Here is a 57,671-nt window from a genome sequence, read left to right on the forward strand (position 1 = left end):
GGGTTAACAGCCTTTGCTTGGTTTGCTGCAAGTGTTAACGACTCATGGCATGGTACGGGGTGCTGTAAACTGATTTCTAACACTTTAAGTACCTGTTGAAAACGCTCTGGGCGTCGCCATAAATCAAGCTGGTTAAAGCAGTTAAAAACCTCGTCACAACTAGGCTGTTCGCTAGCTAAAACCGCTTGATGGGTTTGCGCGTTAATAGCCAGATCGCGTACTTCATTCGGTAAGCGAATTGTATTTGCGATACTGTTAATTTCCTGACTAGATAAACTTAGCGTTACTTGGCTGAATAAGAGTGCAGTATCATGCAACTGATGGTTATTAGCATAATCGAACCGAGCTTTGAGTGTTTTATAAATATCCTCATTCCACTGTTTTTCAAGCTCTGCACTGATCACACTCAGGCCACCAATACTTGCAAGAACATTTAAAAAATCGCTAAATGCACCATCGCTTAATGACTTTTCACACTCTAACCACACTCGCTCTGCAGTGAGAGTTGTAAGCTCACCCGCTTTAACCATAGCAATGAGCAACTGTTTAGTTTCGGGGGCAATGGTAAAGCCCAAGTAATGATACCGAGCAGCAAAACGAGCTACACGCAATATCCGTAATGGGTCTTCGCTAAATGCATCGGATACATGACGTAATACACGCTTTTTGATGTCATCTTGACCACCGAATGGGTCAACTAAGCTGCCATCTTCGGCTTGAGCAATGGCATTGACGGTTAAATCACGGCGAATTAAATCTTGCTCTAGAGTTACCTCTGGAGTGAAATCACAGATGAACCCTGTATAGCCTTGCCCTTGTTTGCGCTCGGTGCGAGCAAGTGCATATTCTTCTTTGGTTTTTGGGTGCAAAAACACCGGAAAATCTTTGCCAACTTGTTGGAAACCTTGGTTTATTAGCTGTTCAGGTGTGGCGCCGACAACCACATAATCGCGTTCTTTAATTTCACGACCAAGTAGAGCGTCTCTGACTGCTCCACCGACTAAATAAACCTGCATAGATCACCTTCAATTTTGTGTTTTCAGTATTTTACGTTATTTGTTCAATAAAATGCGAACAAGGTTTTAAGTAGCGTTGTTTTTTGCCATTATAGGCGGTGATTTTAAACGCAAGGAATATCACGGTGTATTTAAGCTATTTCGGCTTGTCAGAAAAACCTTTTTCGATTGCCCCCAATCCTGAGTATTTATTTCTGAGTGAACGCCATAAAGAGGCGTTGGCACACCTTACTTATGGACTCGGTGAAGCGGGTGGCTTTGTGCTATTAACAGGTGAAGTCGGTACAGGTAAAACAACATTAATAAGAAGCCTGCACGAGCAGTTACCTGAAAACACCCAAGTAGCGCAAATCCATAATCCAGCTTTGTCGCAGCTAGAGTTGCTTGCCAGTATTTGCGACGAACTGAAAATAGATTACGACAGTGACAATGCCACATTAAAAACCCTCACTGATGTGATTAAAAAGCACCTTGAGGCAAATAACCAAGCTGGTGGCCATACCATCTTAATTATTGATGAAGCGCAATTACTCGCACCAGATGTGCTTGAGCAGTTGCGCTTACTGACCAACATCGAAACCGATCACAAAAAGCTGCTGCAAATTGTGTTAGTAGGGCAGCCAGAGCTACAGGAGCTTTTAAAACGTACTGAACTTCGACAACTTGCCCAGCGTATTACGGCACGTTACCACCTACTGCCACTGACTGAAGGGCAAGTATTTGCCTATGTAAAGCACCGCTTGTTTAAAGCGGGCACTGAGCAAGCCTTGTTCTCAGGTGATGCGTTAAAAGCGATTTATCAAGTTACTCAAGGCGTACCTAGATTAATCAATTTATTGTGTGAGCGTTGTTTGGTGGGGGCTTTTTCGCAGCAAAAACTTACCATAGACAGTGAGCTTGTGATGCGTTCGGCCGAAGAGGCATTGCCGCCAACCAGCACTGAGGTTATACCTAAAGGTGCTCGAGAGCCGAGCTATGTATGGCTTTATCCTGTTTCATTTTTAGCCGTATTAGGAATGGGTATTGGTTTATCCTACCTAATTTAACGAGTGATCAATTATGTCATTACTTTTAGATGCAATAAAACAATCGGCTCAACATGAGCAAACAGCCGTTGATCACGATCAGGCTGCTTTACAACTTAAACAGCAGCAAGAGTTAACACGCTATAAGCGTTTAGCCTTTTCATTTGGGTTATTACTGGCTGCAATTTTAACGCTAATGGCTGGTTTTTCGATTGGTAAGTGGTTACAGCAAAGTAAGCCATTTGCTGAGCAGCCAGTACTAGCAAATGAGAATGAAAAAGTACCCAGTGCGACAGCTGAAAATGTGTCGGGTTCTAAAGATCAAGAGCAACTTCAAACAGATAACTCTGTAGCTAAAGTACCGTCTGGTTCGCAACCTGTGGTGGCACAACAGCAAATGATGCAACAACCCCCTCAGCAACAAACCATGATGCAGCAAGTTCCTGTGCAAGGTGCTCAGCAGTACCAGTGGGTACAAGTACCTGTAAATACAGTGCCAGTTTATGCAAATCAAGCACAGCCGCAATATGCTCAGCCAGTGTATCAAAATCAAGCCGCTTATCAGCCGCAGCCACAGTTTTCGCAACCGATGCAAATGCAGCAAGCTGCACCACAGCCGACAAATAGTAATGGTATTGATTACAGTAAATACAAGGTACTTGGTAAGCCCCTTGATGAGAACGCCAATAATCAAACTAAGCCAGCTGAGCCAGATGATGAGTTAAACGAAGTGTCGGATTCGTTAAAAAAAGCTTTTGCGCAAGCGGTTCAGGATGTTGACCAGCAACGTTCTTCGCAGGTAACGCATAGTACTAAAAATTCGTCTTATGCTGATCCGATAGAGCTGCTCCCTGAGTCTATTCAAAATGCAATTCCAACACTTAAATACCAAGCGCACATCTACGCATCTGAGCCATCAAAGCGTTGGATAAAACTCAATGGTCGTGAGCTTTATGAAGGTGATAATATCGGTGTGTTATCGTTAATCGAAATCACGCCAGAGCAGAGTTTACTTAGCTATGATGGCTATGAATTCACTTTAAAAGCACTGCAAGACTGGCCTGAGTAGCCAGTCATGACGAGTCAGCTTAAGGTAGAATAGAGCTTTTGAAAAAACGGATTAGATCGATGTTAAATTCACTCGGTCTGACCGCTGCTTCAAGGCTGTCGTGGCAGCGACTGTTTGCTAAATCGATATCTTGTACTTCTGTATATCGGGTATGTTTAGCGTGATAAAAGACTTTCACTTGAGGTTTAAGTGGGCTTGTTGGGTTGCTGCGAGTAACCACACCAAGTTTTTGGCTTTCTAGCCTTACCAATGTGCCAACTGGGTGAATACCAATGCATTGAATAAATTTAGTGACCAAATCACCATCGAAACTATCTGGGCAGCCATCTTTTAAAATTTTGAATGCTTTGATTGGCTCCATTCCTGCCTTGTAGACTCTTTCTGCGGTCAATGCATCATACACATCAACAATCGAGGTCATACGTACATACAGGCTTATTTCATCGCCACTTTTACCAAAAGGATACCCACTACCATCTAAGCGCTCATGGTGAAAGCCTGCAATATCAACGGCAATACCACTGAGACCAGACTGCTCTAATATTTCTTTGCTAAAGCGCGCATGATTTTGAACGAGTTGGTACTCTTCATCAGTCAATTTACCTGGTTTATTGAGTATTTTATCGGGGATATTAATTTTGCCGATATCATGAAGTAATGCACCGGTGGCAAGTTCTTGAATAATCGATTTTTCGATACCTAAATGCTTTGCAAAAATGCTGATCAAAATAGACACGTTGATTGAATGCTCAAGTAAGTAAGCATCTTTTTCTCGCATGCGAGTGATACAGGTTAATGCATCTTGATTTCTAAACACAGAATCGATAAAACCGCTTGCTAGCTCTTGAAAAGGGGCAACATCAATTTTGTTTCCTTCTCGAATGTCTGCAAATGCTTTGCTTTGGAGTGATTTGGCTTCTGTATAAAGACTATTTGCTTTTGTCATCTCTGCCGACATACTGTGCGTAGTGTGCCATGGATCGAATGGCTCAGAAGAGACGGCTGGTGCTGCAGGTTTTGGTTTTTCAGTGATTTTATTGTCACTATCAAGATTTAGCGTTTTATCAGGATCGATTTCAATTTCTAAAATACCAGCTTGCTTAAGCTTATCAATACTGCCTTGTGTTTTTACCCAACCTTGGTTTTTTATACGGATCTTGCCTGTCTGTTTTGTCACGCCGTGAACAAACATGCCAGGTTTAAGTTGATTGATAGGGAGTGTTTTCAAGGCCTTTACTTCTGCTCAGATACAATACTATTAAACTAGCAGAAAATGTGTATTTCAGTAAATATTAATAGTACTTAATGGTGTTTTAAACTGCAGGGCAACCTTAAAAGCGACTATAAAAAAAAGCCCCCAGCTGATAAGCTGGAGGCCCTTAGAAGTGACAATAAGTTAGATAAACTTATTTACTCGTCGTCTTCAACCAATGTCATAAGTGATGTGTTACCACCTGACGCTGTCGTGTCGATACTGATTGTTTTCTCAGTTAGTAGACGTTTGATTAGCGTATCGTAGTACTCAGAGCTAATTACCGGCAGGATTGCACCTTTACGTTGTGCTAACTGCTGGCTGAAATAGCCTAAGCGAGATGAACGCGCGGCAACAACGGCACCAGCAAGATGAGGATGCGCTAAAATAGCTTGTAACTGATTAGGTTTAGCTACTTGGAATACACCCTCTGCAATACCTGTTGAGATAAACTTATCTTTAAACGCCACAGCTTCGTCATAGAACAACTCTGAAGCAACAGTGATAACAGTATTACCAGCCGCAAGTGCAGTGATAATAGAAATTGCCCAGAAGTTAAATGACGTACTCTTATCTGCATAACATACTACGCAACCACGTGGTTCTAAGTGTAGCGTGTTTGACTCACCCGTAGGCCCAGGCAACACGGTGTGTTTACGCATGTGCTTTTCAAGACGGTTAAGCTGCGCACGTGCATCAGCAAGGGTTAATGCTAAGTCATCAGCAAGCTCATCAATGATTTCAACGGTTGCAACTTTAGCAAGTAATTGACGCACAGCCGAAACTCGGTCATTTAACGGTGTTGAACGCCAGATCTTCTCATCACGTAATGAGTTTTCCATTAACTTAGCAACTTGCTCAGCCGCACCTGAATAGTGGTGAGTATCTAGCTCATCAGGTGTTAGGTTTGTCATTTGCACGTTATCTGGTGATGCTTTCTCTTTCACTAGACGTTGTAAGTAGTTAGGGCCACCTGCTTTCGGACCAGTACCTGATAGACCACGACCACCAAAAGGTTGAACGCCAACAATCGCACCAATCATGTTACGGTTGATGTAAACGTTACCTGCACGCGACATTTTCGCTAAGTATTCACAACGCTCTTCGATACGTGAATGCACACCCATCGTTAAGCCAAAGCCAGTGCCATTGATTTGATCAATCACGTTATCAAGCTCTGTACCTTTGAAACGGATGATATGTACACACGGGCCAAATACTTCACGTTTAAGCACAGATAAGTCTTTGATCTCATATAGACGAGGAGCAAAGAAATAAGCGCCATTTTCGTTGTTATCAGGAATTTCACACTCATAATGAAGTGTTGCGTTACCTTTTAGGTATTCAACATGTTCATTTAAATTTTTCAGTGCTTTTTCGTCGATTACAGGACCAATGTCAGTCGAAAGTAACGAAGGATCGCCAACATGTAGCTCTTTTAATGCGCCTTTAAGCATTTCGATGATGCCATCAGCAACATCTTCTTGTAAGAACAACACACGAAGTGCAGAACAACGTTGACCGGCACTTTGGAAACCTGAGCTGATCACATCGTCAACAACTTGCTCTGGTAGAGCTGTTGAGTCAACGATCATACAGTTTTGACCACCGGTTTCAGCAATTAGTGGTACTTGAATATCGTTACGCGCAGCAAGTGTTTGCGAAATAAGCGTACCTGTTTCTGTTGAACCTGTGAACATAACAGCTTGAATTCGCTCATCAGGAACAATTGTTTTACCTACATCGCTACCACGTGCGATAACAGGTTGTACAACGTGCTCAGGTAAACCAACAGATAACATAAGCTCGATAGTACGTAAGGCAATTAAGCTTGTTTGCTCAGCTGGTTTTGCAATAACTGTGTTACCAGTCACGATCGCTGCAGCAACTTGGCCTAAGAAGATAGCTAATGGGAAGTTCCATGGGCTGATACATAAGATCACACCACGTGCTTCAAAACGCTCATCTTGTGCTAATTCTTCAGCTCGAGCTGCGTAATAGCGGCAGAAATCAACGGCTTCACGAACTTCATCAATACCATCTTTGGTAATTTTACCCGCTTCTTTAATACAGATAGCAACTAGCTCATCGTGATGACGTTCTAGAATATCAGCAATACGGCGTAGTAAGTTAGCACGCTCTTTAACCGGCGTTTGTGACCATGATTCAAATGCTTTTTCTGCATTTTCTAATAATGCTGTCATCTCTTCGGAAGAGTGAAGTTTTACATGACCAATCACTTCTTTGTGATTTGCTGGATTCTTCACTGCTAGAGAGCCTTCAGGCACATCATTTAAATCAATACGATGCTCTGCAAACCATGCATCTAGATTTTCTTTAAATGGAGTGATGACATTGATATCAGTTAAGTCCATGCCTTTTGAGTTAGCACGTTCTTCACCATATAAATCAATTGGCATTTTAATTTGCGTGTTGTACTTGTTACGTAAACCTTGCAGTGTTTCTACTGGGTCAGGTAAAAGTGACTCAACAGGCTTAGTGGTATCAACAATCGCATTTACGAATGATGAGTTAGCACCGTTTTCTAATAAACGACGAACTAAGTATGCAAGTAAGTCTTCGTGTTGACCAACAGGCGCATAAACACGACATTGAATTTTTTCTTGGGTTACGATTTGGTCGAATAACGACTCACCCATACCGTGTAGGCGTTGGAATTCAAAGCCTTCGTGGTCGCCTTTAGCAACTTCTAAAATAGTTGCTGCAGTGTAAGCATTGTGTGTTGCAAATTGCGGGTAAAGCACATCACGTGCTTCAAGTAGCTTGATAGCACAGGCTTTGTAAGAAACGTCAGTTGTCGCTTTACGAGTAAATACAGGGTAGTGATCTAAACCATCTTGCTGAGTAGTTTTGATTTCTGTATCCCAGTATGCACCTTTAACAAGGCGAACCATTAATTTACGGCCAACGCGACGAGCAAGATCAGCAACCCACTCAACCACAAAAATAGCGCGTTTTTGGTATGCTTGAACAGCTAAACCAAAACCATTCCAGTTACCTAAATCGTCATCACTAAATACAGCTTCAATAACATCTAGTGAGATATCTAAACGATCAGCTTCTTCAGCATCAACAGTGAAGCCGATGTCGTAGCTTTTCGCTGCAAGGGCAAGTTCTTTTAACTTAGGTACGATTTCAGCGATTACGCGCTCGCGATGAGTGAATTCATAGCGTGGGTGAATTGCAGAAATCTTAACTGAGATACCTGGGCTCTTGATAGGACCACGGCCATTTGCCGCTTTACCAATTGCATGGATAGCCGTCATGTAGCTGTTGAAGTAACGCTCTGCATCTTTCATTGTGCGAGCACCTTCACCTAGCATATCGTATGAGTAAACGTAGCCTTTTTGTTCTTTATCTGCCGCACGTTCAATCGCTTCGTCAATGGTACGACCCATAACGAATTGCTTACCCATGATCTTCATCGCGAAGTTCACAGATTTACGAATAACAGGCTCACCTAAGCGACCAATGGTCTTTTTCAGCACACCAAATTGTTGTTCTTTAGATTTGTCGCTGTAGTTAACCATTTTACCAGTTACTAACAGACCCCAAGATGATGCATTTACAAATAATGAGTCACTGCTACCTAAGTGCGAACTCCAGTCACCTTTAGCAAGCTTGTCACGAATTAGCGACTCTTGCGTTGCTTTATCTGGTACGCGTAGTAGTGCTTCAGCTAGACACATTAAAACAACGCCTTCTTCACTTGATAGTGAAAATTCGTTAAGTAGTGCATCTACACCGCTTTGACCATCCTGATCGCGACGGATATTTAAAACCATTTGACGAGCACGTTCCCACGCTCGGCTACGCGCTTTCACGCCTACTTCAGCCAAAGGCAAAATATGATCAATTACCGCGTTTTCATCAATACGGTAAAAATCACGGATTTTTTGTCTTATTGGACATTCAGTTGTCAAATCGCCATTAAATAGCATATGTAACCCTCTGGTGTGTGGAGTCGAGAAATACAATTAACGCATTTCTTGCCATTGATATATTTCGTGCATTCTAATTAAAATCCAGCAGAATATGCTGGTTATATTTTTCGATTTACGATAATTTACAGGGCATACCGTTAACTTAGCCGCATAAAATTCTGTTATGACTAGTCCGAATAGATTACGCATGTTAGATCGCATCGATTTAGCAATTTTAGACGCTCTGCAAAAAAATGGCAGAATATCTAATGTGAACCTGGCAAAACAGGTAAATTTAAGCCCAAGTCCATGTCTTGACCGTGTAAAGCGTCTTGAACAAGAGGGCTATATTGAAGGCTATTATGCCAAGCTAAGTGAAGCAAAACTAAATCAAAGTTTATTAGCACATGTACAGGTATCACTTGTCACATCGAATACATCGGTGTTTAAAGTATTTCGCGAATATATTTTAAATATCCCACAAGTTGTTGAGTGCGATATGGTCGCAGGTGGCTACGATTACTTATTAAAAGTACGAGTTTCAGATATGGATGAATATCGTCAGGTATTGGGTGATTTAGTTGATATACCGGGGGTAGGCACCCATCACACTTATATGGTGATTGAGAAAATCAAGCAAGACAGTGGTTTGCTCTTTGATATCTAAATTAAGCAGACAATAAAAAAGCACCTAACGGTGCTTTTTTATTGTTGATAGATTATGCCCAGCCATCATATCGCTTACGGCGCGACAACATAATGGTAAGGATAATACCTAACAATAAACCAATAAATGCAATTGCGCCGCCATAGGTAAGTAGCTGACGTTTTTCTTTTGCACTGGCTGTTTGTTTAGCGTTGCGCTCAGATTCAATTGTGTTTTTAAGCGCTTGGATTTGCTCACTTAGTGCTTGATTTTGCTCTGTGAGGGTTTTATTTTGCTCTTGTAACTGAGGCAGTTCAATTTCTGCTTGGCGTAGTTGCTCTTGCATTAAAGTCATATCATTACTTAATGCTTGAAACTGCTGTTGAATACCTGCATTTTCAGTCACAAATTTTGCTTCTACCCAACCTTCACGATCTTTGTCGTCACGGATTTTAAAATAACCATTATCTTCAGCTGACAGTAAAGTAACTTGAGTACCTGCATCAACCGAACCTAAAATACGGTAGTTTTTACTCGGACCAGAGTGCATAAAGGTGTAGAGGTTATCGACTATGTATGCGGTGTTTTCGTTACTGCTTGGCGCTTCTTCTGCGTAACTAATAAAAGAGGTGGCCGCTAGGAGCAACCCAAAAATACACTGTTTTAACATCAATCTACCTTGTTAACGTAACCATTGCCTAGAAATGGCCAAATTTATAATTTCTTTATGTATAGAGATAGTAGGGATTTCAACTATTAATAGCAAGGAAGATATTGTAATCCATAGCCAAGCTCAAGATTAAAATTCAGGAAAAAGTTTGCATTAAGTAGCTGCTTTGTTTATTTTGATCACTTAATTATTTTAAATGTACTCCGCAAAGCGAATGGATACTGAGATAGAACTGAAGTTTTTGGTGTCAGATGCCGTTGTTCCACTGATCCCCGCATTAATTACTCAATTTGCAAAAACCGTTACAAACAAGCCCTCACGTAGCTTACAAAATGCTTATTACGATACACCAAGCCGAGAATTGCGCGCATTAGATATTGGTTTACGTACGCGTTGCTGCGATAACCAATGCGAGCAAACCATTAAGCTTGCAGGCGAAGTGGTTGGTGGTTTACATCAACGCCCTGAATACAACTTACCGCTTGAGGGTACACGCCCTGATTTACTTGCTTTTGATGCTGCAATTTGGCCGCATGGTATGCAAGTTGGGTCAATAGCCGATAACCTATACCCAATTTTTAGTACTAATTTTATTCGCCGTACATGGTTAATCGAAACTGACAGCGGTGCACAGATTGAAGTAGTGCTTGATAAAGGTGAGATTTCTGCGTCGGGCAAAGTTGAACCCATTTCTGAACTAGAAGTTGAGCTAGTAGAAGGTAGTCGCCAAGAGTTATTTGCTTTAGCCGATAAGCTAGTGCGCGAAAGTAATGTGCGTTTAGGCTTATACTCAAAAGCAGCTCGTGGTTATCGCCTTGCTGATGACAATCCGTTAAAAGCAAGCAAATCAATTGGTTTTGTGCCGTTAAAGCGTGATGCAACGCAAGAGCAAGCGCTTATAGAAAGCATCAACTATGCAATTCGCTTTGTGCAAAAACATGAAGCTTGTTACTTCATCAAGCCAAGCCTAAAAACCCTTAAACGTGTGACCGATGGAATTCGTTTGATTCGCCACACCTTCTGGTTGTTTGATGACATAGTAAGTAAAGATGACACTGATTTATTACGTACAGAGCTAAAATGGCTGCTAAGCGAACTAGCGTGGGTAGAAAATGCAATTCAGTTAAAAACCTACACGTCTAAACGCCACGCTTATTATAAAAAAATTAATAGTGCGCCAGAACTCACGCAAGTTATCAACGACTTAAAACAGTTACAACCAAGCATCGAAGATGTACAAGAGCTGTTTCATAGTACTCGCTATAATCGTTTATTGTTACAACTAACTACATGGTTGATAGAAAAACAGTGGCGTAAATCATGGGGACAAGCTGAGTTTAAAGCGGCTGAAGAGCCCGTTGCTGATATTGCAAAGCGATTATTTGCAAAAGATTGGCACGATATGCATGAGCTCATTCCAGAGCAAAAAGTGTTTACAGACAAAGATTACTTAGCACTGCGCACGCGCCTAGAAAACTCTCTGCTTAGTGGAAATTGTTTAGGAGCGCTATTTAACAAAGACGACCGTAGTGAGTTTCGTATTCCATGGTTAGATATCTCTCATGGTATTTATGAACTAAGTACACTTGAGTATCTAAAACAGCTGTGTGCTGGTCATGAAGATTTAGAACTTGCAAAAATACAGTCTTGGTTGGATCAAAAATCTGAATTTTTAGTAAGTGCAATGGAGCAAAGCCGTCACGCTACATTTGACACAGACCCTTACTGGCTATAAATAAAGTGCGTCGTTGCTTAATAGTTGGGTTAGCTTGGCTGAGTTTATCTGCCTGTGCTAACCCAATTGAATGGCAAGTCTACAAGCAACAAGACGACATCAAGGTTAGTTATAAAAAGCATGACACCGGCATTATAGAAATTAATGCTTCTGTGCTGGTTAAAAACGCCAAAGCGAGTGACTTTATGGCGTTATTAAGTGATACAGAAAACGCGCCTAATTGGCTCGAAAACGTGAAAAGCGTAACCTTAATGGAGCGCTTAAGTCCCTCAGAAACTCTTGTTTATACCCACTTTAATTCGCCTTGGCCGGTATCAGATCGAGACTTGGTGAGTTACTCTTGTTATCGCGCTTTAGCTGAGCATAAAACTGAGCTACAAATTAAAAGCCAGCCCTATGCAAAAGCAGAAGTGGCAGGGGTTGTACGAATTAAAAACCTCACTGCATATTGGCGCTTAGAACAGCAACAAAATGATTTATTAGTGAGCCATCAAGCTTATGCAGATCCGAGTGGCTCTATCCCTTATTGGTTAAGTAACAAAGTGTCATTAAAAAGTGTTTATAAAACACTACAATCGCTCAGAGAGCAGTTAACTAATAATCAGTTTTCGCGCACCAAAACCAGCAGCATCCCCGGTAATTGCTAGCAATTAAAACAAGGGTCTTATGGTGACAGTGCAAGAGTTTATTATTATGATCAGGTTAATTCTGAGGCAGTAGGTAAAAAATGAAAGAACCAAAAATCCCCCTGGTCAATAAGCCAAATGGCCTTGGTGTTGGACGCATTTTAAAAGCAACTAAATGCTCGATTAAAGGCTTTAAAGCGGCGTTTAAAGAAGAGTCTGCATTTCGTTCTGAAATTTATTTAGGACTGTGTTTGTTACCCTTGTCGGTCGTATTGGCGCAGTCACTTAATCACTGGTTAGTGTTGTTTATTCCCTATTTATTATTATTAATCGTCGAGTTACTTAACTCATCAATAGAAGCGCTGACTGACCGAGTTGGCATTGAGTATCATGTATTATCTGGGCGAGCCAAAGATATGGCCTCTGCGGCAGTGACATTGTCGCTGGTGGTTTTAGCCTTGGTATGGGGTGTGGCTGTTTACGAGAAAATAGTTTCCTACCTTTAAATCAAACACAAAAAAAGCGCCAAACGGCGCTTTTTTCATTTTTCTAACCTATTACAGGCCAGCAGCTGCGCGAAGTGCGTCTGCTTTGTCTGTGCTTTCCCAAGGGAACTCATTACGACCGAAGTGACCGTAAGCCGCTGTCGGTTGATAGATAGGACGCTCAAGATCAAGCATTTGGATTAAGCCGTAAGGGCGTAGGTCGAAGTGCTCACGCACTAATTCGATTAGACGTGCTTCATCTAATTTACCTGTACCAAATGTTTCGATGCTGATAGATGTTGGCTCTGCAACACCGATAGCGTAAGAAACTTGTAGTTCACACTTGTCAGCAAGACCAGCAGCAACCACGTTTTTAGCAACGTAACGTGCAGCATATGCAGCTGAGCGGTCAACTTTTGATGGATCTTTACCAGAGAAAGCACCACCACCGTGACGAGCCATACCACCGTATGTATCTACGATGATTTTACGGCCTGTAAGACCACAGTCACCCATAGGGCCACCGATTACGAAACGGCCAGTTGGGTTGATGAAGAACTTAGTCGCGCTTGAGATAAGCTCAGCAGGAAGAACCGGCTTAATGATAGTTTCCATTACCGCTTCAACTAAGTCGTTTTGTGAGATTGAATCACAGTGTTGAGTTGAAAGAACAACTGCATCAATACCAACAGGCTTGCCATTTTCGTATGCAAACGTTACTTGAGATTTTGCATCTGGACGTAACCAATTAAGCTCACCGCTCTTACGAACTTCAGCCTGACGCTGAACTAGACGATGTGAATAAGTGATTGGTGCAGGCATTAAAACGTCAGTTTCATTACATGCATAACCGAACATTAAACCTTGGTCACCAGCGCCTTGGTCTTCTGGACGAGCACGGTCAACACCTTGGTTAATATCTGGAGATTGTTTACCGATAGTGTTTAGGATTGCACACGAGTCAGCATCGAAACCCATGTCTGAGTGCGTGTAACCGATTTCACGTACAGTTTTACGTGTAATTTCTTCGATATCTACCCAAGCGCTAGTAGTGATTTCACCACCAACCATAACCATACCAGTCTTTACGTATGTCTCACATGCAACACGGGCATGAGAATCTTGCTCTAAGATAGCATCTAGAACCGCGTCAGAGATTTGGTCCGCGATTTTATCCGGATGACCTTCAGAAACAGATTCAGAAGTAAATAAATGTTTTGCCATTGTATTTCTGCTCACAAATATTGCGCTCCACAAACGTCGGTAATAGCGCTAAAAAAATAAGGGGCGTATTTTATCTAAAACAAATATGTTTGCATAGTAATTTTACGCCTAGACGTCCATTTAAAATTACTAATAACGTATTGTTCTTAACAAACGCCCATAAACGGTGCATTTAATGCGGATTTTTAATTGCACTGTACCCTTACAATAAGTAAGAATGGAGCTTCATAAACAACCAGCGCAAATACATAAAGGTAGGAGAATTCATGCCATCACGCAAAGAACTTGCAAATGCTATTCGCGTCTTATCAATGGACGCAGTACAACAGGCCAAATCTGGCCACCCTGGCGCCCCTATGGGCATGGCAGATATCGCAGAAGTACTATGGCGCGATTATCTAAAGCACAACCCTACGAATCCAGAGTGGGCAGACCGCGATCGATTTATTCTTTCGAATGGTCACGGTTCAATGCTGATCTATTCTCTACTGCACTTAAGTGGCTATGACTTACCACTCGAAGAAATTAAAAACTTCCGCCAAATGCACTCAAAAACACCGGGCCACCCAGAATATGGTTATGCGCCTGGTATTGAGACCACTACGGGTCCATTAGGTCAAGGGATCACAAATGCTGTGGGCATGGCAATTGCCGAGAAAGCACTTGCTGCACAGTTTAACCGTGAAGGCCACGATATTGTTGATCACTACACCTATGCATTTATGGGTGATGGCTGTTTAATGGAAGGTATTTCTCACGAAGCCTGTTCATTAGCCGGTACATTAGGCCTAGGTAAACTAGTTGCGTTTTGGGATGACAATGGCATCTCAATTGATGGTGAAGTAGAAGGGTGGTTCAGTGACGATACACCAGCGCGCTTCAAAGCATACGGTTGGCACGTAGTAAGCGATGTAGACGGTCATAACCCTGATGCAATTCGCGCCGCTATCGAAGAAGCACGTAGCATTACTGATAAACCATCACTAATTTGCTGTAAAACAATCATTGGTTACGGTTCACCTAATAAATCAGGTAGCCACGACTGTCACGGTGCACCACTAGGTGAAGACGAAATCAAAGCATCTCGTGAGTTCCTAGGTTGGACAGGTGATGCATTTGAAATTCCAGCTGAAATCTACAGCGAGTGGGATGGCAAAGAAAAAGGTAAGCAACTAGAAGCTAGCTGGGATGAAAAATTTGCCGCTTATGCAAGTGCATACCCAGAGCTTGCAGCTGAGTTTAAACGCCGTACAAACGGTGAGCTACCAGCTGATTGGGCTGAAAAGTCACAAGCTTACATCGAAGAGCTACAAGCAAACCCTGCAAACCCTGCAACACGTAAAGCATCACAAAATGCACTAAACGCGTTTGGTCCGTTACTACCAGAATTCATGGGCGGTTCTGCTGACCTTGCTGGTTCTAACTTAACACTTTGGGATGGCTCAAAAGGCTTAGAAGCAAACGATGCAAGTGGTAACTACATTTTTTACGGCGTACGTGAATTTGGTATGTCAGCGATTATGAATGGTATTGCACTGCATAAAGGTTTTATTCCTTACGGTGCTACATTCTTAATGTTCATGGAATACGCACGTAACGCAGTACGTATGGCTGCACTAATGAAGCAACCAAGTATCTTCGTATACACGCACGATTCAATTGGTCTAGGTGAAGATGGTCCGACGCACCAACCAGTAGAGCAAATTGCAAGCATGCGTTTAACGCCTAACCTAGTGAACTGGCGTCCATGTGACCAAGTAGAGTCTGCGATTGCATGGCAACAAGCTATCGAGCGTAAAGATGGCCCAACGTCACTTATTTTCACTCGTCAAGGCCTTGAGCAACAAGCGCGTACTGCACAGCAGTTAGCTGATGTGAAAAAAGGTGGTTACGTACTTAGCTGTGACGGTGAGCCAGAGCTTATCCTTATTGCAACAGGTTCTGAAGTACAGCTTGCACAAGATGCAGCTGCAGAGCTTCGTTCACAAGGTAAAAAAGTACGTGTGGTATCTATGCCTTCAACAGACTTATTTGATGAGCAAGACGCTGCATATAAAGAAAGCGTACTACCAGCAAGCGTAACACGCCGCGTAGCAATCGAAGCGGGTATCGCAGACTACTGGTACAAATATGTAGGCCTAAATGGCGCAGTAGTTGGTATGACGACCTTCGGTGAGTCAGCTCCTGCAGGCGAGCTATTCAAGCACTTTGGTTTCACTGTTGAAAACATCGTAAACAAAGCAAACGCCTTGTTCTAAGCTTTAGCCGCTAAAATTTAAAAGCCCGCCCTATGTAAGCATAGCGCGGGCTTTTTGTGTTTTATCCGATTGTTTGTAAGATCTTGTAGGCATGAAACTTGTTTCGCGGGGACCGTTAGCTATAAGTTTAAATTGTGCATGCTGGGTAGCGGTGAGTTGCAAATGTAAAGTTATTTTTTAATAAACATTAGATTAAGGTTTGTCATAGTCAAGAAACAGTGAAGGGTAATTTGATAAAGAGTGATCGGTAGCGATTAACAATAAGTCTAAATCTTTACAAAGTTGCAATCCCAATTTTGACATTACTTTTAAGCATTCAATTTGCATGCATTTTTCTGCATACTCCTCGAAACGAGTTTCAGTTTCAATATATCTTATATTGCCTACTACTAATGCCCAGTTGAGCCAGAGTTTGGATAAACATTGTTTGTACATTATTTGGTTTTCTTGAAATTTAGTTTTATCTGCTGTGTAAATATTTATAGCATCTTCAAGCGCATTTCCTAAAGTTATTGATTGACTGGGGTTATCTGTTTGAATAGTGAAATTCAATGACTGATTAACTAATTCAGTATAGTAGTCGATATTTTTGGATAGTTTTGCTATTTCCGCTCTTTCTATTAAATCTAGTTGAATCTCATTTTGATGGTTTTGAAGGTTTAACTGCTTATGTTGTATTTTTGTTTGTTTTAACATAATAGCAGCCTGCATAAAAATAACACTCAGTGTTAATATACTTAAAATTGGGGTATAGACTCCTCCGAAAAATGACCCTAATTCGGACCACTGCGAAATACTTGGATAAAAACCAATTCCAAAATTTGATGTGAAGAGTATTACAGGTAATGCTAAAATAAAAATGATAAACAGGAAAAGGTATACTTTCTTATTTTTGTAAATATCTGTCACTTTTCAATAGCCCATTTCTTTTTTAAATATTATTTTAACTTAATAGATTAATTTCGTTTTCGCAATCTATCGTTTATAACCATGAGTTAAAAAGCTCTTGGCTTATCTTCTAATTAATTCTTAACCTCTTGACGCGCTAAAGCACGATCTACAATGTTGCCTAGCGCCTAAACCTCTTGAACATTTTTCATTTCATTTATATTGCATGCCTTACGTGCTTAAGGCACTGTATTTATCCAATAAATGATAATTAAATACAGGAGTGAGGATGTCTCAGTTTGATAATGTAAGTGTGCTGAAAAAAGCCAATGTGTATTTTGACGGTAAAGTGTCTAGCCGTACTGTGGTATTTGCTGATGGCAGCACGAAAACGTTAGGCTTTATGCAACCGGGTGAGTTTGAGTTTGCAACAAGCCAAAAAGAGTTGATGGAGCTTAACGGTGGCAGTTGGCAAGTGCTATTACCCGGTGAGAGCGAATGGCAAACGATGCAAGCAGGGGAGTCATTTACAGTTGATGCGAATGTGAGCTTTCAAGTAAAAGTGAGCGAGTTTGCAGATTACTGTTGCTCGTACACTTAATGAACTGTTGTTAACCTTTATAAAAAGCCCGTGTGATGCGGGCTTTTGCATATTTTATCCGCAACGCATGATCTAAATCATCTGTGGTTACAATCAATTACTAATTATCTGCAATTTTCGCTTGTGTTAATTCAATTCGCCCCCAATACTAACTGTGAGGTAACAAGAAAAAAGGATACCCTATGAAGATTAATATTTCTGGTCATCATGTTGACGTTACTGAGGCTGTTAGAGCTCATATCAACGAGAAGTTCTCGAAAATTGCTAGCCATTTTCCATCATTAATATCTCTCGATATTATTCTTTCAAAAGAGCATCACAAATACCAAGCTGAGATAAGCACGACCTATGAAGGCGCACGCTTATCAGTAAAAGGTGAAGACGAGGTGATGTACCCAGCAATTGCAAATGCTGCAAAAAAACTAGATGCATCATTGAAACATCGTAAAGGGCAAATGAAAGCCAAACTACACGAAAAGCCGGTCAGTACAACTCCGGAAATTGCCCACGAAATTATTCAGGAAATGGATTTAACTTAATTTTACTTAATAAAGTGCCGCGCTAGGTTTAGCTAGAATCTAGCGTTTACAATCAAACTAAGAAAGCCAACCGTTGTGAAACGTTTGGCTTTTTTGGTTTTAATATTCAGCCGTCAGATTGAAGTTCCAAAAGTTAGCGAGTTACTTGATTCGTTAGCTAACTTGCTAACGTGCTCTGCTTCCAATCTCACCTAAAACGCTGTAAGTTGCTTGTTACTAAGAATAAAACACACAAAGCATATGCAATCAGCAGTATCAAATTGGCAATCTAAATTAAATGCATTAGGGCCGGGTATTTTAATGGCCACAGCTGCCATTGGTGGCTCACACTTAGTGGCATCAACACAAGCCGGGTCGTTATTCGGTTGGCAATTATTTTGGCTAATCATAGTAGTTAATGTATTGAAGTACCCATTCTTTCGATTTGGCATGGAGTACACCCTTGCGACCAAACAAAGTTTAGTTGAGGGCTACAAGCAAAAAGGGCCGGGGTATTTCTATAGTTTTATTGCGCTTAATATTGTTGCCGCTGTGGTGAACACCGCTGGGGTTTTGTTATTAACGGCCAGCCTGCTGCACTACGCATTGCCTATCACTGTTTCTGTAACGCTATTATGCTGGCTGATTTTAGCTGTGTGTTTGCTTATTTTGTTGTTGGGGCATTTTAAGGCGCTCGATAATGTTTCAAAGCTAATTATGGGGCTGTTAACGGTTACCACCTTAGCTGCGTTAGTTGTCGCTATTAATAATGGTCCTATGGCTCCTGTTGACTACGTGGGCCCGTCGCCTTATGAGCTTGCCATGCTTGGCTTTATGGTGGCGCTTATGGGCTGGATGCCTGCTCCTATCGAAATATCAGCAATTAGCTCACTGTGGCTAAAAGAAAAGCAGCACCAACAAGCGCTGACAAAACAACAAGGCTTGTTTGATTTTAATTTGGGTTACTGGCTTACCGCAGCACTTGCATTAGTATTTTTCTCACTAGGTGTATTAGTGCAATACGGTCAAGCCCAGGCTGTGCAATTAGGTGGCGTTGCCTTTGCAAAGCAGCTAATTGATATGTACGCCCTCACTATGGGCGAGTGGGCAAGGCCACTGGTTTCAGGTATCGCTTTTTTATGTATGTTTGGCACCACGCTAACAGTGCTTGATGGCTACGCCAGAACATTAAATGAGTCGCATAAACTGCTACCGATTAAACAGTCTAAACACAGTTTAAATATGTGGTTATTACTGCAAGCATTTGCTGGCATGGCTGTGATTTTATTCTTTAAATCGGCCCTAGGCCCAATGCTTACTTTTGCAATGACCCTCGCTTTTGTCACGACCCCTGTCTTTGCGTGGCTGAACTTTAGCTTAGTGCGCTCAGAAGCCAGTATTCATCACTCAACCTTACTTCGCATATTGAGCTGGTTAGGCTTAGCTTATTTGGTGGGCTTTGCGCTGGTGTTTTTGGTTTGGAAGATAATGTAAAGGGAGCTGTCAGCTTTCAGCCGTCAGTTTATAGCTGATCGAGAAGGGGCTTAGTTATTTGTGTTTATAAACAATTGTAACTTTACATTCATGTCTCGGTTTTTATGCTGTTTGACGGCTCTAACTCAATTCCCTAATTGCATTACTAATCCCATCTAGCGTGAGTGGATACATACGGTTATCCATTAACTGCTTTATAAAATCAATTGATTGATAATAGCGCCAGTGTTCAACGGGTTGCGGGTTGAGCCAAGCGACTTTATCAAAGTGATTAGTTATGCGGTTTAGCCAAGCGCTGCCGGGTTCTTCATTCCAATGCTCAACGCTGCCACCGGGGTAGGCGATTTCGTAGGGGCCCATGGTGGCATCGCCAACAAAGATCACCTTGTAGTCGCTGGTGAACTTGTTAATCAAGGTCATGGTATCAATTACGTTTGAGTGACGACGCTGATTATCTTGCCAAACATGCTCATACAAACAGTTATGAAAATAGTAAAACTCTAGGTGCTTAAATTCGCTATGAGCGGCGCTAAATAGCTCTTCGCAGGTATGAATGTAATCATCCATTGAACCGCCGATATCAAACAGCATCAATACTTTTACTGCATTGTGGCGCTCAGGTGCCATTTTTACATCGAGCATGCCGCCTTGCTTTGCAGTTGCGCGGATGGTTTCGGTTAAATCGAGAGTATCGCTGGCGCCAGTACGGGCAAATTTACGCAGTTTTTTTAGGGCAAGTTTAATGGTGCGTGAGCCAATTTCACGGTCGCTATCAAGGTTACGGTAGCTGCGCTTATCCCATACTTTAACGGCACGGCGATGTCGGTTACCGTCTTGACCAATGCGCACACCTTCAGGGTTATAACCATAGGCGCCAAATGGTGAAGTGCCACCGGTACCGACCCATTTATTCCCCCCCGCATGGCGCTTTTGCTGCTCTTCAAGGCGCAGCTTGAGGGTTTCCATGAGTTTATCAAGGCCGCCCATGGCTTGTAATTGCGCTTTTTCTTCTTCGCTTAAGTGCTTTTCAAACTCTTTACGCAGCCAATCATCAGGCAAGGCATGTTGCTGTTTTAAGCTTTCGAGCAGATCAAGGTCGGCCACGCCACTAAAGTAATCAGCAAAGGCTTTATCAAAGCGATCAAAGTGGGTTTCATCTTTAACCATGATGGTACGCGCTAAGTAATAAAACGCGTCAACGTCGGCAAAAATAACCCCTTGCTTGAGCGCATTGATCAAATCAAGTAGTTCTCGCAAACTAACAGGTAAGCGGTATTCGCGAAGCTTAAAGAAAAACGCAATTAACATCTTAACGGCGGCTCATAAACGCAAGTTTTTCGATTAAGCTAATGTCTTGCTCGTTCTTTAATAACGCGCCAAACATTGGCATTAAACCGCCTTTTTGGCTTTTATCATGCAGTGTTTTAGCGTCTATATCTTCAGCCATCAGTAGCTTTAACCAATCGAGTAATTCACTGGTAGATGGTTTTTTCTTAATGCCATTAACTTCACGTAGATTAAAGAACACCTCAAGTGCTTGGCGTACTAAGTCTTGTTTAACATGCGGGTGATGCACATCGATAATTTGCGCCATTTCTTCACTACTAGGAAAATCAATGTAATGGAAAAAACAACGACGTAAAAAGGCATCTGGCAGCTCTTTTTCGTTATTTGACGTGATGATCACAATAGGACGTTGCTTAGCAACAACGCGCTCACCGGTTTCATAAACATGAAACTCCATTTTATCGAGCTCTAATAGCAAGTCGTTGGGAAATTCAATATCGGCTTTGTCAATTTCATCAATCAATAATACAGGGCGTTTGTTATGTTGCTCACCATAAGTAAAGGCTTGCCATAATTTCCCTTTTACAATGTAGTTGCTGATATCGTGCACACGCTCATCACCTAATTGACTGTCGCGAAGACGAGATACTGCATCATACTCATACAGGCCTTGTTGCGCTTTAGTGGTTGATTTGATGTGCCATTGAATTAGCGTGGTGTCTAAGCTTTTGGCAAGCTCTTCGGCCAGCATGGTTTTACCTGTGCCGGGTTCACCTTTTATAAGCAGGGGCTTTTCGAGCAAGATAGCTGCGTTAACCGCTTGTTTTAATGAATTACTGGCAATGTAGTTATCGGTTGAATTAAAAAGCACGATGTCACCTTATCTGGTCTGAGCAGTGATTAATAACGTCATGATGCCACAGTTAGTCGGCGTCTGAAAGGTATGCAAAGCGTGGTACGTTTTTACCCTCTACTGTGACCGTTTCTGTAAACATACTAAGCGGGCGTGCCCACATACCAAATTCTCCGTATAGCGCTTGGTAAATAACAAGTGGCTCATTGCTTTCGCTGTGTGTGGCAACATACTCTACTTTGTATTTTGGGCCTTTATAGTGTTGGTAAATGCCGGGTTTGATTGTCATGTGTTTATCTCGCATCTTGGAGTCATTTGGGTATAATTGCAGTTTGCACATTTTACCCTGAAACAAACTGCCTAAACTATGAATTATATTTCGTTAGATGAATACAAAAAAGCCTGGGTTTTTCGTCATAAAGATATGCCGATAAGCGCAGAAGATGCCGCACAAATAAAACCAATGACAGCTGAGCGTGCAGCGGTTTTATGGACCACTATGGTAAGCCGTGAGCATGATCACCCTGACTTTTTTGATAAAACAGATTGGTGCGGTAAAGATGACAGTTTTTCTGAAACTGTTAACTGGGAAAATGCATGGGAAGCGGGTGATGAGCAACTACCTGAAGAAATCCTTAACCATTTAGAGTGGGAAGCCAATACGACCGTGTATTTTTGTATGGCGCGCGACAATATTATCGAAACCAGCTTTGCCGTATTTAAGCGTTGTTGGCAAAACTTTATGTTTTTAGCCGATGGTAGTTTATTGCTAGGTAAAAAGCGTGATGCTGTGGTGCAGTTTTTAGAATCTGGTAATGCAAAACTGGGCAAAAAAGGCGCAGTAAAGTAGCGCTCAATAAACGCTCTATGCTATAAAACAGTCAAGCAATTGTTTTATAAGAGCGCGCATTGTCTATTTCTCATTCACAAAGTGAAACGTCACAACAAGCTGAAATTTGGCAAACAGATGCCGAACGAGCATTGTATGCACAGTTATGTAACGCGTTTTATGCTCGTGAGATCCCACGGTTAGTTGATGAACCTGATGCAGCAAGGCTAAAACGCTTATTAGCAAGTTTGCCTTACTACATAGAGCGTTTAGCGATGCGTATCGTAAGCGGTGATGCACCATTACAACTTGATTCGCAAAATGGTAGTTGGCTCGAGAAACAAAAGGCATCGCCTCCGGTCTACAGTAAAGAAGACTCAAAAAATTTTTACACTAAATATGCTAAGCGCGGGTTAATTGTTCCTGTGTTAATTAATGATGAGCAATGTACAAGGGTGCGCATAGACAGCTTAGATCAAGTAAGCGACAATAAGGTACATTGTAATGAGCTAGGTTGGTTTGATGTGTCGGGAGAGTCACTAGAACACATACCAGCGCAAATATTAAAGCCATCAAAATTGGTTATGACAGCTGCATGCTGTGGTCATCAGTGGCAATACAATAAGCGCATAACACCTAAGCGTTTGTCATTAAGAGAAATGCTACTAGCAAGTAATATAAATTGGCGTAATCTAAAACGCCCTTTGACTTAATTTAACCGCGAAGGAGTGTTCAATGCGGGTTTTTCAATTCGCCTTGTTATGTTTGGCATTATTTATTCAGTACCGTTTGTGGTTTGGCCATAATGGAGTGCAAGATTACACTCGTTTAAAACAAGCCGTAGCATCACATCAAGATACGAATGCTAAATTATTAAAACGTAATACGGTACTAAAAGCCGACATTAAAGATTTAAAGCTTGGTCAAGAGGGTATTGAAGAACGAGCGCGTAACGAATTAGGAATGATTAAACCTGGTGAAACCTTTATTCGAGTATTACCAGGTCAGCAGTATAATGAACAATAAACAAATTATTACCGCAATTGTTCCCGCTGCGGGAGTTGGGAGTCGAATGCAACATTCGGCGCCTAAACAATATATCGAGCTTGCGGGTAAAACTATTTTAGAGCATACCTTAAGCAAGCTTGCTGAGCTTGAATGCCTTAATACTATAAAAGTCGCTATTAGTGATGATGATGGCTATTTTGCCGATTTACCGTATATAGATACGCGAATTGAACGTGTGAGTGGTGGTAAAGAACGCGCCGATTCAGTGCTAAACGCCTTGCTATCACTTGCTGACAACCCACCTGACTGGGTACTTGTTCACGATGCGGCAAGGCCGTTAGTGTGCTTGGCAGATATTCAGCGTTTAATCGCTGAATGTACTGCTGCCAATGAAGGCGGTATTTTGGCATCAAAAGTAAAAGACACCATTAAGCGCGGTCATACCCACAGTGAGCAAACAGTGCCACGTGACGATTTATGGCAGGCGCTAACCCCTCAGTTTTTCCCTTACAAATTGCTGACCGATGCGCTATCAAATGCCCTTCAAAGTGGTGTGACTATTACTGATGAGGCATCGGCAATTGAATGGGCCAAACAGCCTGTTAAGCTGGTTGCTGGTCGCAGTGATAATATTAAAATCACCACCCCTGAAGATTTAGATTTAGCAGCATTTTTATTGCAAAAACAACAAAACGAGAGTACCTCATGATTCGAATTGGCCATGGCTTTGATGTACACAAATTTGGTGGCGAAGGGCCACTGGTGATTTGTGGTGAAAAAATTGATTATCCACAAGGCTTTTTAGCACATTCAGATGGTGATGTGGCAATTCATGCTTTATGCGATGCAATATTAGGTGCACTTGCAATGGGCGATATTGGCAAGCACTTCCCTGATACTGCTAGCGAATACGAAAATATTGATAGCCGAATTTTGCTACGCCACGTGGTTGGGCTTGCTAAAGAGCAAGGTTACGTTCTTGGCAATGCCGATGTCACGATTGTTGCTCAAGCCCCCAAAATGTTGCCACATATTCAAGCAATGCGTGAAAACTTATGCCAAGACCTTGAAGCAGATATTTTACAAGTGAATGTAAAAGCAACAACTACAGAGAAGTTGGGCTTTGAAGGTCGTAAAGAAGGTATCTCAAGCCATGCTGTGGTAATTATGAGAAAGCAAGATTGATGAGTGAACTAAATTACCTTTACGGCAAACCTCTTTCGAAAGCTGATTTTAAAACCACTGCCGAAGATTTTATGGTTGATGAAGACTTGGGCATTGAGTTTACAGGCTCTGGTGAGCATGTCTGCTTACAAGTGGTAAAAAAAGGTGAAAACACTCAGTTTGTTGCTAAACGTATTGCTGAAAAAGCCGGTGTTTCCCCGCGTGATGTGAGTTACGCGGGCTTAAAAGACCGTCATGGTGTATGTACACAATGGTTTAGTGTGCCAGTGCCAATTAAAAAGCATATTGAATTTAGTGAACTGAATAACGAGCAGTTTTTTGTTATTTCGCAACAGCGCCACAATCGCAAACTCAGAACCGGCTGCCATAAAGGCAACCGCTTCACCATCACTTTACGTAATGTGACTGAACCACTTGATATTTTATGCCGTATTAACGCGGTGCGTGCCGGTGTGCCTAATTACTTTGGTGAACAACGCTTTGGTCATGGTGGGCACAACCTTGAAATGGCAAAACGCATGTTTGCCGGAGAGCGTATTCGCGACAAAAAATTACGAGGTTTAGTGATCTCTGCAGCGCGCTCTTATGTGTTTAATGAAATTGTGAGCTTGCGCGTTGCTGAACATGGCCTTGCGAAAACCATGCACCGCGAAGTATTTATGTTAAGTGGCAGCAATGCCTTTTTTGAAGATAACATTAGCGACGATAATATTGCCCGCTTAGCGTCTGGCGATATCGTGATGTCGGCCCCTATGGTTGGTAAAGGTGAAAAAGGCCTTACCGAGGCCGAAAAAACGTGGCTCGAACCTTATCAGTCTTGGATAGCTGGCCTTAGCGAACTTGGTCTTAAAAACGAGCGTAGAATGTTACGCTTGATCCCAGATTCATTAGCGGTTGAAACCCTAGACGAGACAACATTAAAGCTGAGCTTTGGGTTACCAAAAGGGTGTTTTGCCACAGCCTTGTTGCGTGAGCTGGTGGACTATCAAGATGCCAGCCCAAAAGAACAAAAACAAAAGGATGCGTAGATGAAAATTTTATTAAGTAATGATGATGGTGTAAATGCAAAAGGGATCGCAGTTTTATATCAAGCCCTGACCCAAATTGCTGATGTGACACTTGTTGCACCTGATCGTAATTGCAGTGGTGCAAGTAATTCATTGACCTTAATGAATCCACTGCGTGCAACAACCTTAGAAAATGGTTTTATTTCCATTAATGGCACGCCAACTGATTGTGTGCACCTTGGTGTCAATGAGTTAATGGATGAGCAGCCGGATCTTGTGGTTGCAGGCATTAATCATGGTGCCAACCTAGGTGATGATACTTTGTATTCAGGCACTGTTGCTGCTGCAACCGAGGGCCGCCATTTAGGGCTTCCGGCTATCGCCGTATCTTTGTGTTCTAAAGAAGGGGATCATTTTGAAACCGCCGCCGCTGTTGCTGTGAGTATCATTAAAGAATTAGCTTCGCACCCGTTACCAAAAGATCAAATTATCAATCTAAACGTACCTGACGTGCCACTTGTTGAATTAAAAGGCGTGAAAGTAACACGCTTAGGAGCACGCCATAAAGCCGAAACCATGACTAAACAGCAAGATCCATGGGGTCGCGATATATACTGGTATGGTACCTTGGGTGCTGAAAGTGATGCAGGGGAAGGCACTGATTTTTATGCCATTAATAATGGCTACGCATCAGTCACACCACTTAGTGTTGATATGACGGCTAAAGAAAGCCTACAAGCCGTTGATAGCTGGTTAGCAAATATGGAGATTAATGGTGCTGACTAATTATAATCGCAGTGCACTTGCATTAGCTGAATTATTAAAGCGCGAGGGTGTCGAAGACAGTGTCGTGCTAGAGGCAATTGCAACAACGCCTCGCCATATCTTTGTTGATGATGTTTTACAGCATAAAGCCTATCAAAATACCGCATTACCAATTGGTCAAGGGCAAACTATTTCGCAGCCTCACATTGTTGCACGTATGACAGAGTTACTTCGTTTAGCTGGGGTTCGCGATAAAGTGCTTGAGATAGGCACTGGGTCTGGCTACCAAACAGCGATTTTAGCTAAAACCTTCACCAAAGTGTGCTCAGTTGAGCGCATTAAAGCACTACAGTGGCAAGCGAAGCGCCGCTTACATAAGCTTGATTTATACAATGTCACCATGAAGCATGGCGATGGCTGGCAAGGATGGCAGTCACAAGCGCCCTTTGAGGGGATCATTGTCACTGCTGCGGCAGCAACAATGCCGCACGGGTTACTTGAACAACTTGCTGATGGTGGCGTGATGATTGCACCCATTGGTGAGCAAGATCAGCAATTAATGATGGTTGTTAGAAATGGCGACACATTTACAGAACATAAAGTTGCACCAGTGAGATTTGTACCTTTGGTGCCTGGTGATATTGAATAGGACCTAATACTTTGAAGTTGTTTACTAAGTTATATGATATGGCGCTTGTATGGGCTAAACACCGACATGCTGAGCGTTATTTAGCAGGGATGAGTTTTGCTGAATCTGTTTTTTTTCCGGTGCCGCCTGATGTCATGCTAGCACCGATGTCGCTTGCACAGCCAGATAAAGCATGGCGCTTTGCCAGCTTTACCACCATTGCTTCAGTGATTGGTGGTATTTTAGGTTATTTACTTGGCTTTTGGTTATTCGAACCAGTTGTTGAACCTCTTATTGCGCAAATGGGTTGGCAAGCTAAATTTGATACAGCCTTAAGCTGGTTTGAAAATTACGGTGTTTGGGTGGTTTTCTTAGCTGGATTTTCGCCTATCCCCTATAAGGTATTTACCATAGGCGCAGGTCTAATGCAGATGGCATTTTTGCCATTTTTACTTGCTTCTGCTGTTGGTCGTGGGGCACGTTTCTTTCTTGTTTCGGCACTAATGAAATGGGGTGGAGTTAAAATGGAGCAAAAATTACGTCAATATGTTGAAGCCCTTGGCTGGGGATTGGTTGTTTTAGTGGTGGTTGCGTACTTTTTACTACGATAAGCCATAAAACCATTAGTTAGTACGATAAGGAGCATTTTACGATGAGCAGGCAGATAACAGTCTATGTTACTTTGTTTACTAGTATTTTGCTCTTTGGCTGTACGTCTCGCGAAGCACCCGCTCCGGTCAGTAGTTTAGATAATCATGTAAAGCCGACGACGCGCAAAGTAAATATCACAGGCTCAAAATACACAGTGAAAAAGGGTGATACTTTATATTCAATTGCCTTTAGTTCTCAACGAGATTTTCGAACCCTCGCAAAAATAAACAATATTCCAGCACCTTACACTATCTTTCCCGGCCAACGTATCTTGATTACAAAGCAGGAACAAAAACACAAAAAGGCGAAAAAATATACGAATTCGAGTAAAAAGTCTACTTTTTCCACACAAAAAAATAACAAAAAATTAAAGAAAGAGCTTGATCAGCCAAAACAACGAGAGTATGTTCAGAAACAAGCCAACAAAATAATTAGTGACAAAAACGGTAATTCTAATTCTAAAGTTGTATGGAGCTGGCCGGCTAAGGGCAAGGTCACGCGACGCTTTTCAAATAAAGAAAACGGCTTTAAAGGGTTACAGATCACTAACAAAGAGGGGGCTTCTGTTTTAGCTGCTGCACACGGAACTGTGGTATACGCGGGTAACGCGTTGCGAGGTTACGGTAATTTAATTATTTTGAAACATAATGATGATTACCTAAGTGCTTACGCGCATAATTCAACGTTGCTTGTAAAGGAAAAACAGGAAGTAAAGGCAGGGCAGAAAATAGCAGAAATGGGCAGTTCAGACTCTTCGGTTACGGCTTTGAGATTTGAAATTCGTTATCGGGGTCAAGCAGTCAATCCTGCTAAGTATCTACCTTAGCCATTAGGGTATTGATAAAAGTGATTTAGCTCAATCACATATTTGCTCGGGAGGACGCTTATGGGTCACACAGCAAAACTAGAGAAAACAACTGACGCGATTGACGATAAATTTGATGACACGGTAGTCGAAGATGATGCTTCTGAATTATTAGAAGAAGTTGATAACGAAGAAGATATATTTGCAAAAGACGAAGTTGCTAAAAACTTAGATGCAACCCAGCTGTATTTAGGTGAAATTGGTTTTTCTCCACTGTTAAGTGCAGAAGAAGAAGTATTTTTTGCTCGCAAAGCATTGAAAGGCTGTGAAGCCTCTCGCAAGCGAATGATTGAAAGTAATTTACGTCTAGTAGTGAAAATTGCCCGCCGTTATAACAATCGTGGCCTTGCACTACTTGACCTTATTGAAGAAGGTAATCTAGGCCTTATCCGAGCTGTTGAAAAATTTGACCCAGAACGTGGTTTTCGCTTTTCAACCTATGCAACATGGTGGATCCGTCAAACCATCGAACGCGCCATCATGAACCAAACACGTACAATTCGTTTACCAATTCACGTAGTTAAAGAACTAAATGTGTATTTAAGAACTGCTCGTGAACTAACCCAGAAGTTAGACCACGAACCAACCGCAGAAGAAATTGCAGAGTGCTTAGATAAGCCGGTTGAAGACGTGACTAAAATGCTGCGTTTAAATGAAAAGATAACTTCAGTTGACACTCCTATTGGTGGTGAAAACGATAAAGCTCTCCTTGATATCATAGCCGATGAAAAAGGCTCTGGTCCTGAGGGAGAAGTACAAAATAACGACATTAACAAACACATTGTTGATTGGTTAGGTGAGTTAAACCCTAAACAACGCGAAGTACTCGCTCGACGTTTTGGTTTACTCGGTTATGAGCCATCAACTTTAGAAGATGTTGGTCGTGAAATTGGCTTAACACGTGAGCGTGTAAGACAAATTCAGGTGGAAGCATTACGTCGCTTAAAAGACATATTGCAACATGAAGGTTTAAGCACTGATAGCTTATTTGACCAATTCACCTGATATATAGCAAATTAGACAACAATACATAGGCTTTAGGGTCTAGAACACACAAAAAAGCTGACATTGCGTCAGCTTTTTTTATATCTTAGTTTATACCTACAGTAAATCTTTTAATTGATACAGTAGTTGGTGTGCTTGTCTTGGCGTTAGGCTGTCTGGATCAAGCTGTTTTAAGGTTAATTCAAGCTCAGACGGTTCATCATCAAAACTTAATGTTTGCTGTTGCTGCTCAATGGGGGCCGTGACAGGTTGGTGGTTTTCGAGCATTTTTAGCTTTTGTTTGGCTTGTTGGATCACCGCTTTTGGAACACCGGCCAAGGCAGCAACTTGTAGGCCAAAGCTTTTGCTTGCTGCGCCTTCAAGCACAGTATGCATAAAGGCAATGGTGTCGTTATGCTCAATGGCATCTAAATGCACATTTACCAACCCTGTTTTTTGTTCGGCCAGCTCTGTTAACTCAAAATAGTGAGTTGCAAATAAGGTTTTAGCGGCAATTTTTGAAGCTAAATAGTCAGCTGTTGCATAGGCTAGTGATAAACCATCATAGGTCGAAGTACCGCGACCAATTTCATCCATTAGCACCAGTGATTGTGCTGTGGCGTTATTTAAAATAGTTGCCGTTTCTGTCATCTCAACCATGAAAGTTGAACGCCCTGATGCTAAATCATCGCTTGCCCCAATACGTGTAAAGATACGGTCAATATTTCCGATTTCAGCACTATCTGCAGGTACATAAGAGCCAATGTGTGCCATTAGCACGATAAGTGCAGTTTGACGCATATAGGTTGATTTACCACCCATATTTGGGCCTGTGATAATCAACATTTTACGGTCGTTATTAAGCTCCACTGGGTTGGCAATAAACGGGTCTTTCATTACCTGTTCAACCACCGGGTGGCGACCTTGTTTAATACTGATGTTATCGTTATCGCACAGTGTTGGCTTAGCATAATTAAGCGCTTGTGCTCGTTCTGCCAAATTGTTTAAAACATCTAAATCAGCCAGTACGGCAGCCATAGTTTGTAACTGTTCAATGTGCGGAGCAATAAATTCGAACAGTTGCTCGTAAAGCTGTTTTTCAAGCGCAAGTGCTTTTGATTGGCTACCGAGTACCTTATCTTCATGCTCTTTTAGCTCAGGGATAATATAACGCTCATTGTTTTTTAGCGTTTGGCGACGAATATAATCTGCAGGCACTAAATGAGAATTGGCGCGGCTTACTTCAATAAAAAAGCCATGCACTTTGTTGTAGCCAATTTTTAAAGTGCTAATGCCAGTGCGCTCTCGCTCACGCTCTTCAAGCTTTTCAAGAATATCGGTTGCACCTTGGCTTAGTGCACGCCATTCATCAAGCTCACTGTTGTAACCTGGTGCAATAACGCCACCATCACGAATAAGTACTGGTGGGGTTTCGATTACAGCACGTTCGAGTAAATCTTGTAGTTCAGGTAACTGTTGCGACTGAGCAATGATTTGGCTAATACGTGGGTCATTAGCATCCATCAGTAATTCGTGTAGTGGTGCTAGTGCTTGCAGTGCACTTCGCAGGCGCGTTAAATCACGTGGTCTTGCGGTACAAAGTGCTAAACGGGCGATGACACGTTCAATGTCACCAATTTGTTTTAACGACTCTTGCAGTTCACCACATAATTGCGCATCAATAATGGCGCTAATAGCGTTGAGTCGAGAGTTGAGCTCTGTTTTACTGCGCACCGGTGTATGAATACGGCGTTTTAATAAGCGAGAACCCATCGCTGTCGCAGTTTTATCAAGTACTTGCGCAAGGGTATTTTCATAACCACCCGATAAGTTAACTGTAAGTTCAAGATTTTTACGGGTGGCTGCATCTAAGATCACTGCATGTTCGTTTTGCTCAAGGGTAATGGCACGAATATGCGGCAGGGCAATGCGTTGCGTATCTTTTACGTATTGCATTAAACATCCCGCAGCCACTAAAGCGGCATGTGCTTTGTCTACACCAAAACCAACCAGATCCTTAGTGCCAAATTGGTCGCACAGTAAATGCTGCGCAGTATCTAGATCAAATTCCCATTCAGGGCGACGACGTGCACCTTTAATGTGCTCAATTAAGTGCACATTCGCAAAGGTTTCACTATAAAGTAACTCTGCCGGTGCTAAACGCTGTAATGTTGAGCTAAATGCTTCATCAGTATTAACTTCTAATACATTGAATCGACCAGAGTTTATATCAAGATAGGCAACTCCATATAAGCCTTGCTTGTTTTGCCAAACACTGGTCAGAAGGTTGTCTTGGCGCTCTTGTAGTAACGCTTCGTCAGAAATTGTGCCAGGGGTAACAATACGCACAACTTTACGTTCCACCGGGCCTTTGCTGGTGGCGGGGTCGCCAATTTGCTCGCAGATAGCTACTGATTCACCCATTTGTACAAGGCGAGCTAGGTAGTTTTCAACGGCATGATAAGGCACACCTGCCATTGGAATGGGGTCGCCACCGGCTTTACCGCGATGAGTTTGAGAAATATCAAGAAGTTGCGCTGCACGTTTAGCGTCATCAAAGAAAAGTTCGTAAAAATCGCCCATACGATAAAACAATAAAATATCCCGATGCTCGGCTTTTATTTTTAGATACTGCTGCATCATAGGGGTTTGTTGTTTTATAGTGTGCGGTGCATAAAGATCAAACGACATGTATTTACCCAAAGGCTGAATATGGAATTACATCAAGAGATTAAAACACTTGCTGCGAAATTAGGAGCTATTTTAACGGATAAACGCTTATGGATCACTACCGCAGAATCATGCACTGGTGGTGGCGTTAGTTATGCGTTAACTGATACCCCCGGCAGTTCGAATTATATTGACCGTGCGTTTGTTACTTATAGCAATCTAGCAAAACAGCAATTAATAGGAGTTAGTGAGCAAACATTAAACAATTTTGGTGCTGTCAGTGAGCAAACCGTGCTTGAAATGGCATCGGGTGCTGCAAAAGCTGCAAACGCAGATATTGCAATTGCTATCTCAGGGATTGCAGGCCCCGGTGGTGGAACACTGGATAAACCTGTAGGGCTGGTATGGTTTTGTATTCATTTTGCCGGAAAAAACTACCCAAGCGAACAGGTTTTCTCAGGAGATAGAGCTGAAGTTAGACTGCAAGCTATTGTTTATTCATTAAAAACTGTAATTGAATTGATAAAATCAGAAAATTAGCTTGATACTGTGATTTCATACAGTATACTGTCTGCATTAGCCGGATTTGGAGAACAGAATGAACGATAACAAACAAAAAGCCTTAGATGCTGCTTTATCACAAATTGAGCGTCAATTTGGTAAAGGCTCAATTATGAAACTGGGCGACAACAAAGCCCTAGACATTGAAGCTATCTCAACAGGTTCACTAGGTATCGATATCGCATTAGGTATTGGTGGTTTACCTACGGGCCGTATTGTTGAAGTGTATGGTCCTGAATCATCAGGTAAAACAACGCTTACTTTACAAGTTATCGCTGAAGCTCAAAAGCAAGGTAAAACCTGTGCATTCGTAGATGCTGAGCACGCTCTGGATCCTGTATACGCTCAAAAACTGGGTGTAAACATTGACGAATTACTTGTTTCTCAACCAGATACTGGTGAGCAAGCATTAGAAATTTGTGACATGTTAGTTCGTTCAAGTGCTGTTGATGTTGTGATTGTCGACTCGGTAGCTGCTTTAACACCTAAAGCTGAAATCGAAGGCGACATGGGTGATTCACACATGGGCCTACAAGCTCGCTTAATGTCACAAGCACTACGTAAGCTTACAGGTAACATCAAGCGTTCAAATACGCTGTGTATTTTCATCAACCAAATCCGTATGAAAATTGGTGTTATGTTTGGTAACCCAGAAACAACAACCGGTGGTAACGCGCTTAAATTCTACGCTTCAGTACGTATTGATATTCGTCGTATTGGTTCAGTAAAAGAAGGCGACGAGGTTGTTGGTAACGAAACCCGCGTGAAAGTTGTTAAGAACAAGGTAGCGCCGCCGTTTAAACAAGCTGAATTTATCATCATGTATGGTGAAGGTATTTCTAAGCAAGGTGAGCTAATCGACTTAGGTGTTAAGCATAAGATTGTTGAAAAATCAGGTGCTTGGTACAGCTACAATGGCAATAAAGTTGGTCAAGGTAAGGCAAACTCAATTAAGTTCTTAAAAGATAACCCTGAGATCGCAGATGAGATCGAAGGTAAGTTACGTGAGATGCTATTACTACAGGCAACTGTACAACCAGAAGATGGTGAAGATGCAGGCCTAATAGCTGAAGACGAGCTATAAACACTACTAAAGAGTACAGTTAAGCGTGATTTGACCCGCACTTAACACAAAAAAGACCGCTACATTGTTAGCGGTTTTTTTATGGGGGCTTATAGCAGCGATTTTATATCGCGTTTAATCACTGCATTGTTGGCGGTATTCTGTGGTTGCGTGTAGCTTTCAGCTGTCAGAACACGCGATAGTGCCTGTAACTTTCCCCTTTCTAACTTTACTCTTGCAACTCTTTCATGAAAAAGCCGCAGATGATGCGGCTTTTCAGTACTTAAGCTTTAAACTTCTAGCTCAAAGCTTATAACTGCCAGTTGAAAGACACTGAGTAGTTACGTGGTGCGCCGTAATAGCCTTGTGCCCAGAACAGGCTATGAAGATATTTTTCATTAGTGACGTTGTTGATATTAAGGTTAACACTTACATTATCATTGATGTCATAAGTCGCCATTAGATTTAATAAGCCATAAGCATCTTGAGTTGTGGTAATGAGAGGGGCATTAGTATCAGCATCACGAACTTGTACACGCTTGGTGTCGTCTTGCCATTGATAATTTAAGCCAAAAGTTAAGCCATCAACTTCAGGTACTTTGTGTGTTACAGCAAGTTTGAATTGATTTTCTGGTGTGTAGTCTTTAACTAGGTCATCACCATCAATATTTAAATTACTGTAACTGAAACTCGCACTCAAGGTATCGTTAATTTGACCGCTTAATTCTACCTCAAAACCATCACTGTTTATGCCATCAGCACCATAATAACGTGTATCATCAGGAAGTGAGCCTGGCACGGCAACAGCAAGACCTTCCTGTTTAGCATCAAAATAGGCAAGAGTAACAAATAAGTTATCATCAAGTAGCTGTGCTTTTACACCAATCTCGCTGCTTTTACCTGTGATTGGGTCTAAGTAATCGCCATTGATGTCACGTTCAGTTTGTGGCACAAAGGTTTCAGTGTAGCTTGCGTAAGTTGATAAGCTTTCGTTGATATCATACACAGCACCGAAGTAAGGCACAGTTTGCTCACTGTCTTTATCTTTTGCTTTACCATATGACTCGCCCTCTGTTTCCCAGTTTACTTGGCTTACACCAGCTAAAATACTGAAAGCATCTGTGGCACGGATACGTGTTGAAATATACGCAGAACGTTGACGGCTGGTGATATCAGCACCTGTTAAACCATCAGTAAGTGTTGGCACTGGCGCAACACCATTCCACCCACCTAACTCCGGCATTGCAGGAAAACCATTACCAGTCGTGTAGTCATAGAGTGATTTATCTTTGTAATCAATATCTGCTTGGTTTACGCCAAAAGATAGGTCATGTTCCATACCAAATAAATCAAATTTACCCGTTGCGTAAATATCTAAAATGTCGTGCTTATCTTTGTGGTCATATTCACTTGCGTAACCTGTTAAGCCAAGACCTGTTTCTCTGTCTGGGGTACCGTAAACATAGAAAAGTTCTGAGTCTTGCTCATTTTCTAAGTGTGCGTAGCTTGCTTTTAAGAACCAAGTATTGGTAATTGCTTGCTCAATTGATAAAAACAACTGCTCTGTTGTGTTATTCCAGTATGACCAATCAGACGCTGTGCTGGTTGATGTATCAAAGTTTGTTGCAGTACCATCGCTATAATAAAGCGGTAGCGCGCCCCAAAGTGGGCTGTCGGCATCTTTCTTTTGATTTACATAGTTAGCAGTTACAACTGTGCTATCAGTAAGCTGACCTTCGTAGGCTAGGTAATAAATTGTTTTATCTTGCTCGTAACGGTCAAGGTATGACTCTGTTTTGTGCTTGGTGAATACAGCACGCACTGCATGGTTTTCGTTGATAGCAGTTGATGCATCAAGCTCTTGACGTTTGTTATCCCATGAACCATACGATACAGATGCATTTACTTGTGTTTGGTAAGTAGGGCGCTTTAGAACCATGTTGACGGTTGCAGATGGGTTACCAGCACCTGTCATTAAACCATTGGCACCACGTACAATTTCAACACTATCAAAAATAGAGGTATCAAGAGTACCTTGGATTGAACCGTTATCTTGTGGCATACCCATGCCATTAACTTGGAAGTTAGTGATCTCAAAACCACGGGCTTTAAAATAAGTACGGTCAGTTTCGATTTGTTCAACAGTCACACCAGGGGTGCTCTCTAATACGGCATTTAGGTTATCGAGGGAGAAATCATCCATTAATGCACGTGAAACAACAGAGATTGACTGTGGTGTTTCTTTAATTGTTAGTCCTAACTTAGTTGCTGACTGTGCTTCTTCGGTGATGTAATTTTTATGATGCTGGCCATAAACAGCTATTTTTTCAATAGCTTGTTCTTCTTTTTGTTGTTCAGCTAAAGCGTGTCCACTAAGTAGTGCTGAGGTCACTAGGCTTAACTGCGATAAGCGCAAAAATTTTGTTGATGACATGCAAAGTTCCAATTAGTTCAATTAATAATGAAATTAACGCGTAATCTAAACTAAATGAGAACGATTTGCAATTAAGTTTTTGTGGGGCTTGAAATGTTTTTAAAAATGCAACGCAGGAGAATCCAAACGCTTGATAAAAAAAAGCGGCCGAAGCCGCTTCAGGAAGTAAAACTTTTAATTTTAAAACACGTATTTTGCAGAAAATTGCAGACGATCCATATCGCCATCAGTGCCACTTTCAAGCTCACGTTCTGCATGTTTGAATTCAACCCCAAAAGTCAATTTTTTAACTGGTGAATACAATAGGTTAGCGCTAAAGCTTTGGCTTGTCTTTGTTGGGTCAATAGACATAGCTAATAAGTCGGTATTGTTATCAGCAGAGAAGAATGAATACAGGAAGGTTGAGCGCCATTGGCTGCTCCAGTTTTGTTGATAAGCAATAAAGCCAGATGTTGAATCAATCGCATCTAGATCATCGCCATCAAGTACCGCACCATGAGCAACATTTAAACCAACATAGCGGCCTAAACCAGAACCTTGTGTAAGCATAAATTTAAGATTATTTTCACCAAAATTTACTTTACCTGATGCGCTGATACCAAACGATGATGTATCCGCATCAATGCCATTTTGTTTATAAGTAAGCTGGCGTGCCAGACCTGTTACAACAAGCTCACCCCAATCAGCCTTATGGGCATAACGTGCTGTAAAGTCAGGCATTGAAGCATCATCAGTCGCCACACGAGCACCACCTACAGTGACTGTACTTTCTGGGTTTTCAACAGAGAATGACCAGTTACCTGTTGTGTAGCGAATTTGTGCTTGGCGAGCAAACACAGTACCTTCTGCTGGGCCAACAAAGTCTAAGGTTTCAGGAAGGGCGCCAACGTTTTGGAAGTTTGACCAAGCTTGACCAAATAACCATCCATCATAAGTTACAAATGCTTGGCGTATACGCGGTGCATAAGAGTTTGTAACACGCTCATTTCCACCTGGTGCAGAAGCAAGGAAATCGATTTCTATTTTGGTTTTAATTGTTTTCCCATCATCTAATTTAGTTGCTGTGCCTAGGCTAAATCGAGACTGGCGAGCATGCATATCAAAGACAGCATCACTGTCGCTGTCTGCGCCCACGGGGGTTGTACTTGGGACATAGAAGTCACGGCCAATGCTGCCACCGGCTGGTACACCTGCAGAGTAATCACTCCACATCGCATCTAGTTTTACATAGCCACCATAAGAAACGTCGGTGTTACCAATGGTTGCAGCGTTAGCGGTACCTGTAAGTGCACATAAAACAGCCGAAGCTGTCAGTGTTTTTAATGCGGTTACTTTTGTTGTTGTCATAATGTGTATTCCTGTCGAAGCTACTTGTTGATTGCATTAATGTTGTTGTATCACTGTTGTTTAAGAAATGACTTCTCTCAATTATCTATTGGTCTATTAGACTAAGGTGGTAAGCGACTCAAAATCGCTTACCTGCGAACATTGGACTAGATTATAGAAGGCGATTTCGAAGTTTTTTGTGAAATGACAAGATATACAACTAAGGTCTAATACTTTCAGGGGCTTTGCTGAGTGATCCTTGAGGCAGGCCGAAGGCAAGTAATTAAAATGGAGACGACAACAATGTCAGAAAGTATCTATCCAGTACCAGCGCATATCAAGAATGCAGCATTAGTTGATAACGATAAATATAATACAATGTATAAGCAATCTATCGATGACCCTGAAGGATTTTGGCGAGAGCACGGTAAACGCCTTGATTGGTCAACTCCTTATAATAAAGTAAAGAACACCTCATTCGACAAAGGCCACATCAGCATCCGCTGGTATGAAGACGGCCAACTTAACGCTTCATATAACTGTATTGACCGCCACCTCGCTACTAAAGCAGATAAAACAGCCCTTATTTGGGAAGGTGACAACCCTGAACACAGCGAAAATATCAGCTACCAACAACTTCATGACGAAGTAGCAAAATTGGCAAATGGCCTTAAAAAGTTAGGCGTATCAAAAGGTGATCGCGTTGCTATTTACATGCCTATGACACCGCAAGCTATTTACGCTATGCAAGCATGTGCGCGTATTGGCGCGATTCATTCTGTGGTATTTGGTGGTTTCTCTCCATCAGCGATTGCTGACCGAATTAATGACTCAGGCGCTAAAGTGGTAATTACTTCAGACGAAGGTCGCCGTGCTGGCAACTGTGTACCACTTAAAGCAAATGTTGATGAAGCGGTATCACAAGACTCAGTAACTACAGTTGAACACGTTATTGTGCATCAGTTAACCGGTGGCGAAGTTGAGTGGAATAGCCACGATGTTTGGTGGCATGAACTTGTCGCTGACCTACCTGCTGAGTGTGAACCAGAGCCAATGAATGCAGAAGATCCGCTTTTCATTCTTTATACCTCTGGCTCAACAGGTCAACCAAAAGGGGTGGTTCATACTACCGGTGGTTACCTCGTTTATGCATCAATGACACATGAATACGTGTTTGACCTAAAAGAAGACGATATCTTTTGGTGTAGCGCTGATGTGGGCTGGATCACAGGACACAGCTACATTGCCTATGGCCCATTAGTAAACGGCTGTACGCAAGTGGTTTTTGAAGGTGTACCAACGTATCCAACGGCGGGTCGTATGGGTGAAGTGATTGATAAGCACAACGTGACTATCCTTTACACTGCACCAACAGCTATCCGTGCTTTAATGGCGAAAGGTGATGAGCCAACAGCTACCTCAACACGTAATAGTTTACGTATCATGGGTTCAGTGGGTGAGCCGATTAACCCTGAAGCGTGGGCTTGGTATTACGAGCACATTGGTAACGAAAACTGCCCAATTGTAGATACGTGGTGGCAAACAGAAACTGGTGGCATCATGATCACACCGTTACCAGGTGCGACAGATATGAAACCAGGCTCTGCAACTCGTCCTTTCTTTGGTATTGCACCGGCACTTTTTGATGCTGAGGGTAATACACTCGAAGGCGCGGTTGATGGCAACCTTGTTATTTTAGATAGCTGGCCGTCACAAGCTCGTACAGTTTATGGTGACCATGAACGTTTTGAACAAACTTATTTCTCAGCATACCCAGGCGTGTATTTCACCGGTGATGGTTGTCGCCGTGATGAAGATGGTTACTATTGGATCACTGGCCGTGTGGACGATGTACTTAATGTATCAGGCCACCGCCTAGGTACGGCAGAAATTGAAAGTGCATTGGTTGCTCACGAAGCTGTAGCAGAAGCTGCTGTAGTTGGTTATCCGCATGACATTAAGGGTCAGGGCATTTATGTTTACATCACACCAAATGAGGGTGTTGTAGTGAGCGATGAACTAACAAAAGAAGTGCGTAACTGGGTTCGTAAAGAACTAAGCCCAATTGCTTCACCAGATATGATCCAATGGTCTCCGGGTCTACCGAAAACACGTTCTGGTAAGATCATGCGTCGAATTTTACGTAAAATTGCGGCAAATGAGCATCAACAGCTAGGTGATACATCAACTCTTGCCGATCCAAGTGTGGTAGATGAACTAATCGAAAACCGATTAAATCGTTAAAATCACGTTAAAAACTTGATTAGAAGTTGATTCTAAACGTAGTATATCGGCTGTCACTTAGAAATAGGTGTCAGCCGAATTTATTAGGAGTGAACCATGAGTCAGTTTTTAATAGCGGACGATCATCCGTTATTTCGTGAAGCGCTGAAAGGGGCATTAAGTGCTAAGTTCGCTGATTTAGAAGTGTTTGAATCGGAAAACTTTGAGACCACTTTACAGGTGTTAAACGAACAAGAAGATCTTGATATCTTACTACTAGACCTTCACATGCCAGGCAATGGCGATTTATACGGCCTTATTCGCATTCGCGAAGATTATCCTAGCTTACCAATTGCTGTTGTTTCTGGCAGCGAAGATATTAACGTTGTCTCTAAAGTAATGGCCTATGGTGCAATGGGATTCATTCCAAAATCATCATCGTCAGATGATATTGCCATGGCAATCAACCACATTCTTGAGGGTGATGTGTGGCTACCATCAGAATTAAAAGATAAAGTCTCTGATGTTGATGGCGAAGATAAAGAAATTGCCGCTCAAGTTGCATCGCTTACGCCACAGCAATATAAAGTTTTACAATACTTACACGAAGGCTTGTTAAACAAACAGATTGCTTACGAGTTACATATTTCTGAAGCGACAGTGAAAGCACACATTACAGCAATTTTTAGAAAGCTAGGTGTGTATAACCGTACTCAAGCGGTATTAATTGCCTCTAAATTACAACTAGAGCCTATTGAGTCGGCATAACAAAAGATAATAATAACAATAAAGAGGCCATACAGCCTCTTCATTTTATTGCTTAAGCGAACACCACGGTTCGATTTCCATTGATAAACAGTTTATGTTCAGACGCGAGTTGCAGCGCTTTGCAAAACACCGTTTTCTCAACATCTTTCCCCATTTTTGCCATCATCTCAGCGGTATCCGCATGGCTAACATGTGTCACATCTTGTAAAATAATCGGCCCTTCATCAAGCTCGTTATTAACAAAGTGAGCGGTCGCACCAATTATTTTTACACCGCGCTCAAATGCCTGATGGTAAGGCTTTGCACCAATAAAGGCAGGCAAAAACGAATGGTGAATATTAATAATCTTACCTTCAAAACGCGCCACAAATTCAGGGCTTAAAATACGCATATATTTAGCTAGGCCGATAATGTCAGGCTGATAGCTGGCAATTAAATCACCCACTTGTTGATCATGCTCAGCACGGCTTAAACCTTCGTGCGATACTACATGAAACGGCACGCCAAAGCCTGCAGCCAGTGGCGCTAAATCTGCATAGTTGGCAATCACAGCCAGTACTTCGATGTTTAATGCTTTTTCGAATTGCTTAAGTAATACACCACCTAAACAATGTGCTTCTTTGGTGGCCAGTAATACCACTTTGGTTTTTTCACTGCTGTGCAGCGCAAGCTCTGCGCCATCAGGAAGTAGCTCAGCAAGGCTTGGTAAAAAATCATCTGAAATAACGCCGCTTAACTCTGTACGCATAAAAAAGCGTTTAGCGTCTTTATCTACAAATTCGTTATTACGTGTAATGTTTAAATTATGCTGATGACAAAGACCGGTGATCTTGGCAATTAGACCAACATCATCATCGCATTGTGTGGTTAAAATCGTGTTCATAGTCCTCATTCTAATCCCGTTTGTGTGAGCCTCATTATTTGCTAATTTTTTAGCGCTGCATAGCGCAAATTGAACTATCTAATAATTTATCTGAATTCATTGTCTAACCTTACAAAATGTAATCATTATTTACTTTTCGTGTAAAAGTAAGCTGCTTTCACTATAAATGTGATTTTTTGTCCATAATTATGATTAATTGAGTGCCTTTCTATACCTTTTTCTACACTTTTTAACCTTAACGTAAGTAACTGTAAGTGAAGGTAATCGTTTGTAAAACATAGAATTTTATTGCTTTAGTTGAGTCAAAGTAGATTATTACAAACAATAAGGAATAAACTCCATGAAAAGTACTCTGCTTAAAACAATTGTTGCCACAAGTTTGCTTTCGTTGCTGGCTGCCTGTTCTAGTGACGACAGCAGCAATAGCAACAGCGGCTATGTGCAACTGTACAATGGCTCTTATAATAGCCCCTATACACGTTTATTTGTTGATGACACTGAACGTTCGGGCGCAGATTTTGGTGATGTATCAACCCGCCATAATTACAGCTCGGGTGAGTATGAGCTGAGTTTTCAGTATGTTGATGTCAACGATAGCTATATCACTATTGATGAAGAAACCATTAAAATTAAAGACGATCAAACCCAGTTGCTAGTAATGAATGGTGATTTTGCTGAGCCAACATTCACTGAGCTAAGTGTGCCATCTTCAAGCGATGAAGATGAGTTTAATGTTGGCTTTTTTAATATCGTCGGAGAAGACAATATTTACGATGTTTACATTGCCACTGATGACGGGTTATTTGATACCGCAGAGTTACTGATGACTTCGCAGTACCTGGTAGAGCCAGAACTATCTACGCTTGAGGAGGGTTATTACACTATTTATGTCACTGCCAGTGGTAGCACTGATGTGATTTTTGAATCACCAAAATTGTATTTTAATGATGAAGCAACTTACATGGCGATGATCCGCCCAAGTTATGCAACAGAAGAAGACGGCATTACCCTTGATGTAGTGACGGCAAGTAGCTCGGTGACTCAACTAAACCACCAAGACGCACAAGGCCAGTTGCGATTTATTAATACTATTGATGATTACACACAAACCCAATTTAAAGTAACCAGAGGAACAACGTCTACTAATACCGAAGTTGTAAGCAACGATAGTTACTCTGAATACATGAGTATGTCACCAAATAGTTACAGCGTAGCCATGTTAGATGAGGCTGGCGACAAGATTGTTGATAACTTCTTAATGACATTAGAGCGTGAGCAAAGTGCGGTTGGTCTATTCTACAATGACAAAGACTACGGCCCTCGTATGATGACCATTGAAGAAAACCTAACACCTAGCAGCTATAGCCACACAGTTACTGTGGTTAATTTAATTGATAACTATGCAGGGCAACAGATTGACGAAGTCGATGTGTATTTCACTCTCAATGGTGAAACCGTTGATGATACTAGTAATGTCGTTGAAGGTTTAGATCAATACGACCAAAAAGAGCAGGTGGTTGATAACGAAGTTTATACAACCTATGTGGTGTTTGAAGACAACGGCCAGCAGATTGTGCTATTGCAACAAAGCGACATGGATTTTACCGAAGAAGGTAACTATATCTTGATGATTGAACATGATGAAACCACTGATTCAGGTTACAAAATGACCTTAGAGCGAACGGTGACTGAGCAGTCTTAATTGGCTTGAACGCAATATCGTTGTTTCTTTACTCTTGCTAAGTGTTTATTATATAAACAATTAAGGTTTTTGCTTTTTTGTTTAAAGCGTACACATGGAGTGAGTATGGACGACGGTATTGCGTTACTAGTATTACTAGCACTAGTTGTTGTAGGTGGCTCAATTGCTGGCATTATTGCCTTTTTTCAACTCTCTAGTTTGAAGCGTGAAGTAGCTGCTCTTCGAGTAGAACTTAACGCGACCTATATCCATAATCCACAAGCAACTATTGTAAATTCGTTTGATAATTTAAACGAAGCTCTGACCGACACTTCAAAACGAGAACCAAAGCCTGAAGCCATTAATAAGCCAACTGAGGCAATGGCTGAAAAGCCACAGCAAACGAAACCCAAGCCTGCAACTTTTAATCCGCTAGTTAGCCAACTAGTTACACAAATCAAAGCCAATTGGCTAACTTGGGTAGGAGCGGTTGCACTTGCCTTTGGTGGTATCTTTTTGGCCCGCTATTCACTTGAAGCCGGTTTATTATCCGAAACCATGCGACTCATACTTGGCGCTATTTTTGGCCTGAGTTTAATTGTTACAGCTGAGGTTTTACATCGTAAAGGTATTACCTTTGAAGGATTTAGCAACTATATTCCCGCGGCGCTGGCAAGTGGCGGCTTTATTAGTTTGTTTGCATTGACCTTGCTGGCCTACAGTCATTACGGCTTACTAAAAGCCTTACCAGCATTTAGCATTTTAACCTTGGTTTCTTTGGCTGCAAGCTGGATGGCATTACGTTTTGGCCCCGTGCTGGCTGTAATTGGTATTATTGGCGCTTACAGTGTGCCTGTATGGGTAGATACTGGGAGTAATGACTTTATTGCACTCCTTACTTATGTTGCTTTTGTCAGTGTATCAGCTTCGCTAGTCGCACATTACGTAAAACGGCATTGGCTGTGGTATTTGTTATGGGCGGGGCATTTAGGCTGGTATTGCTTAGTTGCAATGAGTGCAACTAAAAACCTGCATTGGTTTATTAATCTTTATGCGCTGTTTAGCATTGTATTGTTAATTGCGATTCCACGTTTAGGGCTGAGTATTAAACAAGTTGAATACCGCCCACACCGCTTTAAAACACTTCTGAAACAACTGCCCGACAACCCTCTGTTATTAGCTGTTGTCATGCCACTTTATCTTTTACTCATCAGTCATAATGATCTGCTTACTTGGCAGCTTAGTATGTTGTCGTTAGTGGCTTTACTGTTGTTTTTGGTATTAAAAAACAGTGCATGGGATCACTGGCTGATAATTGCTGTAGTGAGTGTGGTGTGTTTGCTAACAGGGCAATACAATGCTGTTGATTACTCTGAGCAGCTTTTTGTTTTTAGACAAAATTACGGAGCAGGGCTGTTTTTTATTGCTTTGTTTGCTGGTTATGGTTTTTTGTTTGGTCGTAAATACCCTAAACGCTTTGGCTTTACCTTACTCGCTTCACTTTCAAGCTTTGTGATTATTAGTTGCTTATATGTCATCACTCCTGATCATGCCTTAATGACGGCATACCCGGTTTGGTGCTTTGTATTACTGGCACTGTCTGCTTGGTTATTTAAGTTATCAATTAATAGCACGAATCCAATGCAGGTATTTAGTTACTGGCTTGGCGGCAATGCCAATATTAGTTTGGCGTTAACCATGCTTCTTGAAGGGAGTAGCTTAACCTTGGCACTCGCTGCGCAAGTGTTGTTGATCAGTTTTTATGTCAATAAACATGCACTCAGCATTCCGACTTGGCCGCTAAAAGGTTTAGTTGGTGCTTTACTTGTTAGGTTAAGTTTTGCACCTTGGTCAGCTGATTACAGTGATGCGCTATTACTTGGTGTGCATTGGAGTTTAGTTGTTTACCCTGTGTCTGCTTGCTTATTTTACTTGGCAGCAAGACACTGGCAGCAGCAATCTGTTCGGATGTGGCTAGAAGGTGCTACGCTTCATTGTATCGCTTTATTCATTACCACAGAGACGAGCTATCAGTTAGTGGGGCACTATCCTGATTTTGAGAACTTGTCTGTGTATGAGCATATTTTATTAACCTGTAACTGGGGCATATTGGGCTGTGTTTACCTGATGCGTTCACGTTTTACTGCGCAATTAGCTAAGCTCTATCAAGTGGCAGGTTTTGCGTTATTAGCATTAAGCGGATTGTTAGTTCTGAAAAGCTTTACCGCTGTAAATCCGTTTTTTGAGCCGATAAATATTGGCAGTTGGCCGATTATTAACTGGCTATTATTACTTTGGTTAGTCCCCGCCTGTATTGCAATTTGGGCCAGCCGACTAACTCAATCTCAGCACTATTTACAAAAGCTGTTTACAGCTCTTGCGGGTGTGATGAGTGTTTTATATATCAATGCGGAAATTCGCCATAACTGGCAAGGCGAGTTTATAAATATTGCTTTGCCAACCTCAGATGCCGAGCTTTACAGTTACTCTTTAGTTTGGCTTATTATTGGTGCTTTGGTGGTCGTGGCGGGGCAGTTAAAAATTATTACGGTTTTACAAAAGCTAGGCCTTGGCTTATTGGCGCTGGTGGTATTAAAAGTGTTTCTGATAGACATGGCAAACTTAACCGGATTATTACGTGCTATTTCGTTTATCGGTTTAGGCTTGTCGTTAGTTGCACTTAGTTGGTTGTTCCAAAAATTTAAGGCAAAGCCTACTGCTTTGCCTTAAATAAAGGGAATGCATGGTGTTAAGTGCTATGGTTAAGCAGGGCTTTGAGTTTAGCTGGCTTAACGGGTTTGCTAAGGTAATGAATTTGCTCAGCTTTGGTTTGTTGTTTTAGCGCTTCATCACGTACTGCTGTGATTAAAATTGCCGGTACTGGGCTTTGCCAAATTTCCCTTAACGTTTTAATTAGCGTAATACCATCGCAATCATGGCCAAGCTGATAATCCATTAAGATCACATCAGGTGCGCCGTGGTCTTTAGCATAGGCCATGACAGTTTCAACTTGATCAAAGAGCTGATAATTGGCTTGCCATTTTTGCAACAGACTTGCCATAGCATTTAAATTCTCCGGATCATCATCAACCGCAATAATGTTCATTGCACTGCGATTTTCAACGCCTTTTTTAGGTGTGTCTTTTTGCTGAATAAACTGGCTTTCACCATATGGCACTTCAATACTAAAGCGGCTACCTTTGCCGGGCGTTGAAGTGACATCCATACGTAGCGAAAGCAAGTCGACCATCCGTTTTACTACCCCTAAACCAAGTCCGACTCCTTTGTTATCGCCCGCTTCAATACGGTAGAAATCATTAAATATTTTTGCTTGCTCCACTTCACTTATACCCGGGCCTGTGTCCCAAACTTCAATACGTAAATGGTGTTTGCGTTTGCGACACGCAATTAAAACTCGGCCGCTTTCGGTGTACTTAACCGCATTTGACACCAAGTTTTGAATAATTCGTCGTAAATAGGTGATATCGCTGTGTACGATTGTCCCTTTTGAACGCACTGTAAGCTTTAAGCCTTTTTCACTCGACATAATGGCGTATTCATTTTTTAGCGGTGCAAGTATGTCATCAATACTAAAATGACGTGGCGTTGGGGTCATTGCCCCTTGCTCTAGCTTGGCAATTTCTAACAGTGCCGACATTAAATGTACGGTTGAATCTAAACTTGCGCCAAGCTTTTCAAAGTTGTTTAAGTTGTTGCTTGAAAGGGTTTTATCATCGATGGCAGCAAGGTAAAGGCGCGCCGCATTCAGCGGTTGTAAAATATCGTGGCTTGCTAAGGCTAAAAATCGCGTTTTACTATCGTTGGCTTGCTCTGCCTCTTTTTTCGCTAAAGTAAGTGCTTGCTCAGTTTGTACTCGGCTATCGATTTGCGCTTGTAAATCTCTATTTATGGTGCGTATTTCTTGGGTACGCGCTTCGATGCGGTTTTCAAGATCCATGTTTACTTCTTCGAGGGCGTTTTGCGTTTCGATATGCACAGTAATATCAGAGAAGCTTGTCACAAAGCCGCCATCAGGTAATGGGTTACCTATCATTTCAAATACTTGGCCATTTCGGCGGTGGCGAATAAAGTGATGAGGTGTGCCGTTTTTAAGGTGCTGTACACGCTTTTCTACATGACGTTCAACCTCACCCGGACCACATTCACCGCGCTCTGCGTTATAGCGGATCACTTCTTCAATAGGTTGGCCAACCTCCAGAAACTCATCAGGGTAGTTAAACATTTCGGCATAGCGTTTATTCCAAGCAACCAAATTTAGCTCTTTATCAACAACCGAAATACCATGACTGAGGTTCTCAAGGGATGTGAAAAGTAAATTTTGATTAAATTGCAGTGCTTGTGTGGTTTCATCAAAAAAGTTAACCACTTCTTCAAATGCCATGCGTTTACCAGAGGCAACCGTGTGGATCAGCGCTTGTGCTGAAGATGCGCCAAGCACACCGGTTAAGGCTCGCTCACAATAAGCGATAAACTCAGGGTCTGGATGTGCGTTGTTGTCATCTAAGTTATGTGACAACGCAAAGTGAGCCAGCACTTGTTGCGAGCGTTGAACGCCTAAGAAGGTTTGTAGCAGCACTTTAAAGTCGTAAACGGTGGCTTTAACGTTTTTATTTAAGCGTCTGGCGAATACAGCTTGCTCTTTAGGGTTAACAAAGGCTGCAGCCTGAATCTTATCAATTAAACGCTCATCTGCACCGAGCGAAAAACTAATATAACAGCCAATATTGGCAAACAAGGCGATTAGGGTGCCACGCGTAATAAGTGTTTGTTGCAGCTCCGTATTTAGGCTATTACCCGCATCTAAAATAGGTAACATTAAGAATAATACCCAACAAATGAAGCCTGCTAATAATCCGGCATAAACGCCATAAGCGTGGCCTTTTCGCCAGTATAAGCCGCCAACAATGGCTGGGAGTAATTGCGATACCAAAGAAAAGGCCACCAACCCCATACTTGCCAGTGCTTTACCATGACCAAACCATTGCTGGTAGAAATACGACAAAATCAAAATACCGGCAATGGTGAAGCGCCTCACTAATAAAATTTGTGATTTATAGCTGCTGGTAATGAGGTTACGCTTAAACTTACGACGTAGCATTAACGGTAGTACCACATCATTTGAGATCATGGTGCTGAGGGTGAGTGTAGCCACTACAATCATTGCCGTGGCTGCTGATAGACCACCAATAAATACAAAAGTCGTTAAGAAGGCATTTTCATGGATCAGTGGTAGGGCTAATACAAAGCTGTCGGGCGAAAATCCACTACCAATACCAGGGTGAATAGCGGCAGTTGCAATAGGGAAAATCATTGCCGCAGTTAGCAGTAAATACAACGGGAACGCCCAACGTGCAGTAAAAAGATGGCGTTTATCTTGGTTATCAACCACGGTGACATGGAACTGCCTTGGTAAACAGATAATCGCTGCTGCCGCCATCATTGATTGGCCGATAAAGTTGAAGCTAAAAAAGTCAAAATTATGCCAATGCTGCCAAACTGAACCTGTTAATTGCTCTGCTTGTACCTCACTGAGGTTAAACAAAGTGTATAGTGCAAGCCCTGCCACAGCGACTAAAGCTAGTAACTTCACCATAGATTCAAAAGCAACAGCGAGCATCAGCCCTGAACGATATTCGGTAACATCCACTTTGCGGGTACCAAAGAATATCGCAAACATTGCCATGATTAAGGTTGCAGATAACGCCAACATAGAGCCTGAAATACGGCTATCGTTTTGTAGTAATAAGAAACTACCACTGAGAGCTTTTAATTGCAGAGCAATGTAAGGAATCGTCGCTAATAAAGCGATAATTGTCACCATAATGGCGGTAGTTTGTCGTTTACCGTAGCGCGCTGAAATAAAGTCGGCAATTGTGGTGATATTTTGCTTTTTACTTACCAAAACTAATTTGCGCAAAAAACCTTGGCCAAAGAAAAATAGCAACGCAGGACCAATTAAAATCGGTAAGTAATTCCAACTGTTAGTAGCGGCTGTTCCGACTGAACCGTAGTAAGTCCAAGACGTACAGTAAATGCCTAATGAAAAAGAATAAACAAATGGATGGTGACTAATTCTTTTTGCAAGAGGAGTGGTTTTGTCCCCCCAATTTGCCAACCAAAACAACACGCCAATGTAGGCGAGTGCAACAAATAAAAGCGCAGCTGTCATGTTTAAATTCAGTAATTATTGTAATAACACTACCTTACCAGAATTATGCGCGATTTCGATGGCTAGATTTTTTGCAATAAAAATTAATAAAAAGTAAGTTATTGATAATAAATGGATAGTTCTGTTTTATGCACGGTTATTAGACTAATGTCGCAGATCATTCGTTTTTACTATTTTCGCTATTTCGCAGATTTATCTTTATAGGTTAAGTTGTTGTTAATTATTGTTTTTTACCATTTATTAACAAATGGTGTTTTGCAGTTTACGTAAACGTAAACCAGCTGTTACGACTATGGTCTCAATTCCATAAATCAGAACCCTTGCTAACTTAGTTAATGACAACTAATACCACTCATTACTTTCTTGTAATGCATAAGGGGATAAAAAATGGCTTTTAAAGATGAAGAACAAGCAAAAGCTTATTGGGCGGAAAACCTCGCACTGCTATTTAAATTATTAGCAATTTGGTTTGTCGTGTCATTTGGCTTCGGCATTTTACTGGTCGACGTACTTAACGAGATACGTTTCTTTGGGTTTAAACTCGGCTTCTGGTTCTCCCAGCAAGGCGCTATTTACACCTTTGTTGCTTTGATTTTTGTTTACGTTTTCAAAATGAATACGTTAGATAAAAAATATGGCGTAGACGAATAGGAGCTAAGCAATGGATGTTCAAACACTCACATTTATTATCGTCGGTTTAAGCTTCGCGCTTTATATCGGCATCGCAATCTGGGCTCGTGCTGGGTCAACAAATGAATTCTATGTTGCAGGGGGCGGTGTACCGCCGCTAGCAAATGGTATGGCAACCGCTGCTGACTGGATGAGTGCGGCATCGTTTATCTCAATGGCGGGTATTATCTCGTTTGCGGGCTATGACGGTGGTGTATATTTAATGGGTTGGACAGGTGGTTATGTACTACTTGCACTTTGTTTAGCACCTTACCTACGTAAGTTTGGTAAGTTCACGGTGCCAGATTTCATCGGTGACCGTTATTACTCACAAGCTGCACGAGTTGTTGCAATTTTATGCGCCATCTTTATCTGTTTCACATACATCGCAGGTCAAATGCGTGGTGTAGGTGTGGTTTTCTCTCGCTTCTTAGAAGTAGATATTGAGACCGGTGTTTACATTGGTATGGTGATTGTATTCTTCTACGCTGTATTAGGCGGTATGAAGGGGATTACATATACGCAAGTAGCTCAGTACTGTGTACTGGTATTTGCTTACCTTGTTCCAGCAATCTTCATTTCAATGATGATGACAGGTCACTTCTTCCCACAAACAGGTTTTGGTGCAACGCTTAGCGATGGCTCAGGACAGTTTGTACTCGATAAATTAGATGGGCTCAGTACCGAGCTTGGCTTTGCGCAGTACACCGAAGGCTCGAAGAGCATGATTGATGTATTCGCAATCACAGGTGCGTTAATGGTTGGTACTGCAGGTTTACCGCACGTAATCGTTCGTTTCTTCACTGTTCCTCGTGTTAAAGACACGCGTATCTCAGCTGCATGGACACTTGTTTTCATTGCAATCGTTTATACAACGGCACCAGCTGTAGCGTCATTCGCTCGTGTAAACATGATTGATACAATTAACGGTAAAGACGGTAGCGGTACAGAGTATGCAGAAGCACCAGCATGGGTTAAAAACTGGGAAAGAACAGGCCTAATCACCTTTAACGATAAAAATGGTGACGGCAAAATGTTCTACTCAGCAGGTAAGATTGATGATCCAAACAGCGCTAACGAAGTTAAAGTTGACCGCGACATCATGGTACTTGCTAACCCTGAGATTGCAGACTTACCAGCATGGGTTGTAGCATTGGTTGCAGCAGGGGGTATCGCAGCAGCGCTATCAACTACAGCAGGCTTACTATTGGTAATCTCGACCTCGGTTTCGCACGATTTATTAAAACGTACCTTAAAACCAGATATTAGTGATAAACAAGAGCTACTTGCTGCGCGCTTAGCAGCGATGATAGCGATTGTGATTTCAGCTTACTTTGGTATTAACCCGCCTGGATTCGTGGCTTCGGTTGTTGCCTTTGCCTTCGGCTTAGCAGCGGCGAGCTTCTTCCCAGCCATCATTATGGGTATCTTCTCTAAGAAGATGAATAAAGAAGGTGCGGTTGCGGGTATGGTGACAGGTATTACATTCACAGCGGCTTATATTATTTACTTCAAGTTCGTAAGTCCTGAATTAAATACACCGGCACACTGGTTATTTGGTATCTCACCTGAGGGTATCGGTCTAGTTGGTATGATTGTTAACTTTGTAGTTGCAGCTATCGTACTTAAACTAACAGCTGAAACACCAGTTGAAATCCAAGAAATGGTTGAAGGTATCCGTAACCCTAAAGGTTCTAGCGCAGCACACGCGCACTAATAAAACCATTTTATGAGAACACACTCTTGAAGATCAAAAGCCCGACTTAAGTCGGGCTTTTTATTTATTTAAAACAGGGGTAGTGTAGATATTGTCTCTATTTTATAGCGAGAATGACCATGAATACCGAGCAACAGGAAGTCGCCCAATTTGTGATGCAACAAACGCCGTTTAATCAGCTAGATAGCGCTGCATGCGAGTATTTTGTTAATCATCTCGATATTATTTATCTGACCCGAGAGAATCAAAATCAGTGGTTAAGCTCTGATAATTTACGGTTATTTTTAATTCGCTCTGGCGACTACGACTTAGTCGACCCAATAGGCGATGTGATCACTAAGTTATCAAGTGGCGATTACTTTGGTTTTCCGTCACTGTTAACCGGCGAAGCGATTCAAAATAGCATTTCAGTGCAAAAGGAAGGCATTGTTTACATGCTAAACCAAGCGGCATTTGATTACTTACGCCGAGAGTACAAGGTGTTTGAGCAATACTTTGTTCGCGCCCATAAAAACCGTTTATTGTCGTCTCATTATAAAAGTCAAAACGACAGTTGGTCGGAGAAAAAAATTTGCGAATTGATGAATCGTAAAGCGGTCACTTTGGCGCCAGAGGCAAGTATTCGTCAAACCGCTAAAAAAATGAAACAGCATGGTGTTTCGTCGATTATGCTAACTGAGCATGATCGCCTCGTTGGGGTCGTGACCGACAGAGACTTACGCAATCGCGTATTGGCCGATGAGGTTGACCCTCAAGAGTCAGTAAGTAGCATCATGACCTGTAAGCCCAAGTTTATTTTTGAAAATAATCGCGTGTTTTCGGCATTGCACTTAATGCTTAAGCACAATATTCACCATTTACCTGTGCTTGATGAACATCACAAACCGCTTGGTATGCTCACCAGCACAGATTTGCTGCGTCAGCAAAAAAGCGATCCAGTGCAATTGATTGGACGAATTTATAAAGCGCATAGCGTGGTAGATTTAAAGCGTTATTCGCAAGAGATACCCGGCTTGTTAAAAGGCTTTTCAAACAATATTGATGACATCTCCTTGATTGGTAAATTATTAAGTGGCTTAACCGATGCACTGACTTCGCGGTTAATCCGTTTGTTCCAAGAAGATAATGGCGCGGCACCAACCAGCTTTAGTTTTATTTGTTTTGGTTCACAAGCAAGGGAAGAGCAAACATTGCATTCAGACCAAGATAATGGCTTGTTACTACCTGATGATTTAACGGACGAACAACAAGATTACTTTAAGCGTATGGGCGAATATGTCTGTGAGCATTTAATTGAGTGCGGCATAAAACGTTGTCCTGGCAATATCATGGCGAGCAATGCAGAATGTCGAATGGGCATTAACGCTTGGACTGAAAAGTTTCATAAGTGGATCACCTCACCGACACCAGAGGCGATGCTCAATTGTAAGATATTTTTTGACTTACGTTTTATAGAAGGTTCCACTACCTTATATGCACGCTTTTGTGAGCAGCTAAAACGCATTTCTAAGAATGACTTATTCTATGCGGCTATGGCGAGCGACATTAAAAATACCCCAGTGCCCATTGGTTTGTTTAATCAGTTCAAATTAGAAAAAGACGATAAACAGCATAAATACCTCGACTTAAAAAAACGCGGTGTGGTGATCATTAACGACATAGTGCGTTTATATTCCCTCAAAGCGGGTATTCAGCGCGCTAATACCCAAGAGCGCATAGACGCGTTAATGAAATTTTCGCTACTCAATAAAGATGACCTATATAACTTAAAAGACTGTTGGCGCTTTTTAACTCAACTGCGTTTAGGCACGCAAATTAACGAAGAAGGACTGCCTAGCAACTGCATTAACCCAAATGCGTTGAATTCATTGGAGCGACATCAATTAAAAGAAGCATTTTATTTGGTTAAGCAGGCGCAGCAAGCCGCCGCATTTAAGTTTGCTCGCGGTAGTTTATAGGAGAGGGTATGGTTAAACGCTGGTTAAGTCGGTATTTAGCGCGAAAGCAACTTTTGGCAGCTGATGCCTATAAAGAGCGCTATGTAGTGATAGACATGGAGTTAACGGGCCTTGACCCTCGCCAGCACGAAATTGTTTCGGTGGCGTGGGTAATGATAGAAGATCAGTGCATCAAACTCAGTGGTGCGCAGCACTTAATAAATAAAGACGTGCAAAGCTTAGAGCAAAGCCCGATTTATCATGGTATCGCTAAACATGATATCGCTGCAGGTGAGAGCCTCGAAACCATTCTTGGCAAGCTGCATCAGCATTTTGGTGAGTGCATTCTAGTGTTTCATAACGCGGCACTAGATTGGGGGTTCTTAAAACAGGCGTGCAGAACGCTTGGTTTAGATGCAAAAGCGCGTTTAATTCTTGATACCTTCGTTATTGAAAAAAAACGCCTGCACCAGCAAGGCCACGAAATTGGCCACGATGATTTAACACTAAGCGAATGCCGCAAGCGCTACAACTTACCGCATTACAGCTCGCACCATGCCCTTACTGATGCGATGGCAACGGCCGAGTTATTCTTAGCACAGTGTCATCAAATTAGTCGTGGTAAGGCATTGAAAGTAGGAGAGCTTGTGTGAATCAGTTAGAATTAAAAGTGCCCCCAGTTGCGCTGGTTTTGATCATTGCGTTGATGATGTGGGGCACAGCAGAGTTGTTTACGAGTTTTAGCTTCTCGTTTTTTGCAGCATCTTTTGTAGCACTACTCATTGCATTTTCAGGTGTGGTGTTTGCTTTATTAGGTGTTTATCAATTTCGCAAGCAAGGCACGACCGTTGACCCTCGAATTCCAGAACAGTCAGCAAGTCTTGTTACCAGTGGTGTTTATCAATTTAGCCGTAACCCAATGTATGTAGGTATGTTATTAATGCTAGTTGGTTGGGGAATTTATCTTGGTAATATTGCGAGTTTTATTATGCTGCCGATATTTATTCTTTATATGAATCGATTTCAAATTATGCCAGAAGAAACGTTTATGGCAGAGAAGTTTGGATTAGCATACCAGCAATACAAAAAATCTGTTCGTCGCTGGCTATAAAGGATTAAAGAAAGAGACAGAGGTTGCTAACGCAGATTTATTGACCTTGCCCTCTTATAAAAACTTTTCAGGTCGATTACCAAAATTGTGCCATCTAGGGTTGTTAAAGTAGTTTTATTTACCTTGCCCTCTAATAAAAACTCTTCAGGTCGATTACCAAAATTGAGCCATCTAGGGTTGTTAAAGTAGTTTTATTTACCTTGCCCTCTTATAAAAATGTGTAAGGTCGATTACAATACCGCCATCTAAAAGGCAGCTGCCTTTATCTGCAAGCAAATAGAGTGGATTTTCTTCTTCATGGCAATCAAACTTGCAATTAATGGTTTTGGTCGAATCGGGCGCAATATCGTCCGTGCCCTGTATGAATCTGGGCTTGAAGATCAAATCAAAATTGTCGCTATTAACGAATTAGCCGACCCAAAGGGCATTGCCCATCTCCTTAAATACGATACATCTCATGGCCGCTTTTCATTCCCTGTTAATCTTGGCGAAGATACTTTAACGGTTGCTAACGACTCTATAGCCTTATTTGCAGAAGAAAACCCTGCAGAACTGCCTTGGCAAACACTAGATGTTGATGTGGTTCTTGAATGTACTGGGGTGTATCACTCACGTGAACATGCAGAGCTACACTTAGCTGCGGGCGCAAAAAAAGTATTGTTTTCACAGCCTGCAGATGCTGATGTTGATGCCACAATTGTGTATGGTATTAACGATGATGAGCTAAAAGCAGAACATACGATTGTTTCAAATGGTTCATGTACCACAAACTGTATTGTGCCAGTGATTAAAGTGTTAGATGACGCATTTTCAATTGAGTCTGGGGCCATTACGACGATTCATGCCTCGATGCATGATCAACAAGTGATTGATGCGTATCATCATGATTTGCGTCGTACTCGCGCTGCAAGCCAGTCTATTATTCCAGTAGATACAAAGCTTGCGCGTGGTATTGAGCGCATTTTGCCTAAGTTTCATAGTCGCTTTGAGGCCATTGCTGTTAGGGTACCAACTATCAATGTGACGGCGATGGATTTAAGTGTAACAGTGAATACCGATGTGAATTTAGCGACTGTCAATCAAGCACTTAAGTTAGCAGCAAAAGACCGTCTTGAAGGTATTTTAAGCTACACAGAAGAGCCATTGGTATCGGTAGATTTTAATCATGACCCACATTCTTGTATCATAGATGGCACTCAGACACGTGTTAGTCATAAACGACTGATAAAGTTGTTAGTGTGGTGCGATAATGAGTGGGGCTTTGCTAATCGTATGCTCGACACTGCGCGTGCGATGATGGCTGTAAGCCAATAATGTATAAATATAATATTAGTATCGTTAACTAAGGAGAAGTCCATGTCGGTCATTAAAATGGCAGATTTAGATTTAAACGGCAAACGCGTGTTAATTCGTGAAGATTTAAATGTGCCTGTAAAAGAAGGTAAAGTGACCTCTGATGCACGTATTCGTGCAGCATTACCAACTATTAAATTAGCGTTAGAAAAAGGCGCTAAAGTAATGGTGATGTCACACCTTGGCCGCCCTACGGAAGGGGAATATGATGAAGCGTTTTCACTCGCCCCTGTTGTTGATTATTTAAATAATGCTCTTGAGCAAACTGTTCGTCTTGAAAAAGATTACCTTGATGGCGTTGATGTAGCAGACAACGAAGTGGTTGTTTTTGAAAACGTGCGTTTTAACGTTGGCGAAAAGAAAAACGACGAAACACTGTCTAAAAAATTAGCTGCATTATGTGATGTTTACGTAATGGATGCATTTGGTACGGCTCACCGTGCACAAGCATCGACTCACGGTGTGGGCTTATTTGCTGATGTTGCATGTGCTGGTCCACTTCTTGCGGCCGAGCTAGACGCACTAGGTAAAGCGCTTGATAACCCAGCTCGTCCTTTAGTGGCTATCGTTGGTGGCTCTAAAGTATCGACTAAGTTAACTGTACTTGATTCGCTATCTAAAGTGGTTGATCAACTTGTAACGGGTGGTGGTATTGCTAATACCTTCATCGCGGCAGCAGGGCACCCAGTAGGTAAATCTTTATTTGAAGCTGATTTAATCGATGAAGCAAACAAATTAAGTGCAGCTGCAAAAGCGAATAATGGCGAAATTCCTGTACCAACAGATGTTGTTGTAGGTAATGAATTCTCTGAATCTGCAGTAGCGACACTAAAAGATGTGACTGAAGTAACAGATGAAGACATGATTTTTGATATTGGCCCTGATACAGCAAACCAATTAGCAAAAATTATTGCTAATGCGGGTACCGTTGTATGGAATGGTCCAGTAGGTGTATTTGAATTTGATCAATTCGGTAACGGCACACGTGCTATTGCAGATGCGATTGCTAACTCAAATGCATTCTCGATTGCTGGTGGCGGTGATACGCTTGCAGCGATTGATAAATACGGCATTGCCGATAAAGTTTCTTACATTTCAACCGGTGGCGGTGCTTTCCTTGAATTTTTAGAAGGGAAAAAACTACCAGCAGTTGCTATGCTTGAAGAGCGTGCTAAGTAATTAGTGCGAAAGCCAGCGTAGTTGTTAAGTAATTACGCTGGTTTAGCTGTTTATAAAATACCTCTCACCCTCAATTTATTTACAGCTATTACGGTAGGCGACAGCTTCTCGCGATGCAGTGATGCATCAAAAAATAACTTATATCCGTTCAAACTAGATGGTAGGTAACTACTGTCGATACAATTTGGAGAATACCAAATGGCTTTAATCAGTATGCGACAACTTCTTGATCATGCAGCTGAAAATGGTTATGGCGTACCTGCGTTTAACGTTAATAACCAAGAGCAAATGCGTGCAATTATGGAAGCGGCTGACAAAACAAACAGCCCAGTAATTGTACAAGGTTCTGCAGGCGCTCGTGCCTATGCCGGTGCCCCTTTTATTCGTCATATG

49 protein-coding genes (1 of these 49 running past the window's edge) are annotated in these 57,671 nt (G+C 41.8%); 35 read left to right on the top strand and 14 right to left on the bottom strand.

All coding sequences use genetic code 11. The features are described 5' to 3' along the window. Window positions 1-1,016: tRNA nucleotidyltransferase (locus tag L1264_RS01220; protein WP_235403575.1), on the bottom strand; the 1,016-nt coding region annotated here is incomplete at its 3' end. A 125-nt stretch (window positions 1,017-1,141) separates the two neighbouring features. On the opposite strand from L1264_RS01220, the gene L1264_RS01225 reads away from it, so the two are divergent. Both L1264_RS01225 and L1264_RS01230 read left to right on the top strand, forming a co-directional pair. Further along, window positions 1,142-2,062, top strand: a complete 921-nt coding sequence (locus L1264_RS01225; protein ID WP_135926037.1) for an ExeA family protein — start codon at window positions 1,142-1,144, stop codon at window positions 2,060-2,062. A 13-nt stretch (window positions 2,063-2,075) separates the two neighbouring features. Further along, a complete protein-coding gene (locus L1264_RS01230) occupies window positions 2,076-3,110 on the top strand; it encodes a general secretion pathway protein GspB (protein ID WP_199526312.1) in 1,035 nt (344 codons plus the stop codon). A 19-nt stretch (window positions 3,111-3,129) separates the two neighbouring features. Here L1264_RS01230 and L1264_RS01235 read toward each other — a convergent pair whose 3' ends face one another. Together L1264_RS01235 and putA are read right to left on the bottom strand one after the other, a co-directional pair. Further along, window positions 3,130-4,338, bottom strand: coding sequence for an HD-GYP domain-containing protein (locus L1264_RS01235; protein WP_199526311.1), 1,209 nt, complete (start codon window positions 4,336-4,338; stop codon window positions 3,130-3,132). Between the two features lie 182 nt (window positions 4,339-4,520). Next, window positions 4,521-8,324, bottom strand: a complete 3,804-nt coding sequence (putA, locus tag L1264_RS01240) for a bifunctional proline dehydrogenase/L-glutamate gamma-semialdehyde dehydrogenase PutA (RefSeq protein ID WP_135926034.1) — start codon at window positions 8,322-8,324, stop codon at window positions 4,521-4,523. A gap of 166 nt (window positions 8,325-8,490) precedes the next feature. Here putA and L1264_RS01245 point away from each other — a divergent pair, with 166 nt between their 5' ends. Then, window positions 8,491-8,973 carry a winged helix-turn-helix transcriptional regulator gene (locus L1264_RS01245; protein WP_135926033.1) on the top strand — a complete coding sequence of 161 codons (483 nt, stop codon included), beginning with the start codon at window positions 8,491-8,493 and terminating at the stop codon, window positions 8,971-8,973. Between the two features lie 52 nt (window positions 8,974-9,025). Here L1264_RS01245 and L1264_RS01250 read toward each other — a convergent pair whose 3' ends face one another. Continuing rightward, the gene (locus L1264_RS01250) at window positions 9,026-9,622 is read right to left on the bottom strand and encodes a TIGR04211 family SH3 domain-containing protein (protein WP_135926032.1); all 597 of its coding nucleotides are present in this window, start codon (window positions 9,620-9,622) and stop codon (window positions 9,026-9,028) included. 214 nt (window positions 9,623-9,836) lie between these two features. On the opposite strand from L1264_RS01250, the gene L1264_RS01255 reads away from it, so the two are divergent. The 3 genes from L1264_RS01255 (at window position 9,837) to L1264_RS01265 (ending at window position 12,489) form a co-directional block, all read left to right on the top strand. Further along, window positions 9,837-11,357, top strand: coding sequence for a CYTH and CHAD domain-containing protein (locus L1264_RS01255; RefSeq protein WP_235403576.1), 1,521 nt, complete (start codon window positions 9,837-9,839; stop codon window positions 11,355-11,357). A 5-nt stretch (window positions 11,358-11,362) separates the two neighbouring features. Beyond that, on the top strand, window positions 11,363-12,004 hold the full coding sequence (locus tag L1264_RS01260; RefSeq protein ID WP_235403577.1) for an START domain-containing protein: 642 nt from the start codon (window positions 11,363-11,365) through the stop codon (window positions 12,002-12,004). Between the two features lie 80 nt (window positions 12,005-12,084). Then, complete coding sequence (locus L1264_RS01265; protein WP_235403578.1) at window positions 12,085-12,489, top strand: diacylglycerol kinase; 405 nt, start codon at window positions 12,085-12,087, stop codon at window positions 12,487-12,489. Window positions 12,490-12,540: 51 nt separating this feature from the next. Here the strand turns inward: L1264_RS01265 and metK are convergent, their stop codons facing one another. Further along, a complete protein-coding gene (gene metK / locus L1264_RS01270; protein WP_135926028.1) occupies window positions 12,541-13,692 on the bottom strand; it encodes a methionine adenosyltransferase in 1,152 nt (383 codons plus the stop codon). 266 nt (window positions 13,693-13,958) lie between these two features. Between metK and tkt the strand changes: the two genes are divergently transcribed. Next, the gene (tkt, locus tag L1264_RS01275; protein ID WP_135926027.1) at window positions 13,959-15,950 is read left to right on the top strand and encodes a transketolase; all 1,992 of its coding nucleotides are present in this window, start codon (window positions 13,959-13,961) and stop codon (window positions 15,948-15,950) included. 192 nt (window positions 15,951-16,142) lie between these two features. On the opposite strand, the gene L1264_RS01280 is transcribed toward tkt, so the two are convergent. Beyond that, entirely contained in the window at window positions 16,143-16,859 is a 717-nt protein-coding gene (locus L1264_RS01280) for a hypothetical protein (protein WP_235403579.1), read from the bottom strand. 268 nt (window positions 16,860-17,127) lie between these two features. On the opposite strand from L1264_RS01280, the gene ppnP reads away from it, so the two are divergent. The 3 genes from ppnP (at window position 17,128) to L1264_RS01295 (ending at window position 19,451) form a co-directional block, all read left to right on the top strand. After that, entirely contained in the window at window positions 17,128-17,439 is a 312-nt protein-coding gene (gene ppnP / locus L1264_RS01285) for a pyrimidine/purine nucleoside phosphorylase (RefSeq protein WP_235403581.1), read from the top strand. Between the two features lie 182 nt (window positions 17,440-17,621). After that, a complete protein-coding gene (gene hpf, locus L1264_RS01290; RefSeq protein ID WP_135926025.1) occupies window positions 17,622-17,978 on the top strand; it encodes a ribosome hibernation-promoting factor, HPF/YfiA family in 357 nt (118 codons plus the stop codon). 300 nt (window positions 17,979-18,278) lie between these two features. Then, complete coding sequence (locus tag L1264_RS01295) at window positions 18,279-19,451, top strand: NRAMP family divalent metal transporter (protein ID WP_442960432.1); 1,173 nt, start codon at window positions 18,279-18,281, stop codon at window positions 19,449-19,451. 120 nt (window positions 19,452-19,571) lie between these two features. Here the strand turns inward: L1264_RS01295 and L1264_RS01300 are convergent, their stop codons facing one another. Genes L1264_RS01300 through L1264_RS01310 form a run of 3 tightly spaced genes read right to left on the bottom strand, consistent with a single transcriptional unit; the run spans window position 19,572 to window position 21,895 of the window. Then, complete coding sequence (locus L1264_RS01300; RefSeq protein WP_235403583.1) at window positions 19,572-20,759, bottom strand: vWA domain-containing protein; 1,188 nt, start codon at window positions 20,757-20,759, stop codon at window positions 19,572-19,574. 1 nt (window position 20,760) lies between these two features. Continuing rightward, window positions 20,761-21,609, bottom strand: a complete 849-nt coding sequence (locus L1264_RS01305; RefSeq protein WP_135926022.1) for an AAA family ATPase — start codon at window positions 21,607-21,609, stop codon at window positions 20,761-20,763. A 52-nt stretch (window positions 21,610-21,661) separates the two neighbouring features. Then, entirely contained in the window at window positions 21,662-21,895 is a 234-nt protein-coding gene (locus L1264_RS01310; RefSeq protein ID WP_442960431.1) for a DUF1653 domain-containing protein, read from the bottom strand. 63 nt (window positions 21,896-21,958) lie between these two features. On the opposite strand from L1264_RS01310, the gene L1264_RS01315 reads away from it, so the two are divergent. From L1264_RS01315 to rpoS, 11 genes are read left to right on the top strand one after another with little or no spacing between them, the layout of a single operon-like run. Continuing rightward, entirely contained in the window at window positions 21,959-22,441 is a 483-nt protein-coding gene (locus tag L1264_RS01315) for a DUF2947 domain-containing protein (protein WP_135926021.1), read from the top strand. A gap of 59 nt (window positions 22,442-22,500) precedes the next feature. Continuing rightward, window positions 22,501-23,133 (top strand): hypothetical protein, encoded by a 633-nt coding sequence (locus L1264_RS01320; protein WP_135926020.1) that lies wholly within the window; start codon window positions 22,501-22,503, stop codon window positions 23,131-23,133. Window positions 23,134-23,155: 22 nt separating this feature from the next. After that, a complete protein-coding gene (ftsB, locus tag L1264_RS01325; RefSeq protein WP_135926019.1) occupies window positions 23,156-23,446 on the top strand; it encodes a cell division protein FtsB in 291 nt (96 codons plus the stop codon). Beyond that, window positions 23,436-24,137: a 2-C-methyl-D-erythritol 4-phosphate cytidylyltransferase gene (gene ispD / locus L1264_RS01330; protein ID WP_138558394.1), complete on the top strand. Its 702-nt coding sequence runs from the start codon at window positions 23,436-23,438 to the stop codon at window positions 24,135-24,137. Before ftsB ends, ispD begins: the two co-directional genes overlap by 11 nt. Further along, a complete protein-coding gene (gene ispF / locus L1264_RS01335) occupies window positions 24,134-24,613 on the top strand; it encodes a 2-C-methyl-D-erythritol 2,4-cyclodiphosphate synthase (protein ID WP_235403584.1) in 480 nt (159 codons plus the stop codon). The genes ispD and ispF overlap by 4 nt, the downstream gene beginning before the upstream one ends. Then, window positions 24,613-25,641, top strand: a complete 1,029-nt coding sequence (gene truD / locus L1264_RS01340; RefSeq protein ID WP_135926016.1) for a tRNA pseudouridine(13) synthase TruD — start codon at window positions 24,613-24,615, stop codon at window positions 25,639-25,641. The genes ispF and truD overlap by 1 nt, the downstream gene beginning before the upstream one ends. Continuing rightward, window positions 25,642-26,406, top strand: coding sequence for a 5'/3'-nucleotidase SurE (surE, locus tag L1264_RS01345; protein WP_199526305.1), 765 nt, complete (start codon window positions 25,642-25,644; stop codon window positions 26,404-26,406). Beyond that, a complete protein-coding gene (locus L1264_RS01350) occupies window positions 26,396-27,034 on the top strand; it encodes a protein-L-isoaspartate(D-aspartate) O-methyltransferase (RefSeq protein ID WP_235403600.1) in 639 nt (212 codons plus the stop codon). The genes surE and L1264_RS01350 overlap by 11 nt, the downstream gene beginning before the upstream one ends. Before the next feature lie 11 nt (window positions 27,035-27,045). Next, window positions 27,046-27,624 carry a YqaA family protein gene (locus L1264_RS01355; protein WP_135926013.1) on the top strand — a complete coding sequence of 193 codons (579 nt, stop codon included), beginning with the start codon at window positions 27,046-27,048 and terminating at the stop codon, window positions 27,622-27,624. Window positions 27,625-27,665: 41 nt separating this feature from the next. Continuing rightward, window positions 27,666-28,490, top strand: coding sequence for a peptidoglycan DD-metalloendopeptidase family protein (locus L1264_RS01360; protein ID WP_138558393.1), 825 nt, complete (start codon window positions 27,666-27,668; stop codon window positions 28,488-28,490). Between the two features lie 60 nt (window positions 28,491-28,550). Beyond that, window positions 28,551-29,534 carry an RNA polymerase sigma factor RpoS gene (gene rpoS, locus L1264_RS01365; protein WP_135926011.1) on the top strand — a complete coding sequence of 328 codons (984 nt, stop codon included), beginning with the start codon at window positions 28,551-28,553 and terminating at the stop codon, window positions 29,532-29,534. Window positions 29,535-29,630: 96 nt separating this feature from the next. Here the strand turns inward: rpoS and mutS are convergent, their stop codons facing one another. Next, window positions 29,631-32,204, bottom strand: coding sequence for a DNA mismatch repair protein MutS (mutS, locus tag L1264_RS01370; protein WP_135926010.1), 2,574 nt, complete (start codon window positions 32,202-32,204; stop codon window positions 29,631-29,633). A gap of 21 nt (window positions 32,205-32,225) precedes the next feature. Here mutS and L1264_RS01375 point away from each other — a divergent pair, with 21 nt between their 5' ends. Continuing rightward, complete coding sequence (locus L1264_RS01375) at window positions 32,226-32,723, top strand: nicotinamide-nucleotide amidohydrolase family protein (protein ID WP_135926009.1); 498 nt, start codon at window positions 32,226-32,228, stop codon at window positions 32,721-32,723. A 58-nt stretch (window positions 32,724-32,781) separates the two neighbouring features. After that, on the top strand, window positions 32,782-33,828 hold the full coding sequence (gene recA, locus L1264_RS01380; protein WP_135926008.1) for a recombinase RecA: 1,047 nt from the start codon (window positions 32,782-32,784) through the stop codon (window positions 33,826-33,828). 289 nt (window positions 33,829-34,117) lie between these two features. Here the strand turns inward: recA and L1264_RS01385 are convergent, their stop codons facing one another. Both L1264_RS01385 and L1264_RS01390 read right to left on the bottom strand, forming a co-directional pair. Then, a complete protein-coding gene (locus L1264_RS01385) occupies window positions 34,118-36,241 on the bottom strand; it encodes a TonB-dependent siderophore receptor (RefSeq protein ID WP_199526303.1) in 2,124 nt (707 codons plus the stop codon). A 180-nt stretch (window positions 36,242-36,421) separates the two neighbouring features. Continuing rightward, window positions 36,422-37,588, bottom strand: coding sequence for a DcaP family trimeric outer membrane transporter (locus L1264_RS01390; protein WP_199526302.1), 1,167 nt, complete (start codon window positions 37,586-37,588; stop codon window positions 36,422-36,424). A 282-nt stretch (window positions 37,589-37,870) separates the two neighbouring features. On the opposite strand from L1264_RS01390, the gene acs reads away from it, so the two are divergent. Beyond that, on the top strand, window positions 37,871-39,811 hold the full coding sequence (acs, locus tag L1264_RS01395; RefSeq protein ID WP_135926005.1) for an acetate--CoA ligase: 1,941 nt from the start codon (window positions 37,871-37,873) through the stop codon (window positions 39,809-39,811). A gap of 96 nt (window positions 39,812-39,907) precedes the next feature. Continuing rightward, window positions 39,908-40,558, top strand: a complete 651-nt coding sequence (locus L1264_RS01400; protein WP_135926004.1) for a response regulator transcription factor — start codon at window positions 39,908-39,910, stop codon at window positions 40,556-40,558. Window positions 40,559-40,610: 52 nt separating this feature from the next. Here L1264_RS01400 and purU read toward each other — a convergent pair whose 3' ends face one another. Then, window positions 40,611-41,441: a formyltetrahydrofolate deformylase gene (gene purU, locus L1264_RS01405; protein ID WP_055021009.1), complete on the bottom strand. Its 831-nt coding sequence runs from the start codon at window positions 41,439-41,441 to the stop codon at window positions 40,611-40,613. A gap of 340 nt (window positions 41,442-41,781) precedes the next feature. On the opposite strand from purU, the gene L1264_RS01410 reads away from it, so the two are divergent. Continuing rightward, the gene (locus L1264_RS01410; RefSeq protein WP_199526301.1) at window positions 41,782-43,143 is read left to right on the top strand and encodes a hypothetical protein; all 1,362 of its coding nucleotides are present in this window, start codon (window positions 41,782-41,784) and stop codon (window positions 43,141-43,143) included. A gap of 105 nt (window positions 43,144-43,248) precedes the next feature. After that, complete coding sequence (locus L1264_RS01415; RefSeq protein WP_199526300.1) at window positions 43,249-45,852, top strand: DUF2339 domain-containing protein; 2,604 nt, start codon at window positions 43,249-43,251, stop codon at window positions 45,850-45,852. A 19-nt stretch (window positions 45,853-45,871) separates the two neighbouring features. Here the strand turns inward: L1264_RS01415 and L1264_RS01420 are convergent, their stop codons facing one another. Next, window positions 45,872-49,312, bottom strand: a complete 3,441-nt coding sequence (locus tag L1264_RS01420) for a PAS domain-containing hybrid sensor histidine kinase/response regulator (RefSeq protein ID WP_135926001.1) — start codon at window positions 49,310-49,312, stop codon at window positions 45,872-45,874. A 387-nt stretch (window positions 49,313-49,699) separates the two neighbouring features. Between L1264_RS01420 and L1264_RS01425 the strand changes: the two genes are divergently transcribed. The 8 genes from L1264_RS01425 to fba all read left to right on the top strand — a co-directional run. After that, complete coding sequence (locus tag L1264_RS01425; protein ID WP_054551160.1) at window positions 49,700-49,963, top strand: DUF4212 domain-containing protein; 264 nt, start codon at window positions 49,700-49,702, stop codon at window positions 49,961-49,963. Between the two features lie 10 nt (window positions 49,964-49,973). After that, window positions 49,974-51,698 carry a sodium:solute symporter family protein gene (locus tag L1264_RS01430; RefSeq protein ID WP_199526299.1) on the top strand — a complete coding sequence of 575 codons (1,725 nt, stop codon included), beginning with the start codon at window positions 49,974-49,976 and terminating at the stop codon, window positions 51,696-51,698. 119 nt (window positions 51,699-51,817) lie between these two features. Then, window positions 51,818-53,656, top strand: a complete 1,839-nt coding sequence (locus tag L1264_RS01435; RefSeq protein ID WP_199526298.1) for a DUF294 nucleotidyltransferase-like domain-containing protein — start codon at window positions 51,818-51,820, stop codon at window positions 53,654-53,656. 8 nt (window positions 53,657-53,664) lie between these two features. Then, the gene (locus L1264_RS01440; RefSeq protein ID WP_135925998.1) at window positions 53,665-54,288 is read left to right on the top strand and encodes a 3'-5' exonuclease; all 624 of its coding nucleotides are present in this window, start codon (window positions 53,665-53,667) and stop codon (window positions 54,286-54,288) included. Continuing rightward, window positions 54,285-54,746 (top strand): methyltransferase family protein, encoded by a 462-nt coding sequence (locus L1264_RS01445; RefSeq protein ID WP_199526297.1) that lies wholly within the window; start codon window positions 54,285-54,287, stop codon window positions 54,744-54,746. The genes L1264_RS01440 and L1264_RS01445 overlap by 4 nt, the downstream gene beginning before the upstream one ends. A gap of 297 nt (window positions 54,747-55,043) precedes the next feature. Then, the gene (gene epd / locus L1264_RS01450) at window positions 55,044-56,060 is read left to right on the top strand and encodes an erythrose-4-phosphate dehydrogenase (protein ID WP_135925996.1); all 1,017 of its coding nucleotides are present in this window, start codon (window positions 55,044-55,046) and stop codon (window positions 56,058-56,060) included. 42 nt (window positions 56,061-56,102) lie between these two features. After that, window positions 56,103-57,278, top strand: coding sequence for a phosphoglycerate kinase (locus L1264_RS01455; protein WP_199526296.1), 1,176 nt, complete (start codon window positions 56,103-56,105; stop codon window positions 57,276-57,278). Window positions 57,279-57,476: 198 nt separating this feature from the next. Then, window positions 57,477-57,671, top strand: the 5' end (the start) of a protein-coding gene (gene fba, locus L1264_RS01460) for a class II fructose-bisphosphate aldolase (protein ID WP_063703260.1). It continues 870 nt past the right edge of the window; 195 of the gene's 1,065 nt are visible here — the first part of the coding sequence; its start codon is at window positions 57,477-57,479; its stop codon lies beyond the right edge, outside the window.

The sequence above is a fragment of the Pseudoalteromonas sp. APAL1 genome (assembly GCF_021532475.1).
GTDB classification, from domain to species: domain Bacteria; phylum Pseudomonadota; class Gammaproteobacteria; order Enterobacterales; family Alteromonadaceae; genus Pseudoalteromonas; species Pseudoalteromonas lipolytica_C.

Bases quoted from the DNA above. Each gene is read 5' to 3' on its own strand.
- L1264_RS01230 (WP_199526312.1), top strand. From the start codon at position 2,076: ATGTCATTACTTTTAGATGCAATAAAACAATCGGCTCAACATGAGCAA.
- putA (WP_135926034.1), bottom strand. From the start codon at position 8,324: ATGCTATTTAATGGCGATTTGACAACTGAATGTCCAATAAGACAAAAA.
- L1264_RS01245 (WP_135926033.1), top strand. From the start codon at position 8,491: ATGACTAGTCCGAATAGATTACGCATGTTAGATCGCATCGATTTAGCA.
- L1264_RS01250 (WP_135926032.1), bottom strand. From the start codon at position 9,622: ATGTTAAAACAGTGTATTTTTGGGTTGCTCCTAGCGGCCACCTCTTTT.
- L1264_RS01255 (WP_235403576.1), top strand. From the start codon at position 9,837: ATGGATACTGAGATAGAACTGAAGTTTTTGGTGTCAGATGCCGTTGTT.
- L1264_RS01265 (WP_235403578.1), top strand. From the start codon at position 12,085: ATGAAAGAACCAAAAATCCCCCTGGTCAATAAGCCAAATGGCCTTGGT.
- metK (WP_135926028.1), bottom strand. From the start codon at position 13,692: ATGGCAAAACATTTATTTACTTCTGAATCTGTTTCTGAAGGTCATCCG.
- tkt (WP_135926027.1), top strand. From the start codon at position 13,959: ATGCCATCACGCAAAGAACTTGCAAATGCTATTCGCGTCTTATCAATG.
- ppnP (WP_235403581.1), top strand. From the start codon at position 17,128: ATGTCTCAGTTTGATAATGTAAGTGTGCTGAAAAAAGCCAATGTGTAT.
- hpf (WP_135926025.1), top strand. From the start codon at position 17,622: ATGAAGATTAATATTTCTGGTCATCATGTTGACGTTACTGAGGCTGTT.
- L1264_RS01295 (WP_442960432.1), top strand. From the start codon at position 18,279: ATGGCCACAGCTGCCATTGGTGGCTCACACTTAGTGGCATCAACACAA.
- L1264_RS01300 (WP_235403583.1), bottom strand. From the start codon at position 20,759: ATGTTAATTGCGTTTTTCTTTAAGCTTCGCGAATACCGCTTACCTGTT.
- L1264_RS01310 (WP_442960431.1), bottom strand. From the start codon at position 21,895: ATGCGAGATAAACACATGACAATCAAACCCGGCATTTACCAACACTAT.
- L1264_RS01315 (WP_135926021.1), top strand. From the start codon at position 21,959: ATGAATTATATTTCGTTAGATGAATACAAAAAAGCCTGGGTTTTTCGT.
- ftsB (WP_135926019.1), top strand. From the start codon at position 23,156: ATGCGGGTTTTTCAATTCGCCTTGTTATGTTTGGCATTATTTATTCAG.
- ispD (WP_138558394.1), top strand. From the start codon at position 23,436: ATGAACAATAAACAAATTATTACCGCAATTGTTCCCGCTGCGGGAGTT.
- ispF (WP_235403584.1), top strand. From the start codon at position 24,134: ATGATTCGAATTGGCCATGGCTTTGATGTACACAAATTTGGTGGCGAA.
- truD (WP_135926016.1), top strand. From the start codon at position 24,613: ATGAGTGAACTAAATTACCTTTACGGCAAACCTCTTTCGAAAGCTGAT.
- surE (WP_199526305.1), top strand. From the start codon at position 25,642: ATGAAAATTTTATTAAGTAATGATGATGGTGTAAATGCAAAAGGGATC.
- L1264_RS01360 (WP_138558393.1), top strand. From the start codon at position 27,666: ATGAGCAGGCAGATAACAGTCTATGTTACTTTGTTTACTAGTATTTTG.
- rpoS (WP_135926011.1), top strand. From the start codon at position 28,551: ATGGGTCACACAGCAAAACTAGAGAAAACAACTGACGCGATTGACGAT.
- mutS (WP_135926010.1), bottom strand. From the start codon at position 32,204: ATGTCGTTTGATCTTTATGCACCGCACACTATAAAACAACAAACCCCT.
- L1264_RS01375 (WP_135926009.1), top strand. From the start codon at position 32,226: ATGGAATTACATCAAGAGATTAAAACACTTGCTGCGAAATTAGGAGCT.
- recA (WP_135926008.1), top strand. From the start codon at position 32,782: ATGAACGATAACAAACAAAAAGCCTTAGATGCTGCTTTATCACAAATT.
- L1264_RS01385 (WP_199526303.1), bottom strand. From the start codon at position 36,241: ATGTCATCAACAAAATTTTTGCGCTTATCGCAGTTAAGCCTAGTGACC.
- L1264_RS01390 (WP_199526302.1), bottom strand. From the start codon at position 37,588: ATGACAACAACAAAAGTAACCGCATTAAAAACACTGACAGCTTCGGCT.
- acs (WP_135926005.1), top strand. From the start codon at position 37,871: ATGTCAGAAAGTATCTATCCAGTACCAGCGCATATCAAGAATGCAGCA.
- L1264_RS01400 (WP_135926004.1), top strand. From the start codon at position 39,908: ATGAGTCAGTTTTTAATAGCGGACGATCATCCGTTATTTCGTGAAGCG.
- purU (WP_055021009.1), bottom strand. From the start codon at position 41,441: ATGAACACGATTTTAACCACACAATGCGATGATGATGTTGGTCTAATT.
- L1264_RS01410 (WP_199526301.1), top strand. From the start codon at position 41,782: ATGAAAAGTACTCTGCTTAAAACAATTGTTGCCACAAGTTTGCTTTCG.
- L1264_RS01415 (WP_199526300.1), top strand. From the start codon at position 43,249: ATGGACGACGGTATTGCGTTACTAGTATTACTAGCACTAGTTGTTGTA.
- L1264_RS01420 (WP_135926001.1), bottom strand. From the start codon at position 49,312: ATGACAGCTGCGCTTTTATTTGTTGCACTCGCCTACATTGGCGTGTTG.
- L1264_RS01425 (WP_054551160.1), top strand. From the start codon at position 49,700: ATGGCTTTTAAAGATGAAGAACAAGCAAAAGCTTATTGGGCGGAAAAC.
- L1264_RS01430 (WP_199526299.1), top strand. From the start codon at position 49,974: ATGGATGTTCAAACACTCACATTTATTATCGTCGGTTTAAGCTTCGCG.
- L1264_RS01435 (WP_199526298.1), top strand. From the start codon at position 51,818: ATGAATACCGAGCAACAGGAAGTCGCCCAATTTGTGATGCAACAAACG.
- L1264_RS01440 (WP_135925998.1), top strand. From the start codon at position 53,665: ATGGTTAAACGCTGGTTAAGTCGGTATTTAGCGCGAAAGCAACTTTTG.
- epd (WP_135925996.1), top strand. From the start codon at position 55,044: ATGGCAATCAAACTTGCAATTAATGGTTTTGGTCGAATCGGGCGCAAT.
- L1264_RS01455 (WP_199526296.1), top strand. From the start codon at position 56,103: ATGTCGGTCATTAAAATGGCAGATTTAGATTTAAACGGCAAACGCGTG.